Origin of the sequence: Phytomonospora sp. NPDC050363 (assembly GCF_040655735.1) — a bacterium.
GTDB lineage: Bacteria > Actinomycetota > Actinomycetes > Mycobacteriales > Micromonosporaceae > Phytomonospora.
In genome coordinates this window covers 193,801-248,945 of sequence record NZ_JBFAKK010000007.1, presented here as the reverse complement: position 1 = coordinate 248,945, position 55,145 = coordinate 193,801, and the positions used below count along the sequence as shown (strand labels likewise).

The window sequence follows — 55,145 nt, the reverse complement described above, 5'->3', positions numbered from 1 at the left end:
TGCTGGCCCGCAAGCACGGACTCTCCTGGCACGACCTCGGCCTCGGCCGCAAGACCTGGGCGCGCGGCGCCCTGTACGCGCTGGCCTCGGTCATGTTCGTCGGCGGGATCTACGCCCTCGGCGTGGCGCTCCCCTTCTCCCGCGACGCGTTCATCGACATGCGCTACCAGCTCCACCCGAGCGCGGCGCTGATGACCGCCTTCGTTTTCATCCCGCTCGGCACGATCCTCCTCGAAGAGGTCGCGTTCCGCGGCGTGCTGTTCGGCCTGGTCGGCAAGCACCGCGGTGTGTGGTGGGCCTCGGGCGTCTCCTCGATGCTCTTCGGCGCCTGGCACATCCTGTCCTCGCTGAAGCTCGGCGAGCGCAACCAGGCCGTCATCGAGGTCTTCGGCACCGGCGGCCTGGCCAAGATCGCGATCCTGACGGCCGTCGTCCTGTTCACCGGGCTCGCCGGTCTCCTGCTGTGCGAACTGCGCAGGCGCAGCGGCAGCCTGCTGGCCGCCGCCGGTCTGCACTGGGCGACCAACGGCCTCGGTGTGATCGCCGTCGCCGGCCTGTGGGCACTGTCCACTTAGGCGGCGTCGTGGACGCCCTTCGGGAACTGCACACCGCCGCCGGAGGCGGCGACCCCGACACGACCTGGCGGCTGGCCCGCCTGCCGCCCGGCCTGCCGCCCCCGGGAACCGACCTGCACTACGGCTTCGACTTCGTCGCCGAGTGACGAGCCCTATACCGCCGCGTCGAGCTCCGTGCGGTGCTCGGGGCTCAGTTCCAGCGCGACGCCGGCGATCGCCTCGTCGAGCTGTGCGACGCTGCTGACGCCGACGATCGGCACGGCGTTGGGTTCGCCGCCGGTCAGCCAGGCCAGGACCACCTGGTTGCGGGTGACGCCGAGCTCGTCGGCGACCTTCGCCAGCGCGGCGAGCCGGCGGGTGGTGCCGGGGTGGTCGTAGGACTCGGGGAGCGGGCGGTCGGCGCGCACGTAGGACCCGACCAGCAGCGGGCTGTAGGCCCACACCTCAAGGCCCTCGGTGACGGCGTAGTCCATGGTCTCGTCGGTGAAGAAGCCGAAGCGGTGGCCCGACAGCTTCCCCGCCTCCGGGCGCGGCTTCACGTAGGAGTGCGAGAGCTGGAGCGCGGTGTACCCGGCGACGCCCTGCGCGGCGGCGATCGCGCGCGCCCGCTCGACCAGCCAGGTCGCGTGGTTGGAGGCGCCGAGCTTGCCGACCAGGCCCTCGGCCGCCAGTGCGCCGAAGGCGGCGACGGTCTCCTCGACGGGAACGCGCCGGTCCTCCATGTGCGCCCAGTAGTACTCGACGCGGTCGGTGCCCAGGCGCTTGAGGCTGGCCTTGAGGGCCTCCCCGATCGCGGCGGTGCCCAGGCCCTCGCGGTTGGCGGGCCAGTCGCCGTGCGCCTCGGTCGGCTCCGCACCGCACTTGGTGCTCAGCACGACGCGGTCGCGCACGCCCGACCGGGCGGCGAACCAGCGGCCGAGGAGTTCCTCGCTCTGTCCGCCCAGGCCGCTGTCGTCGGACCAGAAGGAGTAGCAGTTGGCGGTGTCGATCATGGTGCCGCCGGCCTCGACGAAGCGGTCGAGCAGGGCGACCGAGGTCTCCTCGTCGGTCGTCGTGCCGAAGTTCATCACACCGAGGGCGAGCTTGACGGTCATGGAGTTTCCTTCGCAGATCTTGGGGAGTCCCAAGGTCGCATCTGGAGTGCGCTCCAGGTCAAGTGGTGATGTGCTTGGCGAAGGCCGGCCGGTCCATCTCGCGGACCTCGACGGTCAGGTGCACTCTGGCCGCAACGTCGTCCGTGACGTCGTCGGTCAGGCCCGCCCGCAGTACTTCGAGGGTCTTGCGGGCCAGCTCGGCGCGGGTTTCCTCGTTGCGGCCGGTCAGGATCGCGAAGTCGACGTGGACGAGCTGCTCGCCCTGCTCGTGGTCGCCGATCACCCACGTCTCGATCGGCAGGAAACGGGTCTTGAAGTCGTCGAGGGGCGCGTCGATGATCTTGGCGGCCTCGTGATGGAGTTCACGCGCGAAGGCCACGCGGTCGAGGAAGCGCAGCATGGTGTCGGAGTAGGACACGACGATCTGGGGCATGCCCGCAGGGCTCCTTAGGGAAGGGTCGCGCGGACGGCGCCGACCGGCACCCCACGCCCGTAGAGGATCGCCTCGCCGGCCTTGCTGAGCTCGTCGCCGGTGACGCCCAGGCGGGCGAGTCCCTCGACGGCCACGGGAAGCGCGGCGCGGCGGGCACCGTCGTCGATCTTGACGGCGAGAGCACCGACACCGGGAATGGCCATGGCCCACACGCCTTCGGCGCCGACCTTCGACAGCATGCCCGGCACGGCCCGCATGAAGCGCGTGTCGTGGCCGCGCGTGCCGGCGACCTGCTCGGGGTTGGCGCGCATCGCGTCGGCGACGGCCCGCTCGTTGCTGCCCGGCTCGGCCGACACCAGCGCCGCGAAAGAGCGCGCGAGCGCGGTGAGGCTGAAGGCGAACAGGGGCGCGCCGCAGCCGTCGACGCCCGTCGCGGCGATGGGCTCGCCGACCATGTCGTTGACCGTGCGGGCGATCTCCTTCTGGAGCGGGTGGCCCGGGTCGAGGTAGTCGGAGGTCGACCAGCCGGCCGCGACGCAGGTCGCGAGCATGGTCGCGTGCTTGCCCGAGCAGTTCATCAGCAGCCGCGTCGCGCCTCCGCCGGTGGCGATGACGGCCGCGCGGGCCGCGGCGTCGACCGGGAGGTCGCGCGGGCAGGCCAGGTCGGTCTCGGTGAGACCGGCGCCGACGAGGATCCGGCGGACCCGGGCGATGTGGAAGGGCTCGCCCCAGTGGCTCGCCGCGGCGATGGCCAGGTCGGCCGGTGCCGGCAGGGGCAGGCCGGCGCGGAGCATGCCGACCGCCTGGAGCGGCTTGTTGGCCGAGCGCGGGAACACCGGTCCGTCGATGTCCCCGGCCGCGTAGGCGACGTCGCCGCGTGCGTCGAGCAGCACGATCGAACCGCGGTGCAGGCCTTCGACGAATCCGGACCTGACGACCTCGGCTATGGGAGCGCCACCTTTGTAAACCACGGTTGAAACGTATCTTTCGGTGAAGATCGCGGGCAAGTCTTCGCGAACTAGCTCACGATCTGATACCCAGCATCGCCCGCGCCGAATCCACGTCCATCGGGGGACGCTGCGCGATCTTGGCCAGGCCCGCCGCGCGGGCGACGAGTTGCGCGTTTCCGCTGACCGGCTGCCCCTTGGCGTAGGTGAGCGTGTCCTCCATGCCGACCCGCAGGTGCCCTTCGGCGCCCAGCGTCGCCAGCATGACGGGCAGGGTCGAGCGGCCGATTCCCGTCGCGGCGAAGGTCGCGCCGGCGGGGAGGTGCTCGCGCATCTGCTGCTTGGCGGCGATCACCGTCTCGGCGGTGCCGGGCGCGCCACCGGGGACGCCGAGGACGAAGTCGATGTGCACGTGACCGCCGAAGGGCAGGCCGTGCTTGTCGAGCAGACGCCCGAGCGAGGCGATGTGCCCGATGTCGAAGATCTCGTACTCGGGGACCACCGCCGCCGCCTGCATGCGTTCGTGCAGCTCGACGATGAAGTCCCAGCGGTTCATGAACACGTCCGGGCCGAAGTTGACCGTCCCCATCGTGCAGGAGGCCATGTCCGGCGCGGCCTCCAGGACGCGCAGGCGGTCCTCTTCGGGGTCGGTGACCGAGCCGCCGCTGGAGAGCTGGACGATGAGGTTCGTCGCGTCGCGCAGGGCGTCGACGGTCGCCTTGAGGCGCCCGAGGTCGAGGCTGGGCTTGGCGTCGTCGTCGCGGATGTGCACGTGGATGACCGCGGCCCCCGCCTTCTCGCAGGCGACCGCGGTCGCCACGAGCTCGTCGATGGTGACGGGAAGCGCGGGGACCTTCGACTTGTCGGTCTCGGCGCCGGTGGGGGCCACGGTGATCAGCGTCGTTGCTGGCATGGTCATGATCCTGCCAGGCGCGCCCGGCGCGCGGCTAGAGGACCTTGGTGAGCATGATGTCGTCGACGTAGACGCCGTCGATGAGGAACTCATCCTTGGCGACGCCCTCGACGACGTAGCCGTGCTTGGCGTAGAGCTTCTGCGCGGCGTGGTTGGTCGCGAAGACCTGGAGGCTGAGCTTGCGGCAGCCCTGCTTGCGCGCCTCGTCGGCGGAGGCCTCCAGCAGCGCCGAGGCGACGCCGAGCCCGCGCGCGTCGGGGATCACGGCCAACCCGAAGACGCCCAGGACGTGGGCGTTCTCCGGGATCGGCGTCTTCGGCATGAGCCGGGAGTAGCCGACGACGCGGTCGTCGTGGATGGCGAGCAGGTAGCGCTCGGGGCCTACGCGCTCGTTGAAGAAGGTCTCCTTGGGCTCGCGCATCGAGGGGAAACCGCTGCTGGAGTCCCAGGAGACCGCCTCGACGGCCTTGAGGGCGTCATCGTCGTCGGCGGTGGCCTTGCGGATGGTCACGGGGGGCTTGGTCATCGCGCCATCATGCCTGAGTCGATCATCGCGGCGGCACCGGTTTTCGGGGGGATTCAACGGCGTGCGGCGAAGCGGTCGGTGGCCGCGACGATCGCCTCGATCATGCCGGGGTAGGCGCCGTGGCCGGCGTCGTCGACGACGACCAGTTCGGCGCCCGGCCACACCTGGGCGAGGTCGTAGGCGATGTCGATGGGGCCGCTGATGTCGAGCCGGCCGTGGACGAGGACGGCGGGGATGTCGCCGAGCGCGGCGGCCCCGGCGAGGAGGGCGCCGTCGGGGTACCAGGCGCAGTGGCGCCAGTAGTGGGTGACCAGGCGGGCGAAGCGCATGCGGAAGACGGGGTCCTTGTAGCGCGGGTCGGGCTGGTAGTCGGGGACGGTGGCGACGTGGGTGTCCTCCCAGGCGCACCAGTCCTCGGCGGCCCGCTCACGGACGGCGGGGTCGGGGTCGGCGAGGAGTTCGGCGTAGGCGTCGATGAGGCGCATGTCGCGCATGGACTCCGGAACACCGTCGCGCAGGCGGGTCCACTCTGCGGGGAAGACGCGCCGCATGTCGCCGGTGACCCAGTCGACTTCGCGGCGGGTGGTCGTGGTGAGGCTGAAGAAGACGGCCTCACTGACGCTGTCGGGATGCGCCTCGGCGTAGGCGATGCCGAAGGTGGTGCCCCAGGAGGCGCCGATGACGAGCCAGCGGTCGATGCCCAGGTGGCGGCGGAGGGCCTCGGTGTCGGCGATGAGGTGCGCGGTGGTGTTGGTGGCGAGGTCGGTGGAGAAGTCGGCGGCGTCGGGGGTGCTGCGCCCGCAACCGCGCTGGTCGAAGACGACGATCCGGTACGCCTCGGGATCGCAGTAGCGGCGCCAGTTCGCCGAGGCGCCCGAGCCGGGGCCGCCGTGCAGGATGACGGCGGGTTTCCCGTCGGGATTCCCGCAGGTCTCCCAGTAGACGCGGTTGCCGTCGCCGACGTCGAGCATGCCGGTCGCGTAGGGCTCGATGGGCGGGTAGCGCTTGTCCATGCGGATCTCCTCAGATCTAACAGCGCTGTTACATTAGGGCATGGCGAGAACCCCCGACCCCGAGGCCATCGGCACCCTCCTGCGACACGTCCACGACCTCCTGGACGCCGACATCGCCCGCACCTACCCCGACCTGGGACTCCCCGACAACTACCGGCCCAGGCACTCACCGCTGATGCGGGCACTCGCCACCCACGGGCCCCTCTCCATCCGCGAGCTCGCCGACGCCGTCGGCGTCACCCACTCCGCCGCCAGCCAGTCGGCGGCCATGATGGTCCGCGACGGTCTGCTGGAATTGCGGCCGGGCGCCGACGCCCGCCAGCGCATCGCCCACCTCACCGAGCGGGCACAGGAGCTGATGCCCGCCGTCGACGCGGAGTGGCGGCTGGTCGTCGCGGCCATGCGCGAGCTGGACGACGAACTGCCCGCACCCCTCGCGGACGTGCTGCTGGCGGTGCTGGACGCGCTGGGGCGGCGGTCGCTGCGGGAGAGGATCCTCAGCGCCGGTGGAGGCGGGCGGTCCGCGTCGGACAGTGCGGGCTAGGTGATCTCACTGTCGTAGCGGCTTCCGAGCGGAATCCCCGTCTCGCCCGAAGACCCACTGGTCGACTTGAGGCTCCTCGCCTCCCTGGGCAGCACCTTCCGGCCGTTGCGCCACACCACCCGCGGATCCCGCGCGAGACGCCGGCGGCGCCGCACCGACAGCACCGCCTCGGTGATCCCCCAGCCGGCGAGCAACCCGAGGAAGACGAGCAGCACCACCAGTAAAACGTCCATGCCCCAACGGTAGCCGCGCGCGCCGGACTCAGCATCGGCACAGAAACACCCCACTAGGGTGTCCCCGACGACCACGCTCACCCCGAGATCGGCGGCCCCACATGCGAAGCGGCACCCGCGAAGACCTCCTCGCCCACCTCACCGAGGCGATCACCGCCGTCACACCCGGCCACCCGACCCGCGTCGCCATCGACGGCCCGCCCGCCGCCGGCAAGACCACCCTCGGCGACGAACTCGGCGCCGTCCTGCGCGCCCAGGGCCGCCAGGTCATCCGCGTCTCCATCGAGAGCTTCCTCTACCCCCGCTCACGGCGGTACGTGCGCGGCGCCGACTCCCCGATCGCCTGCTACGAGGACAGCTTCGACTTCGACAACATCCACGGCGTCCTCCTCACCCCCCTCGGCCCCGGCGGCGACCGCCAGTTCCGCGACACCGTCTACGACAACGTCGCCGACATCCCCCTCGCCGCCCCCTTCGAGCACGCAGCTCCCGACACCGTGCTCCTCTTCGACGGCGTCTTCCTCATGCGCCCCGAACTCATCGACGGCTGGGACCTGCGCATCTTCGTGTCGGCGGCCTTCGAGGAGACCATCGCCCGCGGCCGCGTCCGCGACAAGGAGCTCAACGGTTCCGCCGACAAGGCCGAAGCCCGCTTCCGCGCCCGCTACATCCCCTCCCAGCAGCGCTACTTCGACACGATCAAGCCGACCGAACTGGCCGACATCGTCGTGCACAACGACAAACCCCGGCAGCCGTCGTGGGAAGACCGCACCCGGTAGGCGCCCGGTAGGTCAGCACGCCAGGTAGCGAGTCCCCCCGTCGGCGAGCGCCGCCAGCGCCTCCGGCAGCCGCAGCGCGGTCCGCTTGGACACCATCGCCACCGCCTCCTCCGGCGACACCCACGCCGAGGCCTCCAGCTCGCCCTCGGCGAGGCGAAGCTCACCCCCCGCGTCGACCACGCCCACGTCGAAGACCATGAGGACCAGCCCTCGCCGCCCCCCGCGCGGCGGCGTCCAGTTCACCAGCAGCAGCCGCCCCACCTCCCGGTCGAGCCCCACCTCCTCGAACACCTCCCGCCGGCACCCCTCGTCAGGGGCTTCGCCGTCCTCGACGGTGCCGCCCGGAAGCTGCCAGTAGTCGCGGTAGGTCGGCTTGACCAGCAGGATCCGCCCCGCGCCGTCGGACAGGAGCCCACCGGCCGCCAAGGTCACCGACGGCAGCGACGCGTAGTAGGTCTCGGGGTCGACGAAGGTCATGCGGACACGATGGCAGGGCGGTCAACGGCTTCGAGAACGCCGATCGGTCCCCAATGCAAAAACCCCCGCCGGATGTCCGGCGGGGGTTTCCTCGGTGGCCAGGGCCGGGGTCGAACCGGCGACCTCTCGCTTTTCAGGCGAGCGCTCGTACCAACTGAGCTACCTGGCCAAGGAACGTCGCTACTCTACCGCACGCCCTCAGCGCCCACGAAGGGGATAACCGCCCCGCCGCCCGCGCCTCACGCGACCCCCGGCGCGACGACCGTCCACGGGACCGTGATCACCCCGTCGCGCCACCGCGCGGGCGGTTCGCACACCGGCACCCCCGCCCCGTGTACGGCCTCGACCGTGCGCCGCCAACGGTCGCGGGCCCCGAAGACCGTGGCCCCCGCGGCATCCCGCCAGGCGTCGTCGAGCGCGGTGAGCAGCGCGTGCACCCGCTCCCCGGGAACATTGCGGTGGATCAGCGCCTTCGGCAGCCGCTCGGCGAAGGCCGCCGGCCGCTCCAGTGTCGACGGCCGCGCCGCCAGCGTCAGCGTCACCGGCACGCCACCCTCGACCGCGACCCACGCCCCCAGCCGCCCCAGTTCGTCGCAGGTCGCGTCGACCACCACCGCTCCCCGCGCGCTCATCAGCGTCCACGCCCCCGCGACGGCCTCCTCCGGGTACTGCCGCAGCACGTTCGCCGCGCGCACCAGCACCGGCCGCAGCCCCGCGAGCTCGAACCCGCCCCGCGCGAAGCTCAGCCCCGGAGGGTCGGCGACGGCCCGTCCCTGCTCGACGCGCGAGGGCTCGATCTCCAGCCCGACGACGCGCACATCGCGCCGCACGCGCCGCAGCCGCCGGTAAAGCTCGACGGTCGTGACCGGCGCACCCCCGTAGCCGAGATCGACAACGAGAGGGTCGGCGGCCGTCCGCAGCAGCGTCCCGTAGCGGTCGGCGAGCCAGTGGTCCATCCGCCGCAGCCGGTTGGGGTTGGTCGTGCCCCGGGTGACCTCGCCGACCGGCTTCACAGCACGCGGTGGACCTTGTGCTGCGCCGCCTGCGCCAGCGGCCGCAGCACGAGCCGGTCGACGTTGACGTGGTGTGGCCGCGACACCGTCCACGCGATGGTGTCGGCGACGTCCTCCGCGGTCAGGGGTTCGGCGACACCGGCGTAGACCTTGTCGGCGGCCTCCTGGTCGCCGGAGAAGCGGTTGAGCGCGAACTCGTCGGTGCGGACCATGCCCGGGTCGATCTCGATGACCCGCACCGGCCGCCCGCACAGTTCCAGCCGCATCGTCTCGGCGACGGCCGTCTCGGCGTGCTTGGCCGCCGCGTACCCGCCGCCGCCCTCGTAGACGATCAGCCCCGCCGTCGACGAGACCCACACGATCGTCCCCGCGCCGGACTCCTCCAGGGCCGGTAGCAGGGCCTTCGTCACCCGCACGGCACCCAGAACGTTCACCTCGTACATCGCGCGCCACCCGTCGAGGTCGGCGTTCTCGACCTGATCGGCGCCGAACGCGCCCCCCGCGTTGTTCACGAGCACCCGCACGTCGCGCCCGGCGACCGCTTCGGTGAGCGCGGCGACGCCCTCGTCGGACGTCACATCGCACTCGACGGGCGTACCGTCGACCTCGGCCGCCAGCGACGTCAGCCGCGCCAGCCTGCGTGCCGCGAGGACGACGTGGAAACCGTCGGCCGCCAAGGCGCGCGCGGTGGCGGCGCCGATCCCGCTCGAAGCTCCGGTCACGACGGCTACGGGCCTGCTCATGTGGGTACTCCCCTTATCGGTGTCGCCGCCCACTCTGCCACGGGCCGCCTCTGTGTCGGACATCACGCGGACGGCCATCCGGGGGCTGGAAGGACGACTATTGGACCGGCCCGGACGGCGGTCGGGCCGCACGACGAGAGCAGGAGCTGCGATGGAACGCGGGAGTGGCCGCGGAGTTTCCCACCTGTGCCGCAACCGGGTGGCGCCGAGGCGTGTGGCGATGCTGTCCATGCACACATCCCCCCTCGACCAGCCGGGCACCGGCGACGCGGGAGGCATGAACGTCTACGTCCTCCAGGTCGCCTCGCGCCTTGCCGAGGCCGGCGTCGCGGTGGAGATCTTCACCCGCGCGACCTCAAGCGACCTCGCCGACTGCGTCATGGCCGCCCCCGGCGTGACCGTCCGGCACATCCCCGCCGGCCCCTACGAGGGCCTGCTCAAGCAGGACCTGCCCGCGCAGCTGTGCGCCTTCACCGCCGGCGTCCTGCGCGCCGAGGCCGCCCGCCCGCCCGGCTACTACGACCTCCTGCACACCCACTACTGGCTGTCGGGCCACGCCGGCTGGCTCGCCCGGGACCGCTGGGGCGTGCCGCTCGTGCACACCGCCCACACCCTGGCCAAGGTCAAGAACGCCCTCCTCGCCGAGGGCGACACCCCCGAGCCCCTCTCCCGCGTCGTCGGCGAGGAACAGGTCGTCGGGGAGGCCGACCGCCTCGTGGTCAACACGCCGTCGGAGGCCGAGGACCTCATCACCCGCTACGACGCCGAGGCCGCCAAGATCTCGGTCGTCCCGCCCGGCGTCGACCTGACCCGCTTCACCCCCGGCGACGGCTCCGCCACCCGCCGCGCCCTCGGCCTGCCGCCCGACGCCCACGTGCTCGCCTTCCTCGGCCGCATCCAGCCGCTGAAGGCCCCCGACCTGGTGCTCCGCGCCGTCTCCGAGCTTCGCGCCCGCGACCCCGAGCTGGTCGAGAAGCTGCACATCCTCTACGTCGGCGGCCTCTCCGGCACCGGTCTGCACCGCCCCGACGAGCTCCACGAACTGGCCGTGCACCTCGACCTGGCCCGCCGCGTGCACTTCCTGCCGCCCCGCGCCGGGGACGCGCTCGTCGACATTTACCGCGCCGCCGACCTCGTGTGCGTGCCGAGCTTCAACGAGACCTTCGGCCTGGTCGCCCTGGAGGCTCAGGCGTGCGGGACGCCGGTCGTGGCCGCCGCCGTCGGCGGGCTGCCCGTCGCGGTGGCCGACGGTGTCAGCGGCGTGCTGATCAACGGGCACGGCGCCGAGGAGTGGGGCCGCGTGATCGGCCGCCTGCTGCGCGAGCGCGAACTGCGGGAGCTGCTGGCCGTCGGGGCGCGGGAGCACGCCGAGAAGTACTCGTGGTCGAAGACGGCCGCCGGCCTGCTGTGCGCCTACCGGGAAACCCTGTACGCGCAGGCGGCGCAACGCTCCCGGCAGTCGTCGGGTTCACTGCGCCGCCGGGCCTAGCGGCCGCGCGTCGTCCGAAGTGGACGGGCACGGCCGAAGGGCCCGGAGTCGGCGTCCCGCAGGACGCGAAGGCCCCGGCTGTGCTGTGATGTCGAGGTGACCCACGTACTGGAGCGCATCCTCACCGAACTCGAAGTCGACTGGACCTCCGCCGGCCCCTCGTCGTACTCGGTGACCCTGCCGGGCACGCACAAGCTGAACACGGTGTGCCTGCTGCACGTCGAGGATCACGCACTGCGGATCGAGGCCTTCGTGATCCGGCACCCCGACGAGAACACCGCCGGTGTGCACGCCGAACTGTTGCGCCGCAACGCCCGCATGTACGCCGTGGCGTTCACTGTGGACGGTCACGGCGACGTGTGGCTGATGGGCAGGGTGCCGTTGGCGGCCATCACCGCCGAGGAGATCGACCGCATCCTCGGCAGTGTGCTCACCTACGCCGACGAGGCCTTCGATCCCCTGCTGGAGCTGGGATTCGCCGAGTCCATCCGCCGCGAGTGGCGGTGGCGGCTGTCGCGCGGAGAGTCGACGCGGAACCTGGCGGCCTTCGAGCACCTGCGACCGGCGGAAGAGGAGTTATCCGCGCATAGACTGCGGACTCCTCTTGCCGCAGACCTACCCCATGGGGGCAATTCGTGCGCGGACGTTCCATCGACCCCCAGCACGCCGAACGCACGGCGGACCGCCTCTGGAAGAGCGCGGTAGAGCAAGCCGCCGAGCGGATCGAAAGGTCACCCGGCCTGCTTCGCGACCTCGCGTACGAAGCGCAGGCCGTCATCGGCTACCGCAGCGTCGGTGATCCCTCCGCGAGCCGGCAGATCACCCGGGAGGCATTCGTCCTCGCCGATGAGGCCTACTCGGCGCTCTTCGCGGTCGCCCTGGCGCCGGAGGGCAGCGTGGTGCGCAGCCCGGTGCGTGGTCCACGGACGATGGCGGGAGGCACCATCATCCGCGGGTTCGCCTCGGTGGAGGCGTGGCTGGACGCACTGTGGTTCTCGGTCATCCTCCGAGACGACGAAAGCCTGCGGAGGCTGTGCACGATCACCGAGAACCGGCTGCGGGAGACGGGCGGTCTGACCGTCGACCCTTACGTCTTCACCTGGGTCAGGGCCCTCCAAGGCTACTTCGCGAACAGCCCGGACGCTCTCGACCTGCTGTACGCCGCCATGGAGGCGACCGACCCGGAAACCCTCAAGGTGAGCCCGGAACACGCTCTTCTCATCTCCTACCCGGCGATGAAACTCCTGTACTTCCTGGCCCTGCAAGAGCCTGACGGGTTCAACGAGGCTCTGGAGGAAGCGGTGGACCTCCACGACCACTTCTGGTCTTCGGAGCCCGATCTACTCGAAAACCCATACGGGTTCACCGCAGGCGGCCCGTTGGCGCTCGCCTGCGCCGCCCACGACCTGGGCATGCCGGTGACCGTCGGATCCCCGTACCTGCCCAGATCCATCGTCTCGGGTGCCGCGTTCGGGCGCACCTCGGTGTGAACCCGTCGACGGTCGCGTAGGTCGTGCCAGCGCCTACCCCCACCCGGTCGCCGCGATGACGTCCCGTGCGATCTCCGTGACCGTCCGACCGTCGGTGGCGATCCGAATCGTTCCCGCCGGCACGTGCTCGTCGAGGTAGGGCGCCATGAAAGCGCTCCGCTTCAGGTGCAGCTCCAGCTCGCTGCCGATCTCGCGCCCGCCGAGCCGCCCGGCCACCGTCTCGTCGGCCGCCGTCAGCATCACCCGCGTCAGCCGCGCCGACCCGCCGAGGGCCCGCTCGAACATCTCGGGCTCCAGGACGCTCGCGGTGTTGGTGTAGACCAGCCGCGTGCACCCGATCGCGGCGAAGTTCGCCCACATCGCCGTCAGGTTCACCTCGGTGATCCGCGACCGGTGCGGGTCGTCGGCCGGGGGCGGCACGACGTTGCCGACGGTGTCGCCTTCGACGTGGCAGTGCGCGATCCCCGCCTCGCCGAGCAGTCCGGAGACCTCCCAGCCCACGGTGGTCTTGCCGACCCCGGACCGCCCACCGATCAGCAGCGCCTCAGGCACTCGCGGCCGCCTTGTGGGCGATCCGCTGCCCGGTGAACGTGAAGCCGGAAGCCTCGTAGAACGGCACGAGGTCGTCGCCGCAGAACAGTGACACCACGTCGATCCCGGCGAGCTCGGCTCCGAGCGCGTCCATCAGCCGACGCCCGATGCCTTGCCCCCGAACAGATACGGCCACGACGACGTCCTCGACGTAGGCGCGGCAGACGCCGTCGCTGACCGCCCGGGCGAAGCCGGCCAGCACACCCTCGGCATCCCAGGCGCCGACGGCGGGCCCGGCCGACAGGATCTTCTCGACGTGCGCCGCCGTCCGCTCCGGCCACCAGCCGGCTTCGGCGTAGAGGGCGAGCACGCCCTCCGGCGGTATCGGCCGCTCGGCGGCCGTCAGTACTCGAATATCGCTCATGTTGATCGAGCTTAGATCGCGTGCAGCGCGGGGGCGCCGAGGCCCACTGGGGCGAAGAGCGAGCCCGGCTCGCCACCGGCCGAGACCCGCACGCGGAAACTAATCCGCCCGACCATGTCGAAATCCCGGACACCGCCGCGACCAACGGGTACACAACAAACAAGAACCCGAGGAGCGCACCGATATGGCGACCATCGTTGCATCAATGTCCATGTCCCTGGACGGCTTCATCGCCGGCCCCGAGCACCGCGTCGACGAGGTCTTCTCGTGGTACCAGAACGGTGACATCGAGCTCGAGACGAACATGGCCGAGTTCCGGTTCCACGTCGGTGAGGCCAACGCCCGCTACCTGCGCGAGGCGTGGGGCCGGATCGGCGCGATCCTGGCCGGCCGGGCGCTGTTCGACATCACCGGCGGCTGGGGCGGCACGCACCCCGCCGGACAGCCGACGGTCGTCTACAGCCGCGAGATCCCCGACGGCTGGGAGAACACCGAGATGATGCGCTTCGCCCCGACCCTCGCCGAGGCGGCGGCACTGGCACGCGAGATCGCCGGCGACAAGATGGTCGGCACCTCCGGCACCCGCACGGTCGCCGGCCTGCTCAACGAGGGCCTCCTCGACGGTATCGAGGTCAACCTGGTCCCCTACCTGCTCGGCGAGGGCCACCGCTTCTTCGACGGCCTGAAGAACACGCCCATCGCCCTCACCCAGCCAACGGTCGTCGAGGGCGAGGGCGTCACGCACCTGCGCTACGACCTGCGCAAGTGACCGGCGTGCGGGGGCGCTACTCCAGTGCCCCCGCGCCGAGCAGTGCCTTGATGTCGGCCGAAAGCGCCGTCGAGGGGTTGACGTTCCAGTTCGACGACAGGCGATACAGCTTCGGCGACGGCCCCGCGCCGGTCAGGCGCACCCGCACCTCGGAGTCCCCGCGGTGCGTCGAGAGCGTCTCCTTCAGCTTCCCCACAAGGCCTTCGGTCACCGTCTGGGCCCGCAGCGACAGCGTCACCGGCCCGGCGACACCCTCTTTGTCCGCTGTGGACACGTCGAGGATCCTCAGGTCCTGGGCGATCAGCTGGGGCGTCCCCTCGCGCTTGTCGAGCTTGGCCTTCACACAGCACACCAGGTCCTCGGCGAGATAGTCGCCGACGGCCTCGTAGGTGGCCGGGAAGAACCGCACCTCGATGCCGCCCTCAAGGTCCTCAATGGACGCCGAGGCCCACAGCTTTCCCTGCTTCGTGACGCGCTTGGCGACGCTGGTGAGGATCCCGGCGACGGTGACCATCATGCCGTCGGGCATGTCGTCGCCGAAGAGGGCGGCGATGGGCCGGTCGGAGTTGGCGCTCAGGTGCCGCTCGTAACCGACCAGCGGGTGCGAGGACACGTACAGGCCGAGCATCTCGCGCTCGAAGGTCAGCAGGTCGCGCTTGTCCCACTCGTACTCCGGGACGGTCAGGTCGACGCCCAATGTGGACGCCGACTCCTCGGCGGCGAACATGTCGCCGAAGAGGTCGAACTGGCCGCGCGCCTCCTCCTTCTTGATCGACATCATCGCGTCGATCGCCTGCTCGTGCACCTCGGCCAGACCGCGCCGGCTGTGGTTGAGCGAGTCGAAGGCACCCGCCTTGATCAGCGACTCGATGGCGCGCTTGTTGCACACCACCGCGTCCACTTTGGACAGGAAGTCCTGGAAGGACTCGTAGGGCTGCTTCTCCTTGCGGCACTTGACGATCGAGGACACGACGTTCTCGCCGACGTTGCGAATCGCGCCCATCCCGAAGCGGATGTCCTCCCCGACGGCCGCGAAGGAGCCCAGCGAGTCGTTGACATCCGGCGGAAGCACCTTGATGCCCATCTTGCGGCACTCCGACAGGTACACCGCCATCTTGTCCTTGGAGTCGCCGACCGAGGTCAGCAGTCCCGACATGTACTCGGCCGGGTAGTTGGCCTTCATGTAGGCCGTCCAGTACGAGATCATCCCGTAGGCCACGGCGTGCGACTTGTTGAACGCGTACCCGGCGAACGGGAGGATCGTGTCCCACAGCGTCTTGATGGCCTCGTTGGAGTAGCCGTCGGCCGGGGCGTCGGGGTCCTTCTCCGTTGTCATCGCCCGCATACCCGCGTGGAAGCGCTCGTACTCCTTCTCCAGGACGTCGAGCTTCTTCTTACCCATCGCCTTACGCAGAACGTCGGCCTGACCGGCGGTGAAGCCGGCGACCTTCTGCGCGATCTTCATGATCTGCTCCTGGTACACGATCAGACCGAAGGTCGGTTCCAGGATCTCGGCGAGCGGCTTGGCCAGCTGGGGGTGGATCGGTTTGACGTCCTGCCGGCCGTTCTTGCGGTCGGCGTAGTCGTTGTGCGCGTTCATCGCCATCGGACCGGGGCGGTACAGGGCGTTGACGGCCGAGATGTCGGCGAACTCGGTGGGCTGCATGCGGCGCAGGAGCTCGCGCATCGCCGAACCGTCGAGCTGGAACACGCCGAGGGTGTCACCGCGCTGGAGCAGTTCGTAGGTCGTGCCGTCGTCGATGGGGAGCGTGTCGAGGTCGATGTCGATTCCCCGGTTCACCTTCACCAGGTCGATCGCGTCACCGAGGACGGTGAGGTTGCGAAGGCCCAGGAAGTCCATCTTCAGCAGGCCGATGTCCTCACAGGACGGATAGTCGAAGCCGGTGATGATCGACCCGTCCTGCGGCCGCGCCCACACCGGGATCACGTCCATGACGGGATCCTTCGACAGGATCACCGCGCAGGCGTGGACGCCGGGCTGCCGGATCAGGCCCTCCAGGCCGCGCGCGGTGTCGAAGATCTTCTTGGCGTTGGGGTCGGTGTCCAAAAGGGACCGGACTTCGGTCGCCTCCTTGTAGCGGGGGTCGGAATCGTCGACGATCCCCTTGAGGCTGATGTCCTTGCCCAGTACCGGAGGCGGCATCGCCTTCGAGATCTTGTCGGCCATGCCGAAACCGGCCGGGCCGTAGAGGATCCGGGCGGCGTCCTTCAGGGCGGCCTTGGCCTTGATGGTGCCGAAGGTGATGACCTGGGCGACCTTGTCGACGCCGTACTTGTTCGTCGCGTAGACGATCATCTCGCCGCGGCGGCGGTCGTCGAAGTCGATGTCGATGTCGGGCATGGAGACGCGCTCGGGGTTCAGGAAGCGCTCGAACAGGAGCGTGTGCTCGATCGGGTCGACGTTGGTGATGCCCAGCGCGTAGGCGACCAGCGAACCGGCCGCCGAACCACGGCCCGGGCCGACCCGGATCCCTTGCGAGCGAGCGTACTGGCACAGGTCGGCGACGACGAGGAAGTACGCGGGGAAGCCCTGCTGGTTGATGACGCCCAGTTCGTACTCGGCGCGTTCGATGTAGCCGTCGGGGATCCCGTCGGGGAACCTCCACTTGAGACCTTCGACGACGTCGTGGTGCAGCCAGGTCTCCTGGGTGTGGCCCTCGGGGACCTCGAAGATCGGCATCCGGTCGGCGTAACCGAAGGCGGAGTCGTAGGACTCGACGCGCTCGGCGATCAGGAGGGAGGAGTCGCAGGCGCCGGGGAGTTCGTCGTCGAACATCGCGCGCATCTCGGCGGCCGACTTGAGGTAGTAGCCGTCGCCGTCGAACTTGAAGCGCTTGGGGTCGTCGAGGGTCTTGCCCGACTGGACGCACAGCAGCGCCTCGTGCGCGCCGGCCTGGTCCTGCGTGACGTAGTGGGAGTCGTTGGTGGCCAGCCAGCGCAGGCTGAGCTGGTCGGCGATCTTCTTGAGGCCCTCGCGGACCCGGTTCTCGATGTCGAGGCCGTGGTCCATGACCTCGCAGAAGAAGTTGTCGGCGCCGAAGATGTCGCGGTAGTCGGCCGCGGCCTGGAGGGCCTCGTCGAACTGGCCGAGCCGCAGCCGGGTCTGGACCTCGCCCGAAGGGCAGCCGGTCGTGGCGATGATGCCCTGCGAGTACTGCTCGACGAGGGCGCGGTCCATGCGGGGCTTGTAGTAGTAGCCCTCGATGCTCGCCTTCGACGACAGCGCGAAGAGGTTGTGGAGGCCGGTCGCGTCGGCCGCCAGCATCGTCATGTGGGTGTAGGCGCCGTTGCCGGAGAGGTCGTCGGAGCGCTGACCGGGATCGCCCCAGTACACCGGCTTCTTGTGGAAGCGGTCGTGCGGGGCGAGATAGGCCTCGATGCCGATGACGGGCTTGACGCCGGCCGCCTTCGCCTGCTTGTAGAAGCCGTAGGCGCCGAACATGTTGCCGTGGTCGGTCATGCCGATGGCGGGCATCTCGAGGCGGCTCGCCTCGGCGAACAAGGGCTTGAGCTGGGCGGCGCCGTCGAGCATCGAGTACTCGGTGTGCACGTGCAGGTGTACGAAAGACCGATCCGGCACCGGTGATCATCTCCTTGCGCGACGGGACTTCTTCAGGGCGGCCCACCCACCCTAGTGCGCCCGGCGCGAGGGCCGCCGGGAGTCTCGCGAGCGCCGCGCCGAGTTCACGGGGATGTACCGGGAGGCGCGTTCGGAGTAGCCTGTGGACACCGAAGACGAGGGGTGGCAAATGGGAATCGGCGGCAGCATCTTCCTACTCGTGCTCGGTGCGATCCTCAAGTTCGCGGTGAAGGCCAGCCCCGACTGGATCGACCTTCAGGTCACCGGTGTGATCCTCATGATCGCCGCGACGGTGGGGATCGTGATCACACTGAGTTTCTGGCGCTCGAAGAAGTCCGCCGAGGCGCAGACTTCGCAGGAGATCCGGCGGACCAACGCGGCGCGGCGCGAGGCGCGGCGGGCGGAGCCGGCTCCGGAGCAGCGCAAGCCGCAGCAGGGGTAGGGCTTTCGGCCCGGGTTGTCCACAGCCTGGCGGTTGTCCACAGCGAGCGGGGCTCGCGTTCGACGGCTGTGCCCGGCGCGCATCTACCGTCGAACGTAGGGAGGAGGCCGGGAGGCCCCAGGTCACCCCAACCCCCGCACCATCGCCCCGAACGCCCGCCCCCAGACCCCCTCCGCCTCCTCCGCGCCCCCCAGCGCCCCCCGCAGCTCCAGGCTGCTCAGCCCGTGCGCCAGCGCGTTCAGCTGCACCGCCACATCGTCCGGCCGCCCCTTCACCGCCCCCACGTCCACACACCGAGCGACCGCCGCGACCAGCGCGTCGAAGGTCGGCCGAATCCGCTCGCCGGTCTCGCCGTCCGGCTCGAACTCGGGCACCGGCCGCCCGAACATCAGCTCGTAAAGATGCGGGTTGGCGCGCGCGCTCGCCCGGTAGGCGCCACCGAGCGCGAGCAGGTCGGCGACCGGATCGTCCGTGCGCGGGACGGCGTCGAAGGCCTCGGCGAGCCGCTCGAAGCCGGCCAGGAACATCTCCCGCACCAGCCCGGCCTTGTCGCCGAACAGGCTGTACACGGCCGTCGTCGACACCCCGACCTCCTGCGCGACCCGCCGGGTGCTCAGCGCCGCGGGCCCTTCCTCGGCCAGGAGGCGGCCACCGGCGTCGACGAGTTCGCGGCGGAGTTCGGCGTAGTCGCGGTTCCTTGGCCTGGGCATGTTGCCCATCGTATCGTAACGTGGTTATATAACAGCGTCACAAAAGCTCTCGGCAGGAGAAGAACATGAGTGAGCTCCACGTCGTTCTCGGCGCGACCGGCGCCGTCGGCAAGGCCGTCGTCGCCGAACTCAAGGACCGGGGCCACGACGTCCGCGCCGTCAGCCGCCACGCCGGTGACGGCCCCGGTGACCTCCACGCCGACGTCACCACCGCCGAGGGCGCCGTCGCGGCCTGCGCGGGCGCCGCCGTCGTCTACCAGTGCGCGCAACCGCCCTACGCCGAGTGGGCGGCGAAGTTTCCCGCCTTCACCCGCACGGTCATCGCCGGCGTCGAGGCGGCCGGCGCGAAGCTCGTCATGGCCGACAACCTCTACGTCTACGGCCCCGTCGACGGCCCCATGACCGAAGACCTCCCCCATGCCGCGACCGACCCGAAGGGCCGCGTCCGCGCCGAGGTCGACCGGCTGATCCTCGACGCGCACGACGCCCGCCGCATCCGCGCGACCCTCGGCCGCGCCTCCGACTACTACGGCCCCGGCGGCGTCAACACCATCCTCGGCCCGACGGTCTTCGCCGCCGCCCTCGCCGGGAAGACCGTCCGCTGGGTCGGCGCCCTCGACCAGCCCCACACCGTCGCGTACCTGCCGGACGTCGCCGCGGGGCTGGTGACCCTCGGCGAGCGCGCGGAGGCCGACGGCCGGTCGTGGCACCTGCCGGCCGCCGAGGCGGTCACCGGACGGGAGTTCGGCGAGCTGGTGCGGGCTCAGGTGGGCGGGAAACCCCGTGTCGCGGGGCTCGGGCGCGGCATGCAGCGCGTGTTGGGGCTGGTCAATCCGGTGGTGCGGGAGCTGGGGGACACCTGGTACCAGCGCGACCGGCCGTTCGTCGCCGACGACTCGGCGTTCCGCGCTGCCTTCGGGCCGGTGAAGGTCACCTCGCACGCCGACGGGGTCGCGGCGACGCTCGACTGGTTCCGCGCGAACGGGTGACCCTCCCGGCTCGTTACGCGTCGACCGCGAACGCCGGGTATCCCACGACACGGTTGGGGTTCCCGCCGTAGCTGTCGGCGGAGGTGCGCAGCGCCAGCTGCCGGGGCAGGTACTTGTGCCGTGCGGCCCAGGCGACCAGTCCGCGCAGGGCGAACACCCCGCAGGCGTCGCCGGAGTCGATGCGCTCGTGATCGAGCTCACAGACGGCGGCGGCGGTGCGCCGGTCGAGGTCGCGGGCGACCTCGTCGGGGTGGAAGTGGGAGAAGTCGGTGCTGCACAGCACGACCGTGCGGGGGTCGTCGGCGACGGTGGCGTCGATGAGGTCGGCGACCTCCTCGGCGGGGGTGTACCCGACCGCGATCGGGGTGATGCGCACGTCGCCGAGGACGGTCTGGATGAAGGGCAGCTGCACCTCGATCGAGTGCTCGCGCTGGTGCGGCACGGGGTCGGCTGGCAGTCCGGGCGCGTCGACGGTGTGCAGGTCGCCGAGCGGGGTCTCCCACATCCCGGCGGGCGAACCGGCGCAGCCTTCGAGCCTCGCGAAGTGCGAGGGCCCGAGGATGACGACCCGGTCGACCTTCCCGGCGAAGCGTTCGAGGCGCGCGTAGACGGTCGCGGCGACGGGCCCGGAGAAGCGGTAGCCGGCGTGCGGGACGACGTAGGCGGGCGCGAGCTGCTCGTCCGCCGGGACCTCGATCTTGTTGAGCATCCGGCGGATCATGGTCCGCAGGTGGGAGGGGTCGCCGGGGTAGAAACGGCCCGCGACCGCCGTTGGTCGCGCTTCGGGTCGCATCATTCCTGGTCTCCTCGCGGATTCGTCTCGGCCGGCAGCAGTGTCAGCCGGCGTCTGTCGTGTTTCCCGGGGCGGCCGGGCTTCTCTGCCAGTCTGACCGGTCGGCGTTTGGCGCCCCAGTCGCCGGCGGGTCCATCGAACACCCCGGCGATCATGTCACCGCAATGTTCGCAGGCCCCGGTCTCGGTCAGGTCATAGCGGTTGATGACGTGCCAGTCGCGCTCGACGACGGGTTTCCCACAGGCGGGGCAGCGGGTGGTCTGGCCCTCGGGGTCGTGGACGTTACCGGTGTAGACGTAGCGCAGTCCGTGGTCGAGGGCGATGCGGCGGGCCCGGCGCAGGGTCTCGGGCGGGGTGCGGGGGATGTCGCGCATCTTGAAGTCGGGGTGGAAGGCCGAGAAGTGCAGCGGCACGTCCGGGCCGAGGTGCTCGGCGAACCAGGCGCACTCGGCGGCGATCTCGGCGTCGGAGTCGTTGTGCCCGGGGATCAGCAGCGTCGTCACCTCCAGCCACACCGAGGTCTCTTCGTGCAGGTAGCGCAGGGTTTCCTGCACGGAGCCGAGCTTGGCGAAGGTGACCTTCTCGTAGAACTGCTCGCTGAAGGCCTTCAGGTCGATGTTGGCGGCGTCCATGTGCGAGTAGAAGTCGGCGCGGGCCTCGGCGTTGATGTAGCCGGCGCTGACCGCGATCGACTTGATGCCCCGGGCGCGGCAGGCGTCGGCGACGTCCATCGCGTACTCCAGGAAGATCGTCGGGTCGTTGTACGTGAAGGCCACCGCGCGGCAGCCGAGGCGTTCGGCGGCCTCGGCGAGCGCGTCGGGCGAGGCGGCCGAGGAGAGCGTGTCGATCTCGCGGGACTTGGAGATGTCCCAGTTCTGGCAGAAGCGGCAGGCGAGGTTGCAGCCGGCGGTGCCGAAGGACAGCACGGGCGTGCCGGGCAGGAAGTGGTTGAGCGGCTTCTTCTCCACCGGGTCGACGCAGAAGCCCGAGGAGCGGCCGTAGGAGGCGAGCACGATCCGGTCGTCGACGCGGCCGCGCACGAAGCACAGTCCGCGCTGGCCTTCGCGGAGTTTGCAGGCACGGGGGCACACGTCGCACTGGATGCGCCCGTCGGGCAGCGCGTGCCAGTACTGGGTGTCGACGGTGAACGGGTCGTCGCGGCTGAGTGTGTCCGCCGGGGCGGGATCGTGCATCGCGTACGCCTCCTCACCCCCACGCTATGCCGGTGGCCACGCCCGTTGCAAGCGGAGCGGGCGGTGCGGGCGGGGGCGGATATGATCGAGGGTCGGGTCCGGGGGGCCGTGTGCCCGCCGTGAACGCATGAACGAGCATTGAATGAGGTAGAGCATGTCGGGCCAGGGGTCCGCGGTGGCGCGTGAGGCGTCGAGTCGGCGCACGTTCGCGGTGATCAGTCACCCTGACGCGGGTAAATCCACCATCACCGAGGCGCTCGCGCTGCACGGTCACGCGATCGGCGAGGCCGGTGCCGTCCACGGCAAGGGCGGCCGCAAGGGCGTGGTGTCGGACTGGATGGCGATGGAGAAGCAGCGCGGTATCTCGATCACGTCGGCGGCGCTGCAGTTCAACTACGCCGACTGCGTGGTGAACCTCCTCGACACGCCCGGTCACGCCGACTTCTCGGAGGACACCTACCGGGTGCTCACGGCCGTCGACTGCGCGGTCATGCTGATCGACGCCGCGAAGGGCCTTGAGCCGCAGACGCTGAAGCTGTTCGAGGTGTGCCGGCACCGGCGCATCCCGGTGATCACGTTCATCAACAAGTGGGACCGGCCGGGCCGTGCCGCCCTGGAGCTCCTCGACGAGATCGAGGAGCGCATCGGCCTCAAGTGCACGCCGCTGACCTGGCCGGTCGGTCCGGGCGGGAAGTTCGCCGGTGTCATCGACCGCCGCGGCGACGACGATGCCACGGCCAACGACATGGTCCACTTCGAGCGCACCCCGGGCGGGACGCGTGAGGCGATCCAGACGCGGTTGACCGGCGACAAGGCCGCCGAGCGTTTCGGCGAGGACTACGCCACGGCCGTCGAGGAGGTCCAGCTGCTGACCGAGATCGGCGCGACGCACGACCAGAAGCTGTTCGAGTCGGCGGTGACCACGCCGGTCCTGTTCGGCGCGGCGGTGGCGAACTTCGGTGTCGCCCAGCTGCTCGACGTGCTCATCGAGCACGCGCCCGCCCCTGGCGCGCGCGAGGACGCCGAGGGGGAGCCGCGACCGGTCGACTCGCCGTTCTCGGGTTTCGTGTTCAAGATCCAGGCGAACATGAACAAGGCCCACCGCGACCAAGTCGCCTTCGTGCGCGTCTGCTCGGGCCGCTTCGAGCGGGGCATGGTCGTCACGCACGCCGAGTCGGGGCGCCCTTTCGCGACCAAGTACGCGCAGTCGCTGTTCGGCGCCTCCCGCGACACTCTCGACGAGGCGTTCCCCGGCGACGTGATCGGCCTGGTCAACGCCACCGCGCTGGGCATCGGGGACTCGCTGTACGTCGACAAGAAGGTGCTGTACCCGCCGCTGCCGTCCTTCGCGCCGGAGCACTTCGCGACCATCCGCACCGACGACACCTCGAAGGCCAAGCGCTTCCGCCGGGGCATCGCCCAGCTCGACGCCGAGGGCGTCGTGCAGGTTCTCTACTCCGACCGGCGCGGTGACGCCACACCCGTGCTCGCCGCGGTCGGCACCATGCAGTTCGAGGTCGCGACGCACCGCCTCACCGAGGAGTTCGGGGTTCCCACGACCCTCGACCACCTCCCCTACGAGCTGGCGCGCCGCACCGACCCCGAGAGCGCCGAGAAGATGAAGCGCTCACCGGGCACGGAGACCTTCGTGCGGGCGCGCGACGGCGTGGTGCTGGCGGCGTTCCTGAACAAGTGGCGGATGCAGACGGTGAAGACCGACAACCCCGGCATCATGCTCGAACCCCTCCTCGCCGACGCGGACGTGTGATGGCCGACATCGCGCCGATCCCGGCCGGGCGGACCCACGTCGCCTTCCACGCCATGCGGGAGCTGCGGCCCTCGCTGACGACCGTCGAGGAGTTCACCGCGATCGTCGACGAGCAGTTGCGGCCCGGCGGTTATCTCCTCGCCGGCGCGTTCCTCGACATCGCGGGGGACGCGGTTGCCGTCGCGGGGTACCGGTACACGCAGTCGCTGGCGGCGGGCAAGCACATGTACGTCGACGACCTCGTCTCCCTGCCCGAGGTTCGCGGGCAGGGACACACCCGCGAGCTGTTCGCCTGGCTTCGCGAGGAGGCGAAGGCCAACGGCTGCGAGCAGCTGCACCTCGACTCGGGCACGCAGCGGCACGGGGCTCACCGCTTCTACCTGGCCAACGGGATGCACATCCCGGCGTTCCACTTCTCGACCGCGCTCGACTAGGAAACCCCGCCCCGTCGCCCGCGACTGGCTGCGGCGAACACGGGCGACGGGCGCGCGTGGGCTAGTCGATGCGGTAGGCCTGCTCGTAGCGGGGCATCGACCCGAGCTCTTGGCGGCCGTTGCCGGTGGTGAGCCGGTCGACCTCCACCGCGAGGGTTTCCCGCGCCGTCTTCAGCTGTGCCTCGACCGTCCCGATCGCGTCCAGGAACGCCCGCGTGCGCGACAACCGCGCCTCGATCTCCTCCAGCTCCTCCGGCGAGGCCTGCTGGTCGAGGGCCTGCGCCGCCTGCGCGGCGGCGGCCTCGGCGTGTGTCTGCGCGGTGCGCAGCACCGAGTCGGCCTGCCCGCGAGCCTGGTAGATCAGCTGGCGGCAGTACTCCTGCGCCTGCGCGATGTAGGAGTCGGCCTGCTGCTGCGCCTGCGACAGGAGGTTGACCGCCTCGGCGGTCGGGCGGATCGGCGCGACGGTCGGGACGTGGCCGCGCGCGTTGGCGCTCTGCCAGTCCTTCAGCGCGTTCTTGACCTTCTCGGCCTCGACCCGAAGCCGTGCCTCGCGGGCGTCGCGGGCCGCCAGTTCCTCGGCGAGGCGGTTGAGGAAACGGTCGACCTCCTCGGTGTTGTAACCGCGCCGCCCAAGGGTGGTGCGGCTGAAGTCCGTGTGACGGACCTTGTCGGGGCTCAACTTGGGGCCACCTCGCGGCGCCGTGGCGTCGTCACCGGTCATGCCGGCGCCTCCTCACCTGTGCCGTCGAACTCTTCGCGGTGGATCTGGCGTTCGGGCACGCCCGCGTGCGCCAGTGCCGACACGCTCGTGGCGACCATCCCGGGCGGACCGCAGACGAAGACGTCGCATTCCAGCCAGCGGGCCTGCCGCAGCGCGATGCCCACAGGGTTTCCCTTGTGGACCGTTTGGGTCTGCTCGCCCTCGGCGACGCTCGGCACGACGTGGAACCAGTCGTGGCGGCCGGCGAAGTCGCGCAGCGCGGGCAGGTCGTAGAGGTCGCGGTGGTGCCGCGCGCCCCAGTAGAGGTAGACCTGGCGGCCGTCGTAGTTCTGCGCGATCTGCTCGGCGATCGCCTTCAGGGGGGCGAGTCCGGTGCCGCCGGCGAGCATGAGGACGTGCCGCGGCGGAGAGTCGGGCAGGCGCAGGCCGTTGCCCATGGGCGGGCCGATGCACAGTGTGTCGCCGGGTTGCGTGAACTCGACGAGCGCGGGGCTGACCTGCCCCGCGTCGGCCATGCGCACGTGGAAGTCGATGGTGCCGTCCTCCCGCGGAGCGTTCGCCGGGGAGTACTGCCGCCACATGCGCGGGCGGTGGGGGTGCTGGATCGTCAGCGACTGCCCCGCGCTGTAGACGAGGCGTTCGTGCGGGGCCACCCGGATGACGGCGAGGTCGAGGGTGCGCCGCTCGTGCGACACGACCTCGGCGTCCCACCAGGCCGGGGTCTCCTTCGCGGAGTCGTTGGCGGCCTCGGACATGACCTGGGCGACGATGCCGTAGGCGGCCTCCCAGTCGGCGGCCAGTTCGGGGGTCCAGTCGGCGCCGAGGAAGTGCTCGAGGGTCGCCAGCAGGGCCGACCCGACCGCCGGGTAATGGCCGTCGAGGACGGCGAACTTGCGGTGGTCGCGGCCGAGGTCCTGCAGGAAGGGGACCAGCGCGTCGACGTTGTCGACGTCGCTGACGATCCGCCCGAGCGCGGTGACCAGCCGGTCGCGCTGGGCGGCCATGCTGATGGGGAACATCTCCCGCGTCTCGGGGTGCTCCAGGAACAACGTCGAGTAGAAGAAGAGCGGGACTTGGTCGCCGTAGGCGGCGGCCTCGCCCCAGCTCCACTTCAACCGTGCTGCGTCGACCACTCAGGATCCCGCGTTCGGGTCCACGATGTCGTCGCGCACCGACTTGAGGGTCTGCGCGACCGCGTCGGCGATCTCGCCGGGGGCGCCCATGTCGTCGAGGACGCCGAGGAGGTGGGCCCCGACCTTCTCGTAGTGGGCGCCGGTGATGGCCAGCCCCCGGTGTGCGGCCGACAGCTCGCGGCCGCCGTACTCGGTGGGACCGCCGAGGACCTGCGACAGCAGCAGCACCTGGTGGCGCTTGAGCTGGGCGAGGTCGGTGTCGACGAAGTAGTGGGCGAGCTCGGGGTCGTCGAGGAGGCGGACGTAGAAACGCTCGACGGCCTCCTTGATGGTGGGGGCTCCACCGAGCTGGTCGTAGTAGGAGGGGGCTTCGGCAGCTGTCATGTCGCCTGCTTTCGCAATGGGGGCAGGATGTGCGCGGGCGTGTCGAGGCTGATGCTTCGAGGGGTTCTCGGCGGCCCGGCTGAGGGAAGGATCCTGACGAGATCGCGTCTGTGCCGCCGCCGATGCTACCGGTGGCCGATTCGGCCTCCCGGGGACACCCCGTCAGCAGTTTTAATCCATTGTGGACTGAGGTGTCATGCCTGCTCACCACCGGTTACCCATGGGTAGTATTTCGGGATTTCGGTGGCCTTCGCGGTACTCGCATCGTGACAGTCGCGGTGCCCTCGCCAACAGTGATTTAGGTGCGATTTAAGAGTGCCGGGCGAGGGTCATACGCTGTCGGCGTGGACCTGAGCCAGTACATCGCGCCCGTCGCCGACTTCCCGATCCCCGGCGTCGCCTTCAAGGACATCACGCCGTTGCTGGCCGACCCGGAGGCCTTCGGCGCCTCCGTGGACAGGCTGGCCGACCTCGTCGAAGGGCTCACGGTCGACCGGATCGCGGCCTTCGACGCCCGGGGTTTCCTATGGGCGGCGCCGCTGGCCTACAAGCTGGCGCTGCCGCTGGTGCCGATCCGCAAGGCCGGGAAGCTCCCGCGTGCGCGCCTGACCGAGAGCTACCAGGGCGAGTACGGGGTGGAGACCGTCGAGCTCCATGACGACGCGATCGGGGCCGGGGAGTCGGTGCTGCTGCTCGACGACGTTATCGCCACCGGCGGAAGCATGCTGGCCGGCTGCCGCCTGGTGGAGCGGCTCGGCGGGACGGTCGCGGCGTGCGCGGCGGTCATCGAGTTCGCGGGACTGGGCGCCCCTGCGGCGCTGGAGAACTACCGGACCCTGTCGCTGATCAAGTACTGACACGACGAGGCCGCCTCACCTGGGGGTGGGCGGCCTCGTGGTCGTGGCGGCTACTGGTGCGCGCCGAACTCACCGGAGTCCGAGGACTGCTGGGGGTGCGCGGTGCCCTCGGGCTGGGTGCGGCGCGTGGCGTCCTGCGTGGCCTGCTGCGAGACGCCGTACTGCGACGACTGGTAGGCGCTCTGCCCGAACTGCGAGGACTGCTGCTGGTTGCCGACCGAGGCCTTGAGGCTGGCCGACTCCTGTTCCACGCGCCCGAGGACCCGCTCCCAGCGATCCCGCATCGGCTGGATGAGGCCGCCGCCGAGGCCGACGATGGCGACGCCGCCGATGATCGCGAGGGCGGTGATGAACAGCGGCATGGTCACCGTGGTGCCGATGCCGATCTGGTTGAGCGCGGCGATCGCGGCGATGACGACGATGGCGATGCGCGAGATCATCGCGACGGTCCGGCCGTAGGAGACCGACGCGAGCATGTTGGAGACCAGGTCGTAGACGACGTTGGCGACCGCCATGGCGACGACCATGATGACCAGTGCGATGAACAGCTGCGGCAGCCAGGCCACGATCCCGTTGAGGAGCGTGCTGACGGGGTTGGCCCCGAAGGCGCCGAAGGCCAGCTGCAGGGTGAACAGCATGATCGCGTAGAAGACGATCATGCCGGTCAGTTGGCTGGCGCTGTAGCGGCCCGTGAAGCGGCGCAGCCCACCGCGCTCGGCGGCGCGGTCGAAGCCGACTTTCGACAGCAGCTTGACGGCGACCGTGCGCAGGATCCGGGCGACGATGTAGCCGATGACCAGGATCGCGAGGAAGGCGAGCGCGCGTGGAATGAACGCGACGATCGCGTCCAGTGCGTTCTGGAAGCTCTGTGAGATGTCCATAGCCGGAGGCTAAACCGGCTATGAGTGATTTTGGTCCTATTTGGCGCTATTGGACGGGCTCTCTCCGGAAGTACTAGGAGGTCGGCCAAGTCCGCCAGTTGAGCCACGCGCGGCTGGGCGTGGGACCGCGTTGTCCCTGGTAGCGCGACCCGTACACGGCCGAGCCGTAGGGGTGGTCGGCCGGCGAGGACAGGCCGAAGATGCACAGCTGGCCGATCTTCATGCCCGGCCACAGCGTGATGGGCAGGTTCGCCACGTTCGACAGTTCGAGCGTGACGTGGCCGGAGAAGCCGGGGTCGATGAACCCGGCGGTGGAGTGCGTCAGCAGGCCCAGGCGGCCGAGGCTCGACTTCCCGTCGAGGCGGGCGGCCAGGTCGTCGGCGAGGCTCACGGTCTCCAGAGTGGAGCCGAGCACGAACTCGCCGGGGTGGAGCACGAAGGGCTCGCCGTCGGTGATCTCGACCAGGGAGGTGAGGTCGTCCTGCTGCACGGCCGGGTCGATGTGGGTGTACTTCGAGTTGTTGAAGACGCGGAACCACCGGTCGAGGCGCACGTCGACCGACGCGGGCTGGATGAGGGTCGGCTCGAACGGTTCGAGGCCGAGGCGACCCGCTTTGACGGCGGCGGTGAGGTCCCGGTCAGACAAGAGCATGGAACGGACCCTAACCGAGGCCGGGAAACAACGGACGGTCGCACCGCAGGGTGCGACCGTCCGGAAATCTGCTAACACCGTGCTCAGTGCCGGTATGCGAACCAGAAGTCGATCATCCGGTCGCTCTGCCCCTCGGTGAACTCGGTCATGCACTCGTCGGTGCCGTAGTCCATGTAGTTGTGGAAGGGGTCGCCGCCGGGTTTCCCGGGGCAGGAGTCGCGGCTGGCGCAGTCGAAGCGCGGCTCGGCCTCGGCGGGCGTGTCGTCGACGTAGTCGCCGTCGCCGCGGCATCCCCCCTGGAAGGTGTGGTAGAGCCCCAGCCAGTGGCCGACCTCGTGGGTGGCGGTGTCGCCCTCGTTGTACGGGGCCGCGCCGCCGCCGGGGAGGCTGCGGTTGAGAAGGATGACACCGTCTTGGTCGCCCTCCTGGTCGGAGGGGAAGGTCGCCCACCCGAGCAGGCCCGCCGGCACCGACGCCGAGTAGATGTTGAGCGTGCCCATGCCCCCGCGGTGCAGTTCCGACTTCATCTCGCGCTCGGCGCTGGAGTCCTGCTCGACCTTGAACCAGTCGTCGTCGGCGGTGCGGGTCGTGCGGATCAGCTGGAAGCGGAACGGGGTCTCCGCGCCGCCCACCTCACCGGCGTAGGCCTCGTTGAGGACGTCGATCTGGTCGTCGATGCGCCCATCGGAGACGTTGCCCTTGCCCTCGTCGTCGGTGATGACGTGGAAGACGACGGGGATCACGATCTCTCCGCCGACCACGCCGGGCACACCGCCGCGACTGTCGAGCCGAGACCGCATCTCGCCCTCGCGGGCCGCCGCCTCTCGGGGGGTGAGCTCGCCGCCGTCGTCGATGAACCCCGCGTCGGGCGTGACCCGCGCACCCGCCGACCCCGCCGGGTCGCATTCGAGGGGTGCCGCCGAGGCGGGGCCGCCGACCACGGAGGCCGCCAGCGAGAGGGCGCACACCGCGCCGACCGCCAGCGCCCGTCCGAGGCTTCGAGGGAGATGGACTCGCGTCATTACTACTCCTCGCCGGTGCTCTAAGTAGACAGAAAGCCGGGCGAACCCGACCTTTTGCCGGAGCGTACGACACTTCGGGAGGACACGAAGGTTGCTTCACGACATAGGGGAGTGAGGGCGCTCGAAAGGCATCCGCTACAGTGGGGGTTCTCGCGGATGTAGTTCAATGGTAGAACTTCAGCTTCCCAAGCTGACAGTGCGGGTTCGATTCCCGTCATCCGCTCCATAGTGAACAGCGAGGTCAGGGAGGGTTTCCTGACCTCGCTGCTTCGTTTCCCGGGCCCGTCTTCATCGCCGGGTGCCGTCAGGCCACTTTGGGCAGTGTGGGTCACTGCCGGCTGTCTCCCGCCGCGACGACGTCGTCGATGCGAGGTGACGACGCGGCGGCCGCTTCGTCGGCGGCGCTGCCGGAGGCACTGGCGGCGGCCAGCACGTCGGCGGGGACGTGCCGTTCCAGGAATCGGCGGGCCGTCCGGGTGGCCGGGTGGATGAAGACGGTGGCCAGCACGATGACGCCGGCAATCACCAGCCAGCCGGCGGCTCCCCAGTTCAGGGCGAGGAACGTGTAGGCCGCCGGCGCCCCGACCTTGCCGAGGGTGATGGTCAGTTCGGAAGCGCCCTGGTAGGCGCCCCGCCGCCGCGGGTCCATGAGCTCGGCCTCGAAGGTCCAGGTCGCCGCCGACATGTAGAGCTCGGCGCCGGTGAGCGCGATGTGGCCCAGCCAGATCAGTGCGATCGTCGCCCAGCCGACGGTCTCGTGCGTGGCGAGCGTGATCAGGCAGGAGATGACGAAGAGGGCCGACGACAGGCGGACGGCCTTGAGAGCCGTGGAGACGTTCTTGACTCCGCGGGCGGCGGCCATCGGCAGGATGATGCACATGACCGTGTTGGTGCCGAAGAGGAAGGCCAGCAGCACGGGCGGGGCGTCGGTCTGCTGGACCAGCCAGAGCGGGATGACGACGTTGAGCACCGCCTGGTTGGTCCAGAACACTCCGGTCAGGAACCCGGTGAGAAGCCAGCCGGGGTTGCGCAGGGGCCCAGGTCCGGGGATGCGCGTCTTGCGCTCCTGCGGGCTGCGTTCGTCGTGCGGGGCCTTCGGCAGCCGGATGACCGCGGCCGCGTTGATCAGCATGATCAGGGCGGTGAACCAGGGCAGGGCCCGCAGGACGTCGCTGGATTGGAACGCGAGCGCGACACCGCCGATCGCGGCGCCGAGGGTGAAGCCGAGGTTGAGCGCGGAGTACATGTAGGCGCGCGATTTGACCCGTTCGTCCGGCGGCAGCACGTCGAGCGTGTAAGCGCCGTGCGCGGTCATGCCGAGCGCGCCGATCACCTCCACGCACACGGCCATCACGACGAAGCCGGTGAAGTCAGTGATGAACGGCCAGACCGTGAACACGACCGCCATCCCGGCGCCGCTCAGCGCCCACATCCGCTTCGGCCCGAAGCGGTCGACCAGTTTGCCCATCGGCACGGCGGCAAGGAAGGCGGCGACACCGGCGACCGTCAGGCCGACGCCGACCTGGGCCGCGGACAGTCCGACGATCTTGGTGAAGAACACCGCTGAGCCGGTCATGAACGCGCCGTCGCCGAGTGCGAACAGCAGCGACTGGAGGGAGAGGCGTCCGGCCAGGCGCGATGGCGGGCGGGCGTGGCCGAGCAGGGCGGAGATCATCACCGGGGGATTTTCGGCAGGCCGCGCCACGGGTGTCACCCCATTTTCACGGCACGACGAGCCGAATGTTTCCCGCGACCGTTCACCGACCGGACCTGCGCCGCCGGAGCCGAACCGGAAATCGTCCGGCAAATGCCGCCATACGTTCCGGCAGCCCGCCCGAATTGTGAAGATGGCCGGTCGGACCGTCGTCGGCCGCGCGAGCGGGACACGTACCCCTAGTGGGCTTGGTCACGAGAGATTTCCCGCCATGCCCGTGCGGAAAACGCAGCTCAGGGCCGCTCCTCCATTATGGAGACCGGCCCTGACGCGCGGGGCCGGCCACGCCGCTCGGGGGCCTTCGCGTTCACCTTGTACCGTTCCCAAAGCCGTCCGCCGACGGGAACGGCGACTTTTCCGGCGAACCGGGCCAGACCGGCCGGACCGGATAAATCGTTGCGTTCCCATGACCTTCTCAAGACCCGCCGGGAACAACTTGGGAGGATGGTGGATCTTCAGTCGACGGGTCACCACCCGCCGGCGGACCAGCCTCACAGAGGGGAGCCGTCAGTGCGCGCGAACCGCCAGGGTCGACCCGACCCGCACAGTGCTTCGTACCCCAGTGTTTCGGAGACCGGCGCGTCGGAGAGCGGGGCTCCACGCTCCGAACGGCCCGGGGCTCCGGGGTACGCCGACGTCGTCGCCGCCGCCGAATGGCTCGCCGGACGCGTCGTCCACACTCCCCTCGTCCGCTCCCGCGCCCTCGACGAGCACGCCGGCGTGCGCCTGTGGCTCAAGGCCGAGAACCTCCAGCACGGCGGCTCCTACAAGTTCCGCGGCGCCATGCGCGCCGTCGGGCGCCTCGCCGCGACCGGCACCGCCGAGGGCGTCATCGCCCAGAGCACCGGCAACCACGGCTACGCCGTGGCCATGGCCGCCGCCGAACACGGCCTGCCCGCCGCGATCGTGCTCCCCGTCGACGCCGCCACCACCAAGGTCGACCTGATCGCGGCCACCGGCGCCGAGGTCCACCTCGTCGGCACCACCGTCGAAGAGCGCCTCGACACCGTCGCCAAACTGCACGCCGTCTCCGGCCACACCGTCATCGACGCCTACGACCACCCCGACGTGGTCTGCGGCCAGGGCACCGCCACCCTCGAACTCCTCGACGACGTCGCCGCCGCCGGAGGCCGCCTCGACGCCGTGGTCGTCCCCGTCGGCGGTGGCGGCGGAGTCGCCGGTGCCTGCCTGGCCGCCTCACGCGAGGAAACCCCACCGCGCGTCTACGGAGTCGAGCCGGTCGGCTGCGACTCCCTCCACCGCAGCCTCGCCGCCGGCACCCGCGTCACCGTCCCGCCCGCCCCGACCCTCGCCGACGGCCTGCGGCCGTCCACGGTCGGCGAACTCCCCTTCGGCATCCTGCGCGACGTCATCGCCGACGTCCTCCTGGTCGACGACCAGGCGATCGCGCACGCGTTCACACAGGCCGTCTTCTCGGCCAAACTCCTCGTCGAGCCATCGGCCGCGGCCGCACTGGCCGGGGCGCTCGCCCTGGCCGCCGCGGGCGGGGTGCACGATATCGGCGTCCTGTTGACCGGCGGCAACGTCGACGCCGGTTCGGTATCCACGATTCTCTCGACGTACCAGGAGGTTTCGGCATGAGTGCCATCCGTGTAGGTGTCCTCTTCGGGGGTCCCTCGGCCGAGCACACGGTCTCGGCGGCATCCGCGCTGGGCGTCGCCCGCGCCCTTCCCCGCGAGCGCTTCACGCCCGTGGTCATCGGCGTAGGGAGGGACGGCTCCTTCCACCTGCTCCCCGAAGACGACGTCAAGGCTTTCCTCAACCAGAGCGGCGCGACCCTCGCCATCGAGGACCGCCTCGAAGTCGGCGGCCCGGCCGTCGAGCTGCGCTCGGCGCGCCCGGACGCCGGGGTCCACATCGTCCTCGACGGAGAGGTCGTCGACACCGTCGACGCCTTCTTCCCCGTTCTGCACGGCCCCTTCGGCGAGGACGGCGTCCTCCAGGGCCTCCTCGAATCGCTCGGCGCCCCCTACGCCGGCTGCGGCGTCGCCGCCTCGGCGGTCGGCATGGACAAGGTCGCCATGAAGCGCGCCTTCAAGGCCGAAGGCGTCCCGGTCACCCCGCACGTGTGGATCGACGAGGCCCGCTGGAACGCCGCGGACAACCCCGCCGAGTTCGTCGACGGCCTCGAACTCCCCCTGTTCGTCAAGCCCGCCAACATGGGCTCGTCGATCGGCATCAGCCGCGTCGACGACCTCGGCGAACTGCCCGAGGCGGTCAAGTCCGCGCTCGTCTACGACCCGGTCGTCATCATCGAGCAGGGCGTCAAGAACGCCCGCGAGCTGGAGGCCGGCGTCCTCGGCGGCTTCGAGCCGCGCGTGTCGGTCGTCGGCGAGGTCACCGTCGCCGAGGGCGTGTTCGACTTCGACCAGAAGTACCTCGGCACCGAGGACCCGATGATCGTCCCGGCCGACCTGCCCGAAGAGATCTCCGAGCAGATCCGCGAGCTGTCGCTGCGCGCCTTCCGCGCCATCGGCGGCTGGGGACTCGCCCGCGTCGACTTCCTCTACGACGAGGCCGCCGGCGAGATCTACGTCAACGAGCTCAACACCCTGCCCGGCTTCACCGCGCACTCGATGTACCCGAAGGTGTGGGCACCGCTCGGCATCACCTACGCGCAGCTGACCGCCGAACTCCTCGACCTGGCCTTCGAGCGCCACGAGCTCTACAGCCGCAAGAGGAGCGCCGCGTGATCCTGCTGTCCGACCCGCGGATCGCCGCCATCCCCGGCCACGACAACGGCGAGGCCCTCATCGACCTGCGCCGGGTCGGCGAACTGCGCCTCGACCCGCGCCTGGCCGACGAGGACGGCATGTTCGCCCGCCTGCGCGAAGGCGTCCTCGACCGGCTCCTGAGCGCCCAGCGCTCCCTGCCGGACGGGCTGCGCCTGCTCATCGTCGAGGCCTACCGGCCCCCGCACCTCCAGCGCAAGTACTTCGAGAGCTACCGCGACGAGCTGCGCGACACCTACCCGGACTGGGACGAGGACCGCCTGCACGTCGAGGCCAGCAAGTACGTCTCCCCGCCCGAGGTCGCCCCGCACGGCACCGGAGGCACCGTCGACCTGACCCTGTGCACCGCCGAGGGCGTCGAACTCGACATGGGCACCGCCGTCAACGACAGCCCCGAGGCCAGCGCCAACGCCTGCTTCACCGAGTCACCCTCGGTCGTCGGCGAGGCGCGAAGAAACCGGGACCTCCTCAGCGCCGCCCTCCGCGGCGCCGGGATGGTCAACTACCCGACCGAGTGGTGGCACTGGTCCCACGGGGACCGCTACTGGGCCTTCACCCTCAACGCCTCCCACACCCGCTACGGGCCTGTGGAGATCACCTGACATCCGACTGACCGGAAAGGACGTGACCCGGTGGCGCGCGTACTGCTGATCGAAGACGACCTCGCCATCGGCGAGGGCCTCCAGATGGCTCTGCGGCGGCAGGACCACACCGTGCGGGTCGCGACCACCGGCGAACGGGGCCTCGACCAGTTCCGGGCCGAGGTCCCCGACATCGTCGTGCTCGACCTGATGCTCCCCGGCATCGACGGTTTCGCCGTCTGCCGCCAGATCCGCGGCGCCGGGGACGTCCCGATCATCATGCTCACCGCCCGCGCCGAGGACATCGACGTCGTCGCGGGGCTCGAAGCCGGCGCCGACGACTACGTCGTCAAACCGGTCCAGCCCCGCGTCCTCGACGCCCGCATCCGCGCCGTCCTTCGCCGCATCGGCGCCGAACGCGCCGAACGCGAACAGCACGGCGCGCTCAGCATCGACCGCTCGGCGCTCGTCGTGGCCAAGAACGGCGCCCAGATCGCCCTCGCCCCCACCGAACTGCGCCTCCTCCTCGAACTCACCCGCTCGCCCGGCCGGGTCCTCAACCGCCAGCAGCTCCTCCAAGCCGTCTGGGAGCACAACTACCTCGGCGACTCCCGCCTCGTCGACGCCTGCGTGCAGCGCCTGCGCGTCAAGATCGAGGACGACCCGGCCAGCCCCGTCTACGTGCAGACCATGCGCGGCTTCGGGTACCGCTTCGGACCGCTCCCTCCGGGCTGAACCATGGGTTTCCTGCGTACCGGCCTGCGCTCGCGGATGGTGATCACCTACATCCTGATCAGCATCCTGTCGGCGGGCGCCACCGCGGCCGCCGGTTACGTCGAGGCCCGCACCACGATCCTGCGCGACAGCCAGGACCCGGCGGTCGGCGCGCTGACCAACGCCGTCGACAAACTCGCCGACTCCATCCGCCTGCCGCCCGAGCAGGGAGAACTCGACCAGCTGGCCGCCGAACTGCAGGAGGCCGCCGGCGGTGAGGTCGCCGTCGTCTACGGATCGAACCGGTCCCGGTCCGGACCCCCGCTCGACCAGTTCACCACGAGCCTGCGGGAGGCCATCCGCACCGGCGAGAGCGTCGTCTGGCAGCGGGTGATGATCGAGGGCGACCCGGTGCTGACCATCGGGATGCCCTTCCTGATCCAGACCCCCGACAAGCAACTCACCGCCTCGGGCCTGGAGATCTACAGCGCCCGCCCGATGCTCGCCGAGCAGGAGAGCGTCGACCGCATGGCCACCGCCCAGTGGACCGGCATCGGCGCCGTGGTCATCGCGATCATCTTCGCGCTGCTCGCCGCGCACAGCGTGCTGCGGCCCGTGCGGGAACTCGCGGTCGCGGCGAAACGCTGGGGCCAGGGCGAACTCGACATCCGCCTCGACGTGCGCGGCCGCGACGAACTCGCCGACCTGTCGCGGACCTTCAACCAGAGCGCCGACGCCGTCGCCCACCATGTCGCCGAACTCGAACGGGTCGAGGCCGACGCGCGGCGCTTCGTCGCCGACGTCTCCCACGAGCTGCGCACGCCCTTGGCGGCGATGACCGCCGTCGTGGACGTCCTCGACGAGGAGGCCGAGCACCTCACCGGGGACGCGGCGTCGGCGGCGCGGCTGGTCAGTCAGGAGACCCGCAACCTCAACCGCCTTGTCGACGACCTGATCGAGATCTCCCGCTTCGACTCGAAGTCGGCGGGGCTGATCCTCGACGACGTGGACATGGGCGAGGCGGTGGCGTCGAGCCTGCGGGCACGCGGGTGGTCGGAGCAGGTGTCCGTCGAGCTTCCGGCGAGGCTGACCGCGCGCCTCGACCCGCGTCGCCTCGACGTGATCGTGGCGAACCTGGTCGGCAACGCGTTGCGGCACGGTGGGGCGCCGGTGGAGGTGCGCTTGTCGGGCGGCGCCGAGGAGGTCGTCATCGAGGTCGCCGACCGTGGTCCGGGGCTCGCGCCGGACGTGATCGGGCATGTCTTCGACCGTTTCTACAAGGCCGACACCGCGCGCGGGCGTTCGTCGGGGAGCGGCCTGGGCCTGGCGATCGCGAGGGAGAACGCGCGGCTGCACGGCGGGGAGCTGTCGGCGGCGAACCGTGAGGGCGGGGGCGCGGTGTTCACGATGAGGCTGCCGAGAGGGTCGCGATGAAACGGGTGCTGGCGCTGGTGTGCGGGCTGTTGCTGCTGGCGGGGTGCGGGGTGCGGCCGAGCGAGGTGATCCCGGCGGGTGACGCACCGAAGCAGCACGCGACGATCCAGGTGATGCTCTACTGGCTTGAGGAGGGCCGCCTCGTCGCCCAGCCTCGGTTGGTGGGGGAGGCGCTCGACCTTGACGGGGCTGTCGCGATGCTGATGGCGGGGCCGACCCCCTCGGAGCTCGCGTTCGATCTGGGGACGGCGTTGCCCGGTGGCGACTTCGATGTCTCGGTGCTCTCCGACGGGAACGGAATCGAGGTCCGCTTCGAGACCTCCGTGGCCGGCTGGAGCGGCCTGGCGGTGGACCAGGTCGTCTGCACCGCGGTGGCCGCCGAGAACCGATACGGTTCGGTGGCCGCCTTCGATCGGTACGGTTCGGTGCTGGTCGCGGGCGACGACTTCAGCTTCGAAGCCCGTCAGTGCCCGCTCCTGTGACCCCGAATTGTGGCTTGTTACACAACCGTGACATTCCCCGGAACCCTCCAGGACATCCCCACCCCACCATGAACCCATGACCACCTACGTCCCCCAGCCCCACCGCCGCACCTGGGCCGCCACCGCCGCCCTCGCGCTCGGCGCGCTGCTGTGCGCTTCGGCGGCGGTCATGACCTACGTCGTGGCCGTGCAGACCTACACCGGGCAGGCCCTGGAGAACCAGGGCCTCAACATCACGACCGAGACCGTGCCCCACCCCTCGGCGCTGGCGTTGCTCGGGCTCGTCGGCTCGCCGCCCCTCATCATCGGTGCCCTGGCGGCCATCCTGCTGATCGGCGTACTCACCCGGGACCACACCGGTGGTCGCCGCCGTGTCCGCTACGGCGTCGCCGGCACCGCCGTCGCCGCGCTCTCCATCGCCACCACCGAGCTGCTGAAGCAAACACTGCCCCGCCCGGATCTGGACGTGTACGGCAGCGGGTCGCCGCTGCACAACAGTTTCCCCAGCGGGCACACCACCGTCGCCGCATCCGTGGCCTTCGGGCTCATCCTCGCCGCCCCACCCTTCTGGCGCGGCATCCTCGCCGCCCCAGCCTTGCTCGCGATCGGTCTGGTCGCCGCCTCCACCATCGTCACCGGCTGGCACCGCGTCTCCGACACTGTGGGCGCCACCCTCATCGCCGCCACCTACCTGCTCCTGGCCGCCACCCTCATGCGCCTCCCCAAGCCGCCCGCACCCACCACACCCCATCTCCCCGCCGCCCCCACCCCACCGACCACCCACCCCGCCACCGGCCCCCACGCCACTCACCCACCCGCCACCGAGCACCCCACCCAACACCACCGCACCCCCGCCCCCATCTGGGCCAGACCCGGCACCACCTCCGCCGGCACCACCTCCACCGGCACCACAGTGGCCACCCACCCCGGCCGCTGACACCCAGGCAGTAGCGGCAGACCGAAAGGGGGAACGGCCGAACGGCGGAACGGCGGGAAGCTGACGGCGGAAGACCGCCGAGGAGAACCAGCGGCAGCCGACAGGCCGCTCCGCCGGCCAGCAAGGTGGGGCCCGCTCGCGTCGCTGAGGGCACCGGCCCGCGCGCCGCGCGAGGTTTCCCGGGAGACGCCACGGTGCGCCGGTCCGCCGGGCCGCCGAGGCCCGCCGGGCGCGAGGGCGTTGACCGGGTTGTGGTGCCGGGCGGGTTGCCCACGCCCCCCGCCGACCGCGCGGGCGTTGACCGGGTTGTGGTGCCGGGCGGGTTCCCCACGCCCCACGCCGGCCCGAAGGGTCACCGGCTTCCCGACGGCCCCCGCTCTGTCTTCCCCTGCACTGCCGAAGGTCCGCCGCTGCCGTCGCGGTGACGAGGTGCGTGCGACGGGTCCGCCGTTGCCGCCGCGAAGGCCGTGCGTGCGCTCGCCGGGTTGTGGTCTTGAGCGTGCCCCGCCGACCCGAAACGCCGCCGGTATCCCGACGGACTCAGCCCCGTCTGCCGCCGCAGCCTCAGCCTCAGGATTCCCGTTGGGCGCCGAGGTGCCCCATCCGCGCGCAGGTGTCAGCCGGGCTGCCCCCCCCGCTGATCGCGCTGGTCCTGCACGCGGACAGCCGGCGCTCAGGCGGTCGCGGCGGGCGGGAACCCTCCACTCCGCGCTGCGGCGCCAAGCGGCGAAACCAGCCGCCCTCGAAGGCGAGCGCGCCCCACAGGAAGCCGGAACGGAGGACTCAAGGAACCCGAAAACCAGAACCACACGGAGCCAGGCTCCAGGCTCCACCGAGCCACGCCCTGCCGCACCTCGCCTCGCCTCCCCACACCCCGCCGCACCTCGCCTCGCCTCACTGTTGCACACGGCACCGGACAACGCCTCGCTCAACCACGCCAGACCAGGCCGGGAACCAGACACGACACACCACGTTGGACCGCGCGAGGCCAGGCCACGCCGGACCAAGCCAGCCCCAGGCGCACGCGAGGCCGGGCCACGGTGCACCACACCAACCGGGCCGCGCCGCGCCGCGCCGCCGGACCGAGCCACGCCCGGACAAGCCGGACCGGACCGAGCAGCGAGAGGCCGCACCCCGCTGGGCGCCCCTCCACGCCTTGCCCAACCACGCCAGCCCGGGCCTCCGGAGCCGAACCGGGACGCGCCACTCTGAGCACCGCCCCAGCCCGGGCTGCGCCGCGCGAGGCCAGGCCATGCGAGCCGAGCCACGACACCTCGCCGAACCACGCCGGGCCTGGGCCGGTGCTCGCCACGCCAGCCCGGGCCGCGCCTCCGGACCTAGCCACGCCGGATCAGGCCGGAACCGGACCGCGCCACGCGTGACCGGGCCACGCAGGCGCGCCACCCGGCCTCGCCGAACCACGCCTCGCCTTGCTCCGCCTAGCCACACCGGGCCAGGGGCCGGAAAGACCAACCAGACCCATGACCCGGCCGCACATCCGCACATCCGCGCCAGACCCTGCGCCTCCTCCGCCATTACGCAGCCCCCATTCCAGCCGCAACTGACGGCGCGGCAGGGCTGGCTAGCCAGGACCACGTGGCCAGCAAGCACCGGTAGACCTCCGAGCCGCCACCTCCGACGCGACCAAGCGGAAAGCTGACCACGCCTGCTCGCTCGGCCAGCCATACCGAAGAGCCCGGAGAAGCCGGGTACCGGGGTGCCGGGCATGCGGGCCGGACCATGCCACGCTGGGCCACGCCACGCCACGCCACACCGCCCGCGCCGGAGGCCGGAAGCCGGACCACACCGCGCCAATCCACGCTGGCCGCGCCACACAACCTGCGACTCCTCCGCCACCGCCACCGTGGCCCCACCGGCCGCTGCCGCCAGCACCGCAAGGCGGGAGGCTAGCGACAGCAGCACAGCGAGCGAACTAGGACGGGAACACCGAGGGACGCCGACGCCGGTGGTCGAGTAGGCCGCCGAGGCGACCTGCGCAGGACCGGTGACGCCCGAGCTAGGGCCCCGACGCCGCGCTTTGCCCCGCCGGCCGCGCCGGACGATGCCATGCCGCTGGGCCGTCAATGGGCCGCACCTGACCTGCACCTCACCCGCAGCCACCACCGAGGCCCCAACTTCGGCTGTCACCGCCAGCACGTCGCGGCTGCGGCTGACCACAGCTGCGTGGTCGGGCAACGGAAGCGGAAGGCCCGAGCGAGCCAGAAACCGGAGACGTGAACGGCCAGATCCAGACCCCCCACCCAGCTGAGCCTGAACCGGCACGTCTTCCGTCCCAGCGCGTTGTGCCCGCAGTTCGGGGCTGGGGCCGCGCCCCGCGAAGCCATATGGACGCAGTTCGAGCGAACTGCGCCAGGGGCCGCCGACGCGTCTTCCGCCACCACCGCGCCGTCCGTTCCGGCCGTGACGGACGGCGCGGCTGAGCAATGAGGACAGGGAGGCTGGGCCGAGCGGAGGTACGAGGCTGCGGCGGGAGGGAATGGCGACCCGCGCGCCAGTGCCGCGCTGGCCGCACGCCTGTGCTCGTCGCCCCTGCGTCACGCGGATACCAGTGGCCAATGCCACGGACACTCGTCCGACGCGGGTTCGGGCCGTGCGAGGCATACGTGTTTGCCGCTGTCTTTGCCGCCATGCTGCTGGCCGGGCGTCAGCCTCGCTTCGCCACCGCCACCGCCACCGCCACCGCCACCGCCACGCGCTGGGCCGGGCCGCCCCTTTGTGCCCCCGCTGCCTGCCGTCTGTGCCGCGCGCTCGTCTCACCTCTGGCCCGCGTGCTTGGAGCCGCAGCCCACCGCCAGCGTCACATCGCAAGACGCCGCAGACGTCGCTGGTCCACCGATCGGGCGACCATGGGCGGCAGGTGCCACACCAACGCACGGCCACGACAGCTGCCGCTCAGCGGTGCGCCCAGGTTCCGCCCAGCCATCCTCGAACGCGCGAGCGCAACGAGACGATCCGGGACCATCGTCTGCCGGCACCAGACCGGTGTGGTCGTTCCGTCGTGCACAAGACCGCCGCCGCACCATCCGGCGTTGACAGTCGGCGGTGGACGGTCCGGGGCGATCGGCTGGGACGCGAGAGCCGCCGTCCCACCCCACCCCGCAGGGACCGGCGAGGCGGGGCCGGCCCGCCGCATCCTCCCGCGCCAGCCCCACCCCGCCCCGCCGCGCGTCACACCGCCGCCACCGCCGGTTCGGCGTTGTCGTCGCGTTCGACTTCCGGCGGCAGCGCTTCTTCCTTGACGTTGCGCAGGAACGGCACGAACGTGGCCACGACGATCAGGGCGAACACCCCGAAGGTCACCCGCACACCTGCGTATTCGGCGAGGAGGCCTGCGGCGCCGGCTCCCAGCGGGAGGGTTCCCCAGCTGATGAGGCGGGCGGTGGCGGAGTAGCGGCCGTACATGTCCTGCGGGACAAGGCGATGGGTGATGGTGCGGCTGGTGACCGTCCACAATGTTCCGCCAAGGCCGCCGGCGAAGCCGGCGAGGCCGATGAGGATGGGGTGGGGGAAGAGGGCCGGGATGGCCATCATCACCAGGGTTCCGATGAGGTCGGCGAAGAGGGTGAGCCGGCGGCCGAGGAGGCGGTTGAGGGGCACGGCGAGGAAGACACCGAGGAGGCCGCCGGCGCCGATGCTGCTCAGTAGCAGGCCGTAGGCGATTCCACTGAGGTGGAGGTCGCGGGTCGCCAGGGTAGGAAGCAGTGCGAGCCAGCCGCTCCAGCAAATGATCAGCACGGAGATGGTCGCCGTCAACGTCCACAGGAGACGGTTGCGCCAGAGGAACTGCAGGCCTTCGCGGATGTCGCCGTTGATGGAGCGGCGGGGGGCGTCGGCGCTCGCGGCGGGGGCGGCGGTGGGGGCGACTTTGAAGGTGCCGACGAGGAAGAGGACCAGCAGGACCCCGACGACGTAGGCGGCGGCGGTGGCGCCCAGGGAGATCGCGGCGCCCAGGCCCACCAGCAGTCCGCCGACGGCGGGGCCGGCGAACTCGTTCGTCACCGTCTCGGCGCCGGCCACCCAGGCATTGGTCTTCGGGAGGCGGGCGCTGTCGACGGCCGAGGGGACGATCGCGTTCAGGGCCGTTGAGGCGATCACGTCGGTGACGCCGACGGTGAGGGCCGCGGCGTAGAGGACGGGCATGGTGAGGGTGTCGGTCGCCAGGGAGGCGAGCAGGCCCGCGACGGCGCCGAGTCGCAGAACATTGGCGATCGTCAGGAGGATGCGGCGGTCGACGCGGTCGACCAGCACGCCCACGTGCAGGGCCACGAGGAGCCAGGGAAGCGTCAGGGCGAACCCGACGGCGGCGACCTGCGCCGGGGAGCTCGTCAGAGCGACGGCCATCAGGGGAAGGGCAACGCGAAGGACACCGTCGGCGAGGTTCGTGACCGCGGTGAAGGCAACGAGGATCGGGGCGTTTCTCGAGGCCGTCGGCGTCTTCTGCGCCATCGTGGGGGTCATGGGGGGAACTCCAGTCACGCCATCTAAATCGTTAGGTGGTGTGATACTAACCGGCTATGTGATTAGATGGAAGCATGTTGGACCCATCGGTTTCAGCGAGCTTGATCCTCGACTTCGCCAACACCCTCGACGTCGAGGAGCGCACGGACGTCTTCTCCACTGTCGAGGGCATGGCCGGATGGCTCGAAACGCACGAACTGGGCGACACCGCCGAGACCGCCTTCGCCGACCTGCTGACCTTGCGGGCCGGCCTGCGCGCCCGCCTGCTGCTCGACAACGACGGTCAGGCGAATCCGGCCGAGATCGCCGCTGCCGAGGCAGTCCTCGCGAGGGCTCCGCTGACGGTCCGGATCGGCGGCGACCCGGAACCCGCCGACCCGCTGCGCGCCGAGGGCGCCGTCGCGAAGATCGCGGCGGCCTGGGCGATGACGGTGGCCTCGGGCGACTGGCGGCGGCTCAAACAGTGCCCCGACCACGAATGCGGCTGGGTGTTCTGGGACGCCACGCGCAGCCGGACACGTCGGTGGTGCAGCATGCGCGTCTGCGGCAATCGCGCGAAGGTTCGCGCGTACACGTCGCGGCATAGGACCGACGCATGAGAACAGCCCCACCCCCGCGGCAGTCGGGGGTGGGGCTGTGTCGCACGGATCTAGAGCTTCGCCAGCACGACGTCGGTGTAGGCGTCCTGGCCCGCGCGGGTCGGGTGGAACGACTCCACATTGGACCCGGGCACGTAGCCGAGGATGTACGGGTCGGCGCTGCACACCGCGTGGCCGATGAAGGCGTCGCGCGGGTCGGCGAACCCGAAGCCGTGAGCGGTCGCGACCGTCTTGGTCGTCTCCGCCAGGAGGTCGGCGGCCTCGTTGAGCGCGGTCTGCTCCTCGGGCGTGATGGCCAGGGACGCCGCGCAGGTGGCGCCGCTGAACAGGCGCGGGTTGCCGACGGCGACGATCGACGCCTGCGTGGCCCGCGCGCTGATCTCGCTGTAGAGGGCGTCGAGTCGGCCCGGGAGGACGTCGCGGATCTGCGCCTTGGCGCCCTCCACGACGCTCAGGCACAGGGCCGTGTCGGTTCCGGCGCAGGCGCCCAGGACCGTCGAGAAGCCGACGTCGTTACCGCCGACACCGACGGTGACGTGCTCGACGGCGCCGCTGAGGTGTGAGAGCTGGTTGGCCGAGACGTCGGCGGTCTTGGCGCCCGAACAGGCGTCGAACCACAGCGTTTCGCTCAGCTGCCAGGCGATCTGCTGGGAGTAGGCGTGCGCGGACCGGTAGCAGTCGTTGCCCGACTGGTAGTCGCCGGCTCCGACACCGGAGGCGTAGGAGTCGCCGAGCGCGGCGTACTGCAACGGCATGGCCTGCGCGGGGGTCGCGGCCAGCACCGATACCGAAGCGGCGACGGCCATTGTGGACAGTGCGGCAAGGGCGCGAAAGCGCATGTGGGGCTCCTTGTCGTTTCCCTGGTCGTACACGATGAAACGACGCTCGACCGTCCGAAGTGGACGATCGACCGTCGCTTGATCATCCTATGTCGACAGAGCCGATCCGCGCCTTAAGGGCGGATTAAGGAGCACAGACAGCGACCCCGCGACCGGAAACCTCACAATCCGGTGCGGGGCCGCCGCGACAGACCCAGGGAGGAGGGTCAATCAGCGAGGGTCACCGTGACGTCGTTCTGGCCCGTCGTCGCGGTGATCTCGGTCGAACCTTCACCGGCGCGGGCAAGCGCACGCAGCGTCCACGTGCCCGGCGCGGCGAAGAAGCGGAAGACGCCCTCCGGGGAGGTCACCACCTCGGCGGTGAACTCACCCGACGAGTCGAGCAGACGCACGTACGCGCCCGAGACCGCCGTACCGTCCACATTGACCACACCCGTGATCACGGTCTCCTTCTCCAGGTCGACCGACGCCGGAAGCGGAGCCGCCTGGTCCGGCGCGCCGCAGCCCGCCGCTACCTGCTGGTGCTGTGCGAGGGCGCTCATGCGTCCACCTCGACCTTCCCGGGCTCGTCGCCCAGCGCGATCGGCACGCCGACCAGCGAGCCGTACTCGGTCCAGGAACCGTCGTAGTTGCGGACCTGGGCGTGCCCGAGCAGCTCCCGCAGCACGAACCACGTGTGCGAGGAGCGCTCGCCGATACGGCAGTAGGCGATCGTCGACTTCGAGCCGTCGAGTCCGGCCTCCCCGTACAGGTCGCGCAGCTCGTCGTCCGACTTGAAAGTGCCGTCGGCGTTGGCGGCCTTCGACCACGGGACGCTCAGCGCGGTCGGGATGTGCCCCGCGCGCTGCGACTGCTCCTGCGGAAGGTGCGCCGGCGCCAGCAGGCGGCCGGAGTACTCGTCGGGGCTGCGGACGTCGACGAGGTTCTCCTCGCCGATCGCCTTCACCACGTCCTCACGGAACGCGCGGATGCTGTTGTCGGGGGACTTGGCCTCGTAGTTGGTCTCCGGGCGGGTCACGGCGTCGCCGGTCAGGGGGCGGTCGTCGAGCTCCCACTTCTTGCGGCCGCCGTCGAGCAGGCGCACGTCGAGGTGGCCGTAGAGCTTGAAGTACCAGTAGGCGTAGGCGGCGAACCAGTTGTTGTTGCCGCCGTAGAGGATCACGATGTCGTTGTTGCCGATGCCGCGCGATGAGAGCAGCGCGGAGAACTGCGCCCGGTTGACGAAGTCGCGGCGAACGGGGTCCTGCAGGTCGGTCTTCCAGTCGAGCTTGACCGCGCCCGGGATGTGGTTGCGGTCGTAGGCGGCGGTGTCTTCATCGACCTCGACGAAGACGATGCCGGGCGTGTTGAGGTTCTCCTCGGCCCATTGGGCGGAGACGAGCACGTTGTCGCGACTCATTGTGGTCCTTCGGTTGATGTTTTCGAATGACGAGGATCAACCGGGCGGGAACTGCGTGCGGGACACAGGACACCGGGTGCGCCGAATCGCGTGCGAGATTTCGCACGTACGGCGGAGCGCGGTGGGGTTTAAGAGCGCACGCAGAAGCGGCCGGTCAGCGGCCGGGGCGACAAAGGCAGGCGGCGATCTTGCAGTAATCGATCGCACGCCGCTTCGTCAGCAAGGGCGAAGGCGTACGCATGGCGCCGACGTTAGCACGCTGAGCAGCACTGGACCAGGGGCGTCTCGGTGGGTGGGGGCGCGGGTACTCGATACGGGAAGGTTGCGGGGGGTTTCGGGGTGTTGCGGGGGTGGGGTTCGGGGTGGGGGATGCGACCGGGCTGCACGCGGGGGCGTGGGCGCTCGGCGCGAAGGGCTGCGGCAGAGGGCAGGCGAGCGCCCCATGCCCCGCCTGCCCTGCGCCCCCTACCCCGCCTACCGCGCGCTCCGCAGCTCCCCCAGCCACTCCGTCACGTCGCGCGGCTCGCGCCCCAGCACGTCCCGCACCGTCGTCGTCAGCTCGGCGCCCCGGCTCTCCCGCAGTTCGGCGAGCATGGTCGCCATGAACGCGGCCTCCTCGTCGGACATGCCCTCCTTGAGCAGCCCCGCGACGTAGTCCTCCTCGCTGATGGCCTGGTAGCGGACGTCCTTGCCCGTGGCCTCGGCGTAGCCGTCGATCAGTTCGGTGAACGTCAGCGCCCTGGGTCCGGTCAGTTCGTAGAGTTTCCCCTGGTGCCCGTCCTCCAGCAGGACCGCGGCGACGACGTCGGCGATGTCGCGCGTGTCGATGAAGGGTTCGCGGCCCTGGCCGGTCGGCAGTGACAGGACACCGTCGGCGGCCAGCGGTTCGCTGAACATCCCCAGCTCGGTGACGTTCTGCGTGAACCACGCCGGGCGCAGGATGGTCCACTCGGCGCCGGAGTCGACGACGCCTTTCTCGCGGCCTTCGATGCCGGGCAGCTGGGTCGGGTGGGTGAGACGGGCCGAGAGGAACACCAGCCTGCGCACTCCGGCGGCGACGGCGCGCGCCGCGAACTCGCCGGGGAGGGTGGGGTGTTCGGTGGTCTCGACGATGTAGGCGCCGGTGACGCCTTCGAGGGCGGCGTCCCAGGTGGCCGGATCGGTCAGGTCGAAGCCGGTGGCACGGGAGGCGGGGCGCGCCTCGGCGCCGCGGGCGGTGAGGCTGGAAACCACGTGGCGGCCGGTCTTGCCGGTCGCGCCCAGAACGAGATAGGTCATGTAGAACATGGAACTCCATCACACTTGGACGGCCAATAGCCCCAAATCCAGGTTCGATGTGAGAGCGTCCAAGGGGTGGACGCTCTAGAGACAATCCTCTCCGACACCCGAGCCCGCGGGGCGGTCTTCTGCCAGTCGCTGGTCGACCCGCCGTGGGCCCTCCGCTTCGCCGACGGGAACGCGCTGACCGTCCTGGCCATGGCCCGGGGCGGCGGCTGGGTCGTCACCGGCGACACCGAGCCGCTGCGGCTGGGCCCCGGCGACGTGGCGATCGTGCGCGGCCCGGACCCGTACGTGGTCGCCGACTCGCCGGCCACCGACCCGCGCATCATCATCGAGTCGGCCGAGGTCTGCACCGACGAGTCGGGCGGCGACCTGCCCGAGATGATCTACATGGGGCCGCGCGTGTGGGGCGCGCGCGTCGACGCGGCCGACATCCTCCTCAGCGGCGGCTACCAGCTGCGCGACGATGTGTGCGACCGCCTGCTCGACACCCTCCCGCGTGTGCTGGTGGTCCCCGCCGACCCGTCGGGGGACCCGGTGATGTCGCTGGTGATGCGGGAGGTCGCCGTCGACCGCCCGGGCCAGCAGGCCGTCCTCGACCGCCTGCTCGACCTGCTGCTCGTCTCGACGCTGCGCACCTGGTTCGACAGCGCCGGCGCCGACGCGCCCGGGTGGTACCGCGCGTTCGGCGACCCGGTGGTCGGCGCGGCGCTGCGCCTCATCCACGACGATCCGGCGCGCGCGTGGACCGTCGCCGAACTCGGCGCGAAGGTCGGCGTGTCGCGGGCGGGCCTGGCCAAGCGCTTCAGCGACCTGGTCGGCGAGCCGCCGATGGCCTACCTGACGAGCTGGCGGGTGTGGCTGGCCGCCGAGAGGCTGCGCCGCAGCGATGACACCATCGGTGCCATCGCGCGGCGGGTCGGCTACAGCGACGGCTACGCCCTCTCGGCGGCCTTCACGCGCCTCAAGGGCGTGCGGCCGGGCGAGTTCCGCCGGGCTCAGACGAGCGGGACCTCGGAGGCCGAGGCGGACAGGACGACCGCGTCGGGCTCGACGCGCACGTCGGTCAGTTCGAGGTTGTAGGGCAGCGGCGGCAGCGGGATCTCCTTGCTGAGGCCGCCGGCGAACTCCTGGATGAGTCCTTCACCGCCGGGTGGGACCTGCACGCCGTCGGCGCTCATCTCGGAGATGGTGACGCGCACGGCGTTCTCGGCCATCTCGATGCTCGCCTTGCCCTGCACGGGGATCTGCGTGCCGAAGACGTCGAGGGTGGATTTGACGACGAGCTGCTCGCCCTCGGCGCTGAGCTCGACGGGCGTGTTGGTCTGCGCGAGGGTGTCGGAGATCGACTCGAAGGTGAGGCGCGCGTCGGCGGTCATGCGCTGCGCGACGACGGGCCCGGAACCGTTGAGGACGTCGGTCATCTCGGCGAGGACGTTGGCGGCGTGCACGTTGAGCTCGGGGAGGTTGACGCCCTGGGCGGTGATGTCGCGGAAGGCGATGTCGATCTGCTTGTACTCACCGCCGAAGACCTGCGTGATGAAGGGCCAGCCGCCCATGTCGACGTCCGGCTCGGTCGTCATCGTGACGCCCTGGTTGCCGGCCTCCTGAGCGATCAGTCCGGCGACCTTGTCCTCGGCGACCGACGCGGCGATGCGGTCGGTGAGGACGAGGAGTCCGCCGAGGACGATCACGATCACGAGGGTGACGCGCAGGCCTTTTCTCTTCCACCACGGCTTAGGCACGGTGCGAGCGCTCCTTGGGGGTAGCGGGAGGGGACTACATTCCGCGCGCCAGGTACAGCACGCCGATCAGGTAGGCCATCGGCGCCGCGAGGGCGAAGGCCAGCAGCGGGCCGAGGGCGTGTCGTACGGGCCATGGTGCCACGGGCTCGCCAGCGAGGCGACGGGCGACGTTGGAGTAGGTCACGCCGAGGTCGGCGAGCACGGCGGTGACCGCGACGATCAGGCCGGCGACGGCGGCGCGGGTCGGGGAGGGCCCGACGAGCAGGACGCCGGAGTAGGCGCTGACGGCGGTGCCGACCATGGCGCCGAGGACGATGCCGAAGGCGCCACGGGCGACGTGGGGGGCGATGCGCGGCAGGGGGAGCGTCGCGTCGGACATGCGGGCGACGATGACGGCGGTGCCGGCGGCGAGGAGGCAGCCGTCGAGGATCTGGGTGCCGCCGTTGTGGCGGGTCAGGGCGATGGGCATGGCGAGGGCGACGACGCCGAGGGAGACGGTGAGGGACACCGCGAAGGAATCGGTGAGGCGTTCGCGGCCGTCGCGGCGCAGGAGCTGGCCGAGGACGGTGAGGCCGAAGGCGCCGGCGGTGATGTAGGCGAGGGGCGCCAGCGACAGGGGCCGGTGGTAGACGGCGAGGATGTCGGCTCCGGCGGCGGTGATGAGGCCGGTGGACAGGGCGATCCAGGGGGCGCTGGGCCGGGCGGTCCAGACGAGGCAGACGACGAGCGCGGCCTGGACGGCGAAGGTGATCAGCCCGAAGAACTGGTGCGACATCTGCGCGCCGACGACGAGGGACGCGGTGAGCAGCCCGGCCCAGGCGGCCACGGCGACGCACACGAGGCGTCGCACGGGTGGCGCGATGGGTACGCGCGGGACGTCGTCGTCGGTCGGGGCGAGCGGGTTCGACACGCAGGTGATGGTGTCACGTCCGGGATGCCGATGGTGTGGCGGTCGGCACGCACTGGCGTGGCCCGGCGGGGTTGCGGTTCGCGGTGTCGTGTGTTTCGGTTTTCGGTCGGTGGGGCCGCTCGTCGGGCGGTGCGCGTAACAAGCCCGCAACAAAGCTGTTACCGCGAGTCATCTGTGCATCTTGAGCGTGACCGAACTCCATGGTTATGATTCGGTGAACGCCCCCCGCCCGCCATTGACGCCGGGTTGTGACAGGTACGCCATTTCGGCGGGAGGACGCACGGCATGGACATTTTGATCCTGACCTCGGCTGAGGGGAACGGCGCCCAGGTTCTTCCGGCGCTCGACCTTCTCCCCCACAAGCTGCGCGCCGCCGACCGCGACGTTCGCGCCCTCCTGGCCGGCCCCAGCCCCGATGTCGTGCTCGTCGACGGGCGCCGGGATCTCGCCGACGCCCGCGCGACCTGCCGGCTGCTGCGCACGACCGGTCTGAACGTTCCGCTGCTGGTCGTGCTGAGCGAGTCCGGGCTGATCGCGGTGAACCCCGACTGGGGCTTCGACGACCTGATCCTCACCACCGCCGGGCCCGCCGAGGTCGAGGCGCGGTTGCGGCTGGCGGGCGGGCGGCTTGAGTCGGAGGGCGCCGGTGCCGGGGGGAACCTCGTGCGCGCCGGGGACCTCACCATCGACCCCGACACCTACGCCGCGCGCCTCAAGGGCCGCCCTCTCGACTTGACCTACAAGGAGTTCGAGCTGCTGCGCTTCCTCGCGCAGCACCCCGGGCGGGTCTTCACGCGCGACCAGTTGCTGCGCGAGGTGTGGGGCTACGACTACTTCGGCGGGACGCGGACCGTCGACGTGCACGTGCGGCGGTTGCGGGCGAAGCTCGGCAGCGAGTACGAGGCGCTGATCGGGACGGTGCGGCAGGTCGGGTACAAGTTCGTGTCGCCGCCCCCGCGGGCGCTGCCGGACCACGACTTGGTGCCGATCGCGTAGGGGGTTCCAGCGCCCCCGATATCCTCTCTCCGGTGACCGAGCCCCCGGAAGTTCACCGAAGCCCGCGTCGACTGGAGCGCCGTCGACCTGCCCGCTCTCACGGGTGAGCCGCTCGCGCCCGGCCGGCCGGTGCGCGTCAACGGCGAGTTCCTCTCCTACGGCCGCAACGACTACGACGACGAGGTCTGAGCCGCGTACTGCACGTCGGTCGACCAGCGGGTGAAGCCGGTCTTCTCGTAGAGCCGCACGGCCTTCTGGTTGGACTCGTCGACGTAGAGCAGCACCGCGTCGAGGCCGAGGCCCTTGAGGTAGGCGAGGCCGACGTCGGTGAGGACGCCGCCGAGGCCGATGCCCTGCGCGGAGGGGTCGACGCCGAGGACGTAGACCTCCCCGACGGGACGCTCGCCGGGGTGGACCTTGGTCCAGTGGAAGCCGATGACCTCGCCGTCGCGTTCGGCGAGGAACAGCCCCGCCGGGTCGAACCAGGGTTCGGCGAGGCGCTGGTCGAGGTCGCGGCGGGTCATGGCGCCCTGCTCGGGGTGCCAGGCGAAGGCCCGGGCGTTGACGTCGAGCCAGGCTCGTTCGTCGCGGCCGGCCTCGAAGGTGCGGATCGTCACACCCTCGGGCGGGCGGGGTGCGTCCACTGTGTCCAGTCGCCGCCGCATCCGGTAGAGCAGCCTGGCCGCGACCAGCCCGTAGCGCTGGGCGAGGGCCCCGGCGGAGGGGTGGTCGCCGTGCGCCCAGAGCCGGATCGGTGCGGCCGCAACGACTTCCGACACCAGTGCGCCACCGATCCCTTGCGCTCGGTGCGTGGGGTGGACGCAGAGTTCACTCATCCCTGGCGTATTGTCATCACCGGATTCGAGGTACGCGTACCCGACCAGTTCACCACCGTCGCGCACCAGCAGGTGCGAGACCCCGCCGCCGTCATCCTGGTGGCGCAGCGCGAGCCGGACGTGCTCGGCCAGCGGCGCCGTCCCGTCGGCGCGGGAGCACAGGTCGGCCAGGGCCAGGGCCTCGGCGACCTCGGTGGGGCTGAGTCGGTCTCGTCGTTCCACGTTTCCACCGTACGCGCGTTGATCTTCGGATGTCCGCGGAGTGAGAGCCGGGAAAATTGTGTGCAACCTCGGTGAGCGCTCGCGCGTCCTTTACTTGTATGAGTCGTGATCGGCCCCGGGGGGATCGGAGCCGATCGCCTGAGCCACCGAGCGTGGCTCTTGGAACGGGCGGGCACCGTGCCGGGGTGCCCGCCCGTTCTCGCACCCGAAATCACTGAAAGCCTCGCCGCGGCCCCTCCGCCGCCGAGCGTTTCGGGTCCTTCCGCCGAGAACACCGCACATCCACTCCGCCGAAACCCGATCGTTACCGGAAAGCCGCACCGCCGCGCCCGTTGGGGGATTGCCCGGGCGCGCGCGGTCACGCGACGATTGCGCAAAGGTCGATAGCGGCGGAGGGCTGTGAGACATGGGCGCCTACGAGGAGTTCCTGGCCTTCGTGCACACGCGGATCTACGATCTTCGCCGCGAGGCCCATCAGGTCACCGGCGACGACCGGCTCACCGACATCCTGCTCGTCCGCTCGCTGGCGAAGGTCGCGCGGGCGTGGCCGGCGCAGCCCGACGAGGAGTTCGAGCCCGAGCGGCTGGCCTACGACGCCATGGCCCGCGACGCCGGGATGGTCCTGCGCGACGCCGACGACGCCGACGACGAGATCGCCGTTGACGGCGCCGAGTACGACGAGGGTCCGCACCGCCCGGGCACCGCACTGGCCGTCGCCGACGCGGCCTGGGCGTACAGCAGGTCCGTGCGCCGCAAGCGCTGGCGGGTCGTCGCGGTGATCGCCTTGGTCGCCGCGATCCTGCTGGGCGGCTACTTCTACTCGACGCGCGTCGCCGACCGCGCCGATCCCGAACCCGGGACGGTCGACTCCCCCGACCGGGTCTCCTTCCTCCTCGACGGCGTCGACCTGCTGCCCAACGCGGTGACCCTCCCGAAGGCCCCGGCGTGGGTGCGGGATTCGCCGGCGATCCCGGCCCTGCCCGCGGAGATCTCGCTGGACGGCAACGCGCCCGCCGTGTCGGCCGACCCTCCCGACCGCATCACCGCCGCCGTGCAGGGCGGGCCGTCCACGCCGGTGTTCCTCCTCGACAGCCAGGGCCTGCCGCACCGGCTCGACACCGTCACTCTGCTGGCGAACACCGGCGAACACATGGAAGGCGCGCTGTCCCGGCGATCGGTCTCACCCGACGGGACGAAGGTCGCGCTCGCGCAGCCGGGCAAAGTCGTCGTCGTCTCGCTCGACGGGGAGACGCGCGACTACGAACTCCCGCAGAACTCCGGGGGCGCCGGCGACGCGATCGTCGACATCGCCTGGTACGTCGACGAGTCGGCGCTGCTGGTCACCCAGGCCAGTGCGACGGCGTTGCTCGACACCGCCTCGGGAACCTGGACGCCGCTACCGTTCCACGGCGTCGACGCGATCGTTCCGGCGACGTGGGGCGACGTGCTGGTCCTCAAGCCCGGCCCGCTGTCGCCCAGCGGCGCCTTCCTCACCGCCGTCCACTACGACCTGCCCGGGCCCACGGCCGAGGCGCACTGGGTGTCGGAGACGATCCTGGCGCCCGGCGCCTCCTGGATCGGCCAGTTCACCTCGCCGGGCGAGTCACCCACCGGCCGCTCGCTGGTCGCCCGGACCTGCCTGCCGAAGGACGCCGTCTTCGAGATGCCGAGCGGCTACGGGCACGCCGTCGACTGCGTCGCCGTGCTGGATCCGGAGAAGGGGACGCTGGAGCGCGCGCTGATCCGCGACTCCAGTCACGAGACCGGTTCCCGCTTCGGTTTCCTCGGCTGGCTCGACGAGGCGACGCTGCTGCTGTCGGTCCAGGACGTCGAGGGCGGCCGGACCCTGCTGGTCGCCTGGGACCGGTTCACCGCCGCGCTGTCGATCGTCTCGGCCGTCGACGCTCCCGCGATGGTCGCGCTGGCACCCGGGACACCTCGCGGCTGAGGGCGCTTGCGGCCGAAGGCGACGACCAGGACGACCGTGCACAGCGCCGAACCGGCGAGCATCACCGGCCGCGTCGACCACCAGGACGCGTCGGCGACGGTGTCGACGAGCGCGACGCCGGTGAGCCGGTGGAGGCCGTAGACGAACAGCGCCGCACCGGTGGTGTGGAAGAGGAACACCGGCAGCGCGTACCGGTTGGCGGCGTCGACCGCGCGGGCCGCGCGGGGACGCGAGAGCAGCCGGTCGGCGGCCGGCCGCATCAGGGCCATGAGCCCGATCTGGAGGATCAGCAGCGCCAGGATCGCCACCGTCGGCGGGGTCATGTTGGAGAAGGCGCGGCCGGGCACACCGACCATCGCGCCGGGGTAGCCCAGACCGGCGACCAGGTAGGAGAGCAGACCCAGACCCGTTGCGACGCAGATGATCGCGGCCTTGCGCGGCATGTCCCGCCAGCGCTCGTGGGACAGCCCGGCCTGGTGCGCCGCGCCCCAGACGAGCACGAGGTTGGCCCAGCCGATGTTCGGCACGTCGAACCCGAAGCGGGCCACGTCGACGACGACGGCCGCGCCGCCCAGGATCGGCAGCGCCCACAGGCCCGCCCTGCGGTGCAGCCACAGGGCGGCCGGGAGCAGGGCGACGAGCATCGCGTAGACGCCGAGGAACCACAGAGGGCTCAGGATGAGCTTGACGGCCCTGCCGACGGCCTCGCCGTCGTACACCGTCGACAGGCCCAGGCCCGCCGCGGCCCAGACCGCTCCGAGCACGGCGGCGGGGATGAGCAGGCCGCGCAGCCGGGTGAGGGTGAAGCGGCCGATCCCGCCCCGGAACGCGCGCGACGAGCGAAGGTGGGCGTAGCCGCCGATGTAGAAGAACAGCGGCATGACCTGGAGCAGCCAGGTCACGATCCACAGGCCCGGCACGAACTCCAGCGGGCTGGTGGTGCGCGGCCCCGCGTCGGTCCACTTCAGGACCGTGAAGGCCAGGTGGGACAGCACGACGACGGTCAGCGAGCCGACGCGCAGCAGGTCGAGGTAGCGGTCGCGTCCGGTGTTCACGCCGCGCTCCTGGTGGACTCGATGATGGCGGTCAGGCCGCGCAGAACCGTCGCCCCGGGCACGAAGTAGCCGTCGTGGCCGCTGTTGCCGGTGGCGTCCAGGCGCAGGGCACCGAACTCGGCGTCGGCGGGGTCCTCGCCGTGTCCGAGGCCGAGGACGCGCAGGTCGGGGACGTTGGTGATGGGATCGTCGGCGGCGAGTCCGGCCCACACGCGGGCGTTCGTGCCGAGCTCGGCGGCGGTGTCGACGTCCATGCCGGGGCTGCCCAGCGCGACCAGATCGGTGACCTGGGCGGGAAAAGCGGGGGCGGCGTAGGCCGCGACGGTGGAGCCGTAGCTGTGCCCGATGACCGTGACCGTCGCTTGTGGACTGGCGAGCGCGAGGCCGTCGAGGAGTCCGGCGAGGCTCTCGCCGCCGCTCTCGGCGCGGTCGGAGCGGATCAGCGACATGGTGCTCAGGCCGCCGTTCTCGGGCGCGTCGTAGCCGAGCCAGGCGATGACGGCGAGCCGGTCGTCGCCGGCGGCCTCGAAGACCTGCCGGGCCTGCCACAGCGGGGATCGCTCCTGCCTGCCGCCGAGGCCGGTGTGGAAGTTCCCCAAGGTCGTGTCGACGCCCGGGACGATCACGGCGACGCGTTCGGCGGTG

56 protein-coding genes and 2 tRNA genes (2 of these 58 only partly in view) are annotated in these 55,145 nt (G+C 70.9%); 24 read left to right on the top strand and 34 right to left on the bottom strand.

Going from position 1 to position 55,145, the window contains the following annotated elements:
* On the top strand, positions 1-575 hold the 3' portion of the coding sequence (locus AB0I28_RS20905) for a type II CAAX endopeptidase family protein (RefSeq protein WP_357495622.1). It extends 223 nt beyond the left edge of the window; only the last 575 of its 798 coding nucleotides appear in the window; its start codon lies beyond the left edge, outside the window; the stop codon is at positions 573-575.
* An 8-nt stretch (positions 576-583) separates the two neighbouring features.
* Positions 584-721, top strand: coding sequence for a hypothetical protein (locus tag AB0I28_RS20900; RefSeq protein WP_357495620.1), 138 nt, complete (start codon positions 584-586; stop codon positions 719-721).
* Positions 722-727: 6 nt separating this feature from the next.
* Here the strand turns inward: AB0I28_RS20900 and AB0I28_RS20895 are convergent, their stop codons facing one another.
* The 6 genes from AB0I28_RS20895 to pip are packed head-to-tail and all read right to left on the bottom strand — an operon-like array spanning position 728 to position 5,501.
* The gene (locus AB0I28_RS20895) at positions 728-1,669 is read right to left on the bottom strand and encodes an aldo/keto reductase (protein ID WP_357495618.1); all 942 of its coding nucleotides are present in this window, start codon (positions 1,667-1,669) and stop codon (positions 728-730) included.
* Positions 1,670-1,727: 58 nt separating this feature from the next.
* The gene (locus tag AB0I28_RS20890; RefSeq protein ID WP_357495616.1) at positions 1,728-2,102 is read right to left on the bottom strand and encodes a hypothetical protein; all 375 of its coding nucleotides are present in this window, start codon (positions 2,100-2,102) and stop codon (positions 1,728-1,730) included.
* A 14-nt stretch (positions 2,103-2,116) separates the two neighbouring features.
* The gene (locus AB0I28_RS20885) at positions 2,117-3,073 is read right to left on the bottom strand and encodes an asparaginase (RefSeq protein ID WP_357495614.1); all 957 of its coding nucleotides are present in this window, start codon (positions 3,071-3,073) and stop codon (positions 2,117-2,119) included.
* Positions 3,074-3,125: 52 nt separating this feature from the next.
* Positions 3,126-3,962, bottom strand: coding sequence for a 3-keto-5-aminohexanoate cleavage protein (locus AB0I28_RS20880; RefSeq protein ID WP_357495612.1), 837 nt, complete (start codon positions 3,960-3,962; stop codon positions 3,126-3,128).
* 34 nt (positions 3,963-3,996) lie between these two features.
* On the bottom strand, positions 3,997-4,488 hold the full coding sequence (locus AB0I28_RS20875; protein ID WP_357495610.1) for a GNAT family N-acetyltransferase: 492 nt from the start codon (positions 4,486-4,488) through the stop codon (positions 3,997-3,999).
* Positions 4,489-4,541: 53 nt separating this feature from the next.
* Entirely contained in the window at positions 4,542-5,501 is a 960-nt protein-coding gene (gene pip / locus AB0I28_RS20870; RefSeq protein WP_357495608.1) for a prolyl aminopeptidase, read from the bottom strand.
* Between the two features lie 40 nt (positions 5,502-5,541).
* Here pip and AB0I28_RS20865 point away from each other — a divergent pair, with 40 nt between their 5' ends.
* Entirely contained in the window at positions 5,542-6,045 is a 504-nt protein-coding gene (locus AB0I28_RS20865) for a MarR family transcriptional regulator (RefSeq protein ID WP_357495606.1), read from the top strand.
* Here AB0I28_RS20865 and AB0I28_RS20860 read toward each other — a convergent pair.
* Positions 6,042-6,278, bottom strand: a complete 237-nt coding sequence (locus AB0I28_RS20860; protein ID WP_357495604.1) for a hypothetical protein — start codon at positions 6,276-6,278, stop codon at positions 6,042-6,044. The genes AB0I28_RS20865 and AB0I28_RS20860 overlap by 4 nt on opposite strands.
* Positions 6,279-6,379: 101 nt before the next feature.
* Between AB0I28_RS20860 and AB0I28_RS20855 the strand changes: the two genes are divergently transcribed.
* Positions 6,380-7,057: a uridylate kinase gene (locus AB0I28_RS20855; protein WP_357495602.1), complete on the top strand. Its 678-nt coding sequence runs from the start codon at positions 6,380-6,382 to the stop codon at positions 7,055-7,057.
* A gap of 12 nt (positions 7,058-7,069) precedes the next feature.
* Here the strand turns inward: AB0I28_RS20855 and AB0I28_RS20850 are convergent, their stop codons facing one another.
* The 4 genes from AB0I28_RS20850 to AB0I28_RS20835 form a co-directional block, all read right to left on the bottom strand.
* The gene (locus AB0I28_RS20850) at positions 7,070-7,534 is read right to left on the bottom strand and encodes an NUDIX hydrolase (protein ID WP_357495600.1); all 465 of its coding nucleotides are present in this window, start codon (positions 7,532-7,534) and stop codon (positions 7,070-7,072) included.
* A gap of 95 nt (positions 7,535-7,629) precedes the next feature.
* A tRNA-Phe gene (locus AB0I28_RS20845) sits at positions 7,630-7,703 on the bottom strand.
* Between the two features lie 70 nt (positions 7,704-7,773).
* Positions 7,774-8,490: a class I SAM-dependent methyltransferase gene (locus tag AB0I28_RS20840; protein WP_357495955.1), complete on the bottom strand. Its 717-nt coding sequence runs from the start codon at positions 8,488-8,490 to the stop codon at positions 7,774-7,776.
* Positions 8,491-8,543: 53 nt separating this feature from the next.
* On the bottom strand, positions 8,544-9,290 hold the full coding sequence (locus AB0I28_RS20835) for an SDR family oxidoreductase (RefSeq protein WP_357495598.1): 747 nt from the start codon (positions 9,288-9,290) through the stop codon (positions 8,544-8,546).
* Between the two features lie 151 nt (positions 9,291-9,441).
* Between AB0I28_RS20835 and mshA the strand changes: the two genes are divergently transcribed.
* From mshA to AB0I28_RS20820, 3 genes are all read left to right on the top strand, one after another.
* Entirely contained in the window at positions 9,442-10,779 is a 1,338-nt protein-coding gene (gene mshA / locus AB0I28_RS20830) for a D-inositol-3-phosphate glycosyltransferase (protein ID WP_357495596.1), read from the top strand.
* Positions 10,780-10,875: 96 nt separating this feature from the next.
* Positions 10,876-11,484, top strand: a complete 609-nt coding sequence (locus AB0I28_RS20825) for a YbjN domain-containing protein (protein ID WP_357495594.1) — start codon at positions 10,876-10,878, stop codon at positions 11,482-11,484.
* Entirely contained in the window at positions 11,415-12,269 is an 855-nt protein-coding gene (locus AB0I28_RS20820) for an immunity 49 family protein (protein ID WP_357495592.1), read from the top strand. The genes AB0I28_RS20825 and AB0I28_RS20820 overlap by 70 nt, the downstream gene beginning before the upstream one ends.
* A 33-nt stretch (positions 12,270-12,302) precedes the next feature.
* Here the strand turns inward: AB0I28_RS20820 and AB0I28_RS20815 are convergent, their stop codons facing one another.
* Positions 12,303-12,821: a hypothetical protein gene (locus tag AB0I28_RS20815; RefSeq protein WP_357495590.1), complete on the bottom strand. Its 519-nt coding sequence runs from the start codon at positions 12,819-12,821 to the stop codon at positions 12,303-12,305.
* On the bottom strand, positions 12,814-13,224 hold the full coding sequence (locus tag AB0I28_RS20810) for a GNAT family N-acetyltransferase (RefSeq protein WP_357495588.1): 411 nt from the start codon (positions 13,222-13,224) through the stop codon (positions 12,814-12,816). The genes AB0I28_RS20815 and AB0I28_RS20810 overlap by 8 nt, the downstream gene beginning before the upstream one ends.
* Positions 13,225-13,429: 205 nt before the next feature.
* On the opposite strand from AB0I28_RS20810, the gene AB0I28_RS20805 reads away from it, so the two are divergent.
* A complete protein-coding gene (locus AB0I28_RS20805) occupies positions 13,430-13,993 on the top strand; it encodes a deaminase (protein ID WP_357495586.1) in 564 nt (187 codons plus the stop codon).
* 16 nt (positions 13,994-14,009) lie between these two features.
* Here the strand turns inward: AB0I28_RS20805 and dnaE are convergent, their stop codons facing one another.
* Positions 14,010-17,594, bottom strand: coding sequence for a DNA polymerase III subunit alpha (dnaE, locus tag AB0I28_RS20800; RefSeq protein ID WP_357495584.1), 3,585 nt, complete (start codon positions 17,592-17,594; stop codon positions 14,010-14,012).
* 142 nt (positions 17,595-17,736) lie between these two features.
* Between dnaE and AB0I28_RS20795 the strand changes: the two genes are divergently transcribed.
* The gene (locus AB0I28_RS20795) at positions 17,737-18,036 is read left to right on the top strand and encodes a DUF6458 family protein (RefSeq protein WP_357495582.1); all 300 of its coding nucleotides are present in this window, start codon (positions 17,737-17,739) and stop codon (positions 18,034-18,036) included.
* A 122-nt stretch (positions 18,037-18,158) separates the two neighbouring features.
* Here the strand turns inward: AB0I28_RS20795 and AB0I28_RS20790 are convergent, their stop codons facing one another.
* On the bottom strand, positions 18,159-18,746 hold the full coding sequence (locus AB0I28_RS20790; RefSeq protein WP_357495580.1) for a TetR/AcrR family transcriptional regulator: 588 nt from the start codon (positions 18,744-18,746) through the stop codon (positions 18,159-18,161).
* Between the two features lie 65 nt (positions 18,747-18,811).
* On the opposite strand from AB0I28_RS20790, the gene AB0I28_RS20785 reads away from it, so the two are divergent.
* Positions 18,812-19,735 carry an NAD-dependent epimerase/dehydratase family protein gene (locus tag AB0I28_RS20785; protein ID WP_357495578.1) on the top strand — a complete coding sequence of 308 codons (924 nt, stop codon included), beginning with the start codon at positions 18,812-18,814 and terminating at the stop codon, positions 19,733-19,735.
* Positions 19,736-19,748: 13 nt separating this feature from the next.
* Here the strand turns inward: AB0I28_RS20785 and amrB are convergent, their stop codons facing one another.
* Entirely contained in the window at positions 19,749-20,531 is a 783-nt protein-coding gene (gene amrB / locus AB0I28_RS20780) for an AmmeMemoRadiSam system protein B (RefSeq protein ID WP_357495576.1), read from the bottom strand.
* Positions 20,528-21,721: an AmmeMemoRadiSam system radical SAM enzyme gene (amrS, locus tag AB0I28_RS20775; protein ID WP_357495574.1), complete on the bottom strand. Its 1,194-nt coding sequence runs from the start codon at positions 21,719-21,721 to the stop codon at positions 20,528-20,530. Before amrS ends, amrB begins: the two co-directional genes overlap by 4 nt.
* 154 nt (positions 21,722-21,875) lie before the next feature.
* On the opposite strand from amrS, the gene AB0I28_RS20770 reads away from it, so the two are divergent.
* On the top strand, positions 21,876-23,489 hold the full coding sequence (locus AB0I28_RS20770; protein WP_357495572.1) for a peptide chain release factor 3: 1,614 nt from the start codon (positions 21,876-21,878) through the stop codon (positions 23,487-23,489).
* Complete coding sequence (locus AB0I28_RS20765) at positions 23,489-23,923, top strand: GNAT family N-acetyltransferase (RefSeq protein WP_357495570.1); 435 nt, start codon at positions 23,489-23,491, stop codon at positions 23,921-23,923. The genes AB0I28_RS20770 and AB0I28_RS20765 overlap by 1 nt, the downstream gene beginning before the upstream one ends.
* A 61-nt stretch (positions 23,924-23,984) precedes the next feature.
* Here AB0I28_RS20765 and AB0I28_RS20760 read toward each other — a convergent pair whose 3' ends face one another.
* From AB0I28_RS20760 to AB0I28_RS20750, 3 genes are read right to left on the bottom strand one after another with little or no spacing between them, the layout of a single operon-like run.
* On the bottom strand, positions 23,985-24,647 hold the full coding sequence (locus tag AB0I28_RS20760) for a DivIVA domain-containing protein (protein WP_357495568.1): 663 nt from the start codon (positions 24,645-24,647) through the stop codon (positions 23,985-23,987).
* Positions 24,644-25,780 carry a globin domain-containing protein gene (locus AB0I28_RS20755; protein WP_357495566.1) on the bottom strand — a complete coding sequence of 379 codons (1,137 nt, stop codon included), beginning with the start codon at positions 25,778-25,780 and terminating at the stop codon, positions 24,644-24,646. Before AB0I28_RS20755 ends, AB0I28_RS20760 begins: the two co-directional genes overlap by 4 nt.
* Positions 25,781-26,164 carry a group 1 truncated hemoglobin gene (locus AB0I28_RS20750; RefSeq protein ID WP_357495565.1) on the bottom strand — a complete coding sequence of 128 codons (384 nt, stop codon included), beginning with the start codon at positions 26,162-26,164 and terminating at the stop codon, positions 25,781-25,783.
* Between the two features lie 344 nt (positions 26,165-26,508).
* Here AB0I28_RS20750 and AB0I28_RS20745 point away from each other — a divergent pair, with 344 nt between their 5' ends.
* Positions 26,509-27,021 (top strand): adenine phosphoribosyltransferase, encoded by a 513-nt coding sequence (locus AB0I28_RS20745; protein WP_357495563.1) that lies wholly within the window; start codon positions 26,509-26,511, stop codon positions 27,019-27,021.
* Positions 27,022-27,071: 50 nt separating this feature from the next.
* Here the strand turns inward: AB0I28_RS20745 and AB0I28_RS20740 are convergent, their stop codons facing one another.
* The 3 genes from AB0I28_RS20740 to AB0I28_RS20730 form a co-directional block, all read right to left on the bottom strand.
* Positions 27,072-27,902 (bottom strand): hypothetical protein, encoded by an 831-nt coding sequence (locus tag AB0I28_RS20740; protein ID WP_357495561.1) that lies wholly within the window; start codon positions 27,900-27,902, stop codon positions 27,072-27,074.
* Positions 27,903-27,975: 73 nt separating this feature from the next.
* Entirely contained in the window at positions 27,976-28,554 is a 579-nt protein-coding gene (gene dcd / locus AB0I28_RS20735) for a dCTP deaminase (RefSeq protein ID WP_357495559.1), read from the bottom strand.
* Positions 28,555-28,637: 83 nt separating this feature from the next.
* On the bottom strand, positions 28,638-29,576 hold the full coding sequence (locus tag AB0I28_RS20730) for a zinc metalloprotease (RefSeq protein ID WP_357495557.1): 939 nt from the start codon (positions 29,574-29,576) through the stop codon (positions 28,638-28,640).
* A 152-nt stretch (positions 29,577-29,728) separates the two neighbouring features.
* On the opposite strand from AB0I28_RS20730, the gene AB0I28_RS20725 reads away from it, so the two are divergent.
* Positions 29,729-29,802, top strand: a tRNA-Gly gene (locus AB0I28_RS20725).
* Positions 29,803-29,904: 102 nt separating this feature from the next.
* On the opposite strand, the gene AB0I28_RS20720 is transcribed toward AB0I28_RS20725, so the two are convergent.
* Positions 29,905-31,251, bottom strand: coding sequence for an MFS transporter (locus AB0I28_RS20720; protein WP_357495954.1), 1,347 nt, complete (start codon positions 31,249-31,251; stop codon positions 29,905-29,907).
* 549 nt (positions 31,252-31,800) lie between these two features.
* Between AB0I28_RS20720 and AB0I28_RS20715 the strand changes: the two genes are divergently transcribed.
* From AB0I28_RS20715 to AB0I28_RS20685, 7 genes are all read left to right on the top strand, one after another.
* Positions 31,801-32,892: a pyridoxal-phosphate dependent enzyme gene (locus AB0I28_RS20715; protein ID WP_357495555.1), complete on the top strand. Its 1,092-nt coding sequence runs from the start codon at positions 31,801-31,803 to the stop codon at positions 32,890-32,892.
* Positions 32,889-34,004 (top strand): D-alanine--D-alanine ligase family protein, encoded by a 1,116-nt coding sequence (locus AB0I28_RS20710; RefSeq protein ID WP_357495554.1) that lies wholly within the window; start codon positions 32,889-32,891, stop codon positions 34,002-34,004. The genes AB0I28_RS20715 and AB0I28_RS20710 overlap by 4 nt, the downstream gene beginning before the upstream one ends.
* Positions 34,001-34,645, top strand: a complete 645-nt coding sequence (locus AB0I28_RS20705) for a M15 family metallopeptidase (RefSeq protein ID WP_357495552.1) — start codon at positions 34,001-34,003, stop codon at positions 34,643-34,645. Before AB0I28_RS20710 ends, AB0I28_RS20705 begins: the two co-directional genes overlap by 4 nt.
* Positions 34,646-34,675: 30 nt before the next feature.
* Entirely contained in the window at positions 34,676-35,359 is a 684-nt protein-coding gene (locus AB0I28_RS20700) for a response regulator transcription factor (RefSeq protein ID WP_357495550.1), read from the top strand.
* A gap of 3 nt (positions 35,360-35,362) precedes the next feature.
* Positions 35,363-36,772, top strand: a complete 1,410-nt coding sequence (locus tag AB0I28_RS20695) for a HAMP domain-containing sensor histidine kinase (RefSeq protein WP_357495548.1) — start codon at positions 35,363-35,365, stop codon at positions 36,770-36,772.
* A 5-nt stretch (positions 36,773-36,777) separates the two neighbouring features.
* Positions 36,778-37,254 carry a hypothetical protein gene (locus tag AB0I28_RS20690; protein ID WP_357495547.1) on the top strand — a complete coding sequence of 159 codons (477 nt, stop codon included), beginning with the start codon at positions 36,778-36,780 and terminating at the stop codon, positions 37,252-37,254.
* A 76-nt stretch (positions 37,255-37,330) separates the two neighbouring features.
* The gene (locus AB0I28_RS20685; protein ID WP_357495545.1) at positions 37,331-38,191 is read left to right on the top strand and encodes a phosphatase PAP2 family protein; all 861 of its coding nucleotides are present in this window, start codon (positions 37,331-37,333) and stop codon (positions 38,189-38,191) included.
* Positions 38,192-41,380: 3,189 nt separating this feature from the next.
* Here AB0I28_RS20685 and AB0I28_RS20680 read toward each other — a convergent pair.
* Positions 41,381-42,670, bottom strand: coding sequence for an MFS transporter (locus AB0I28_RS20680; RefSeq protein ID WP_357495543.1), 1,290 nt, complete (start codon positions 42,668-42,670; stop codon positions 41,381-41,383).
* A 74-nt stretch (positions 42,671-42,744) separates the two neighbouring features.
* Here AB0I28_RS20680 and AB0I28_RS20675 point away from each other — a divergent pair, with 74 nt between their 5' ends.
* Positions 42,745-43,269: a CGNR zinc finger domain-containing protein gene (locus tag AB0I28_RS20675; RefSeq protein WP_357495541.1), complete on the top strand. Its 525-nt coding sequence runs from the start codon at positions 42,745-42,747 to the stop codon at positions 43,267-43,269.
* A gap of 50 nt (positions 43,270-43,319) precedes the next feature.
* On the opposite strand, the gene AB0I28_RS20670 is transcribed toward AB0I28_RS20675, so the two are convergent.
* From AB0I28_RS20670 to AB0I28_RS20655, 4 genes are all read right to left on the bottom strand, one after another.
* Positions 43,320-44,108: an SGNH/GDSL hydrolase family protein gene (locus tag AB0I28_RS20670; protein ID WP_357495539.1), complete on the bottom strand. Its 789-nt coding sequence runs from the start codon at positions 44,106-44,108 to the stop codon at positions 43,320-43,322.
* 206 nt (positions 44,109-44,314) lie between these two features.
* Positions 44,315-44,650 carry a DUF1416 domain-containing protein gene (locus AB0I28_RS20665; RefSeq protein ID WP_357495537.1) on the bottom strand — a complete coding sequence of 112 codons (336 nt, stop codon included), beginning with the start codon at positions 44,648-44,650 and terminating at the stop codon, positions 44,315-44,317.
* Positions 44,647-45,507 carry a sulfurtransferase gene (locus AB0I28_RS20660; protein ID WP_357495535.1) on the bottom strand — a complete coding sequence of 287 codons (861 nt, stop codon included), beginning with the start codon at positions 45,505-45,507 and terminating at the stop codon, positions 44,647-44,649. The genes AB0I28_RS20665 and AB0I28_RS20660 overlap by 4 nt, the downstream gene beginning before the upstream one ends.
* Before the next feature lie 474 nt (positions 45,508-45,981).
* Positions 45,982-46,785: an NmrA family NAD(P)-binding protein gene (locus AB0I28_RS20655; protein WP_357495533.1), complete on the bottom strand. Its 804-nt coding sequence runs from the start codon at positions 46,783-46,785 to the stop codon at positions 45,982-45,984.
* Between the two features lie 75 nt (positions 46,786-46,860).
* Between AB0I28_RS20655 and AB0I28_RS20650 the strand changes: the two genes are divergently transcribed.
* A complete protein-coding gene (locus AB0I28_RS20650; protein WP_357495531.1) occupies positions 46,861-47,871 on the top strand; it encodes an AraC family transcriptional regulator in 1,011 nt (336 codons plus the stop codon).
* Here the strand turns inward: AB0I28_RS20650 and AB0I28_RS20645 are convergent.
* On the bottom strand, positions 47,787-48,533 hold the full coding sequence (locus AB0I28_RS20645; RefSeq protein WP_357495529.1) for a DUF2993 domain-containing protein: 747 nt from the start codon (positions 48,531-48,533) through the stop codon (positions 47,787-47,789). The two genes, AB0I28_RS20650 and AB0I28_RS20645, sit on opposite strands and share 85 nt — an antisense overlap.
* A gap of 34 nt (positions 48,534-48,567) precedes the next feature.
* A complete protein-coding gene (locus tag AB0I28_RS20640; protein ID WP_357495527.1) occupies positions 48,568-49,443 on the bottom strand; it encodes a hypothetical protein in 876 nt (291 codons plus the stop codon).
* 285 nt (positions 49,444-49,728) lie between these two features.
* On the opposite strand from AB0I28_RS20640, the gene AB0I28_RS20635 reads away from it, so the two are divergent.
* A complete protein-coding gene (locus AB0I28_RS20635; RefSeq protein WP_184791806.1) occupies positions 49,729-50,439 on the top strand; it encodes a response regulator transcription factor in 711 nt (236 codons plus the stop codon).
* A gap of 170 nt (positions 50,440-50,609) precedes the next feature.
* Here AB0I28_RS20635 and mshD read toward each other — a convergent pair whose 3' ends face one another.
* The 3 genes from mshD to AB0I28_RS20620 form a co-directional block, all read right to left on the bottom strand.
* On the bottom strand, positions 50,610-51,497 hold the full coding sequence (gene mshD, locus AB0I28_RS20630) for a mycothiol synthase (RefSeq protein WP_357495524.1): 888 nt from the start codon (positions 51,495-51,497) through the stop codon (positions 50,610-50,612).
* A gap of 1,755 nt (positions 51,498-53,252) precedes the next feature.
* Complete coding sequence (locus AB0I28_RS20625; RefSeq protein WP_357495523.1) at positions 53,253-54,500, bottom strand: acyltransferase; 1,248 nt, start codon at positions 54,498-54,500, stop codon at positions 53,253-53,255.
* On the bottom strand, positions 54,497-55,145 hold the 3' portion of the coding sequence (locus AB0I28_RS20620; RefSeq protein WP_357495521.1) for an alpha/beta fold hydrolase. It continues 368 nt past the right edge of the window; only the last 649 of its 1,017 coding nucleotides appear in the window; its start codon lies off the right edge, out of view — the gene reads right to left on this strand; the stop codon is at positions 54,497-54,499. The genes AB0I28_RS20625 and AB0I28_RS20620 overlap by 4 nt, the downstream gene beginning before the upstream one ends.

Coding starts and splice junctions, on each gene's coding strand:
- AB0I28_RS20785 (WP_357495578.1), top strand. CDS start 18,812: ATGAGTGAGCTCCACGTCGTTCTCGGCGCGACCGGCGCCGTCGGCAAG.
- AB0I28_RS20670 (WP_357495539.1), bottom strand. CDS start 44,108: ATGCGCTTTCGCGCCCTTGCCGCACTGTCCACAATGGCCGTCGCCGCT.
- dcd (WP_357495559.1), bottom strand. CDS start 28,554: ATGCTCTTGTCTGACCGGGACCTCACCGCCGCCGTCAAAGCGGGTCGC.
- AB0I28_RS20655 (WP_357495533.1), bottom strand. CDS start 46,785: ATGACCTATCTCGTTCTGGGCGCGACCGGCAAGACCGGCCGCCACGTG.
- AB0I28_RS20750 (WP_357495565.1), bottom strand. CDS start 26,164: ATGACAGCTGCCGAAGCCCCCTCCTACTACGACCAGCTCGGTGGAGCC.
- AB0I28_RS20810 (WP_357495588.1), bottom strand. CDS start 13,224: ATGAGCGATATTCGAGTACTGACGGCCGCCGAGCGGCCGATACCGCCG.
- AB0I28_RS20840 (WP_357495955.1), bottom strand. CDS start 8,490: ATGGACCACTGGCTCGCCGACCGCTACGGGACGCTGCTGCGGACGGCC.
- AB0I28_RS20710 (WP_357495554.1), top strand. CDS start 32,889: ATGAGTGCCATCCGTGTAGGTGTCCTCTTCGGGGGTCCCTCGGCCGAG.
- AB0I28_RS20860 (WP_357495604.1), bottom strand. CDS start 6,278: ATGGACGTTTTACTGGTGGTGCTGCTCGTCTTCCTCGGGTTGCTCGCC.
- AB0I28_RS20685 (WP_357495545.1), top strand. CDS start 37,331: ATGACCACCTACGTCCCCCAGCCCCACCGCCGCACCTGGGCCGCCACC.
- AB0I28_RS20875 (WP_357495610.1), bottom strand. CDS start 4,488: ATGACCAAGCCCCCCGTGACCATCCGCAAGGCCACCGCCGACGACGAT.
- AB0I28_RS20895 (WP_357495618.1), bottom strand. CDS start 1,669: ATGACCGTCAAGCTCGCCCTCGGTGTGATGAACTTCGGCACGACGACC.
- amrS (WP_357495574.1), bottom strand. CDS start 21,721: ATGCACGATCCCGCCCCGGCGGACACACTCAGCCGCGACGACCCGTTC.
- AB0I28_RS20805 (WP_357495586.1), top strand. CDS start 13,430: ATGTCCATGTCCCTGGACGGCTTCATCGCCGGCCCCGAGCACCGCGTC.
- AB0I28_RS20635 (WP_184791806.1), top strand. CDS start 49,729: ATGGACATTTTGATCCTGACCTCGGCTGAGGGGAACGGCGCCCAGGTT.
- AB0I28_RS20720 (WP_357495954.1), bottom strand. CDS start 31,251: ATGATCTCCGCCCTGCTCGGCCACGCCCGCCCGCCATCGCGCCTGGCC.
- AB0I28_RS20660 (WP_357495535.1), bottom strand. CDS start 45,507: ATGAGTCGCGACAACGTGCTCGTCTCCGCCCAATGGGCCGAGGAGAAC.
- AB0I28_RS20850 (WP_357495600.1), bottom strand. CDS start 7,534: ATGACCTTCGTCGACCCCGAGACCTACTACGCGTCGCTGCCGTCGGTG.
- pip (WP_357495608.1), bottom strand. CDS start 5,501: ATGGACAAGCGCTACCCGCCCATCGAGCCCTACGCGACCGGCATGCTC.
- AB0I28_RS20665 (WP_357495537.1), bottom strand. CDS start 44,650: ATGAGCGCCCTCGCACAGCACCAGCAGGTAGCGGCGGGCTGCGGCGCG.
- AB0I28_RS20740 (WP_357495561.1), bottom strand. CDS start 27,902: ATGGACATCTCACAGAGCTTCCAGAACGCACTGGACGCGATCGTCGCG.
- amrB (WP_357495576.1), bottom strand. CDS start 20,531: ATGATGCGACCCGAAGCGCGACCAACGGCGGTCGCGGGCCGTTTCTAC.
- AB0I28_RS20680 (WP_357495543.1), bottom strand. CDS start 42,670: ATGACCCCCACGATGGCGCAGAAGACGCCGACGGCCTCGAGAAACGCC.
- AB0I28_RS20730 (WP_357495557.1), bottom strand. CDS start 29,576: ATGACGCGAGTCCATCTCCCTCGAAGCCTCGGACGGGCGCTGGCGGTC.
- AB0I28_RS20880 (WP_357495612.1), bottom strand. CDS start 3,962: ATGCCAGCAACGACGCTGATCACCGTGGCCCCCACCGGCGCCGAGACC.
- AB0I28_RS20890 (WP_357495616.1), bottom strand. CDS start 2,102: ATGCCCCAGATCGTCGTGTCCTACTCCGACACCATGCTGCGCTTCCTC.
- AB0I28_RS20790 (WP_357495580.1), bottom strand. CDS start 18,746: ATGCCCAGGCCAAGGAACCGCGACTACGCCGAACTCCGCCGCGAACTC.
- AB0I28_RS20760 (WP_357495568.1), bottom strand. CDS start 24,647: ATGACCGGTGACGACGCCACGGCGCCGCGAGGTGGCCCCAAGTTGAGC.
- AB0I28_RS20770 (WP_357495572.1), top strand. CDS start 21,876: ATGTCGGGCCAGGGGTCCGCGGTGGCGCGTGAGGCGTCGAGTCGGCGC.
- AB0I28_RS20835 (WP_357495598.1), bottom strand. CDS start 9,290: ATGAGCAGGCCCGTAGCCGTCGTGACCGGAGCTTCGAGCGGGATCGGC.
- AB0I28_RS20695 (WP_357495548.1), top strand. CDS start 35,363: ATGGGTTTCCTGCGTACCGGCCTGCGCTCGCGGATGGTGATCACCTAC.
- AB0I28_RS20675 (WP_357495541.1), top strand. CDS start 42,745: ATGTTGGACCCATCGGTTTCAGCGAGCTTGATCCTCGACTTCGCCAAC.
- mshA (WP_357495596.1), top strand. CDS start 9,442: ATGGAACGCGGGAGTGGCCGCGGAGTTTCCCACCTGTGCCGCAACCGG.
- AB0I28_RS20855 (WP_357495602.1), top strand. CDS start 6,380: ATGCGAAGCGGCACCCGCGAAGACCTCCTCGCCCACCTCACCGAGGCG.
- AB0I28_RS20865 (WP_357495606.1), top strand. CDS start 5,542: ATGGCGAGAACCCCCGACCCCGAGGCCATCGGCACCCTCCTGCGACAC.
- AB0I28_RS20765 (WP_357495570.1), top strand. CDS start 23,489: ATGGCCGACATCGCGCCGATCCCGGCCGGGCGGACCCACGTCGCCTTC.